We start from the raw sequence: 42,531 nt of genomic DNA, 5'->3' as shown, positions 1-42,531 counted from the left end.
GGCCCGCCCCGCCCGCCGATGCCGGGTGGCGATCGTCGAGAGGGCCCGTATGCCCCGTCCCGTCCTGCCCCGGTCCGTCCGCACCGCCCTCGCCGCACAACGCGCGTACAGCAGCGACGCCACGGTGTACGACGCGCGCACCCGCACCTTCGAGACCTATCGGCGGAGCCTGGTCGACCTGCTCCCGCTGACGAGTGGCGACGTCGTGCTCGACGTCGGCTGCGGCACCGGCCTGTGTTTCGAACTGCTGCAGGAGCGCGTCGGGCGCGCCGGAACCGTCATCGGGGTGGACGCCTCCCCGGACATGCTCACCGTCGCGGCCAAACGGGTGGCCAACGAGGGGTGGGACAACGTGGTACTGATCGAGGCCGCGGTGGAGGACACCGACCTGCCCGTCGTCGCCGACCACGCGCTGTTCTGCGCCGTGCACGACCTCCTGCAGTCACCGGACGCGATCGACAACGTTCTGGAACACGTACGGCCCGGCGGATCGGTGGCGGCAAGTGGGCGCCGGTCTGGGCGGTTGCGCTGAACGCGGGGGTGCTGGCCCTGCACGCCCCGTACGTCCGGGACTTCACCGGCTTCGATCGGCCGTGGGCTCACCTGGCCGACCGGGTGTCCGACCTGGACGTGCGCGAGGTGGCGATGGGTGGCGGATACCTGGCCTCGGGCCGGGTCCGGGTCAGGCGCCGCGAGAGCTGATCGTCGCGACGAGTGCCGCGCGCACCCGCTGGACGGGGCTGCCGGATCCAGGTGGGCAGCGACATGCTGTTCGAGATGATCCCGGCGTACCTGGAGTTCTTCGGCTGCGGTACCGCGACACCCGAGGAACTGCGGGCCGTCGCGCAGATCAAGAGCTGACACACCTGCTGATCGGTCCGCTGAGTGGAAGCGCGTGTTGCCAGTGGACGGCGTGATGCGTGACGTTGCGGGCATGACCGGCCCGGCCGAGGTCGCCACCGGAGTGCACGGGCTCGCGTTGCCGCTCGGCATCCACGGTGTCCCGACGGTGAGTGTCTACCTGCTCACCGGGGACGCCGGCGACACGCTCGTCGACTGCGGCATCGCCGCGGCCGCGGTGGAGGGCGGAGACCCCGGACCCCGACGGCGCTCAGCGCCGCGCTGGCCGCCTGCGGCAGCTCTCTGGAACCGAGAGCTCCGCGGGGCTGCTCGACCGGATGCCCGTGATGCCGTCGATCGGCCGGCCCAGCACGCTCCTCGCCGGCGGCGAGCGCTTCACCGCGAACGGGCGGGAGTGGGAGATCCTGCACACCCCCGGGCACTCGCCCGGCCCCGGCGCTCCGTTCCGCGACGGAGCGCGCCGGGCCGATGCCATCGCGCAGGGCAAGCGGCGCCGCCTGAGGCAGACCCGGGAGCTCGTCGAGACGCGGGAGTACCCGGCCACGGAACTCGAGTTGTTCCGCTCGGCGCTGACGGGCGCGCAGCGGCATTTCGCGATGGCCGAGATACTCGCCTACCTCGCCTTCCACGAGGTGCGGGGCGTGCTGACCAGAGGCCGCCGACCGGACGGGGTCTACCTGTGGCGGCCGGTGGAACACCGAGAAGGGGAGGTGGACAGATGACCGGGGATCGACGGCACCGGGTGGTCGTGGTCGGCGGCGGGTTCGGTGGCTTGAACGTCACCCGGAGCCTGGCGCACGTCGACGTGGACGTGACGGTGGTGGATCGGACGAACCACCATCTGTTCCAGCCGCTGCTGTACCAGGTGGCGGCGGGGATCCTGCCGCCCGGGTTGATCGCGCCGGCGTTGCGCAGCGTGATCAAGAAGCAGAAGAACGCGCGGGCGTTGCTGGCCGATGTGCACGATCTGGATCTGGAGCGGAAGGTGGTGCGGGCCGAGGGTCCGGACGGACGCCCGCTGGGGCTGCCCTACGACACGCTCGTCGTCGCCGCCGGGGCGACGCACTCCTACTTCGGGCGTGATGAGTTCGCGCAGTTCGCGCCCGGTATGAAGACGGTGGAGGACGCGCGCCACCTGCGGGACCGCATCCTGTCGGCGTTCGAGATGGCCGAGTTGGCCACCGACCCGCAGGAGCGGGCGGAATGGCTGACGTTCGTGGTGGTCGGGGCGGGCCCGACCGGGGTGGAGCTGGTCGGGCAGGTGGCCGAGCTCGCGCACAAGGTGCTGCCGCAGGACTACCGCTCGGTGGACACCACCGAGGCGCGGATCCTGCTGCTGGAGGGCGCCCCGGCGGTGCTGCCGCCCTTCGCCGCGAAGCTGCAGCGCTACACCCACCAGCGGCTGGAGAAGATGGGTGTGGAGGTCCGGACCGACACTCTCGCGGTCGGCATGGACGACGAGAGCATCACCGTGAAGGGCCCGGACGGGCTGGAGACCATCCGGACCCGCACCCGGATCTGGGCGGCCGGGGTGCAGGCCTCGCCGCTGGCGAAGATGCTGGCGGAGAAGACGGGTGTGGAGACCGACCGGGCGGGACGGATTCCGGTGAACCCGGACTGCACGGTGGCGGGACATCCGGAGGTGTTCGCGATCGGGGACATGGTGTCGCTGAACAAGTTGCCCGGGGTGGCGCAGCCGGCGATGCAGGAGGGCCGCTACGTCGGCAAGGTGATCAAGGCCCGGCTGGACGGCGACCAGAACATCGAGCCGTTCAAGTACGTCGACAAGGGCAGCATGGCGACGATCGGGCACCGGGCCGCGGTGGCGGATGCGTTCGGGATGAAGTTCACCGGCTGGATCGGCTACACCATATGGGGTTTCATTCATGTGCTGTACCTGATCGGCTGGGGCAACCGGCTGGGCACGATCTACACCTGGGCCCGCGCGCTCACGTTCTCCAACAACCGCGGCCACCGCATCATCACCTTCGAGCAGGCACACGATCAGACCGTCGACTCCGGTGAGCGCAACGGGCACCGGGCCGTCGCTGCGCCACCGCCCGCCGCCGGGCCGCCCGAGCACAGCGCCACGCCTGACGACGCCCGGCCCGTCGGCCGGGCCGGGCGCGAAGCGGGGTAGATCCCGGCCCGGCCCGCCCGGTGTGCGTGGGCCTGCTGGGAGGATGGGGCATGTCCGACGACACCGCCCGAGCGACGCCGTCGGCGTGGGCGCCGCTGCGCGTCCGCGCTTTCCGCTTCCTCTGGATCACCCAGCTGTTCAGCTTGATCGGCACCTGGATGCAGACCGTCGGCGCCCAGTGGTTGCTGGTCGACGAACCGAACGCGGCGACCCTCGTCGGGCTGGTTCAGGCCGCGGCGATGCTGCCCACGCTGGTGCTGGCGCTGCCGGCCGGCGCGCTTGCCGACATCGTGGACCGGCGGCGGCTCCTGATCGCCGTCCAGCTGTTCCAGGTGGCCGTCGGCGCGGCGCTGACCGTGCTGGCGGCCACCGGCCACCTGCCGCCCGCGCTGCTGCTCACCGCGACGTTCCTGCTCGGCTGCGGCACGACGCTGATGATCCCCGGCTATCAGACGCTGGTCCAGGAGCTGGTCGGGCGGGACCAGGCACGGTCCGCCGCCGCGCTGAACGGCGTCGCGATGAACCTCGCCCGCGCCGTCGGGCCCGCCGTGGCCGGCCTGCTCATCGCGCAGGCGGGGGTCTCCGCGGTCTTCGCGCTGAACGCGCTCACGTACGCGGCGATGGCCGCCGTCCTGGTGGGCCTGCGACCGCCGAGGGCGCAGGAGCAGCTGCTGCCCGAGCGATTCGGTGGTGCTCTGGTCGCCGGGGCGCGCTACGTCCGCCACTCGCCCGCGGTACGGCGGCTGCTCCTGCGCACCCTGTTGTTCGTCGTCCCGGGCTCCGCGCTCTGGGCGCTGCTGCCGCTGGTCGCCAGCCGGTTGCTCGGCCTCGACGCGCTCGGGTACGGCCTGCTGCTGGGTGCGCTCGGGATCGGTGCGGTCACCGGCGCGGCCGTGCTGCCCCACGTCGTGGCCCGGTTGTCACCGACCCGGCTCGTCCTGTTCGCCGGCCTGGTGTTCGGCACCGCGACCATCGTGTGCGCCCTGGCACCGCACCTCGTCGTGGCGCTGGTGGCGCTCGTGCCGGCCGGGCTGGCCTGGCTGTGCATGCTCGCCACGATGAACGGCACCTTGCAGGTGTTCCTGCCCGGGTGGGTGCGTGCCCGCGGGCTGTCGATCTACCAGATGGTGTTCGCCGGCGGCCAGGCGGTCGCGTCCCTGATCTGGGGCGTGCTCGCCGAATGGCTCGGGCTGGTACCGACGCTGCTGGTCGCGGGCGGGCTGCTGGCCCTCGGCGCGCTCACCGTGGCCGTGTGGCCGCTGCACGACGTCAGCGGGCTGGATCGCGACCCCGCGGTGTACTGGCCCGAACCGCACCTGGAGCTCGACCCCGAGCTCGAGGACGGGCCCGTCCTGGTCACCGTGAGCTACACGGTCTCGCCGGAGAACATGCCCCGGTTCCTCGAGGCGATGGTGCCGGTGCGCCGGATGAAGATGCGAACCGGGGCCACCAGCTACGCGGTCTACCGCGATGCGGCCGACCCCACCCGTTTCGTGGAGGTGTCGCAGTACCCGAACTGGGCCGAACACCTCCGCCAGCACGGGGGCCGGCTCACCGGCTCGGACCAGGAACTCGAGGACGTCGCGCGCGCCTTCGCCGACGGCCCGCCGCGCATCGAGCACCTGCTGCCGACCCGAGCGGGCGAGCCCGGTGAGACGGTGTGATCACGCCGTACCGGCGCCGACCTCGATCCGTTACGGTTCGGCATTGCTCTCCTGGGCAGCGTCCTCCTCGCAGTGGCCGGGCTCTACATCGGGCTCAGCAGCGGCGGCACCGAGATGGGCACCGTCGGGTGGGTGTTCTTCGCCTTCGGCGTGGCTCGGCGCGGCGGCGCCTGATGCGGGTCCCGGTTCGTCTGCTCCTGGCGGGCCGAGGATCGGCCCGCAGATTCGTCCCCGCGGGCGGAAGCGCGCCACGGTCGTGCCCGCCACGGTATGGGCCCCCGCCGACCGAAGGAGCGCACGATGCGATCAGGGCCGGTCCTCATCGGATTCGACGGCACGCCGGCGGCGGAGCGGGCACTGCGGGAGGCGGGCGAACTGCTTGCACCGCGACATGCGCTCGTGGTCGTCGTGATGGAGATCGGGCGGGTCTTCGCGGCGACCGTGGGGCCGCTGATGACGGCCAGCATCCCGGTGACCGAGACCGAGATCCGCACGGCGATGGAGTACGAGAAGGAGGCGCTCCAGGCGGCGCGACGGCTGGCGGAGAAGGGCGCGGCGATGGCGCAGGAGGCCGGGTTCGACGCCCAGGGCCTGGTCGTGGCCGACGACGCCAGCGTTCCCGCCACGCTGTTGCGCCTGGCCGAGGAGCGCGACGCCCCGGTGCTGGTGCTGGGGGCTCACCGGCACAGCGCGCTGAGCGAACTGCTGATGGGCAGCACCGCACGCGAGCTCCTCAAGCGTGCGGATCGCCCGGTGCTGGTGGTCCGCGAGGGCGAGGTGAAGACCGACTGAGCGACGCGCCGGAGGCCTCTCAGGGAGTCGACTCGTGGCGCTGCCTGATCTCGAGGCTGTCCATCGCAGGCTCGACACTCGCGCGCACCAGCATGTCGCTGGCCCTTTCCCGCAACCGGGCACGATGTGTCCCCCTCCGTTGTCCCGACGGCCACGTCCGCGTGTCGCGGGGGCCGGCGCCGGCAGATGGTGGCGTGTCGTCGAGGAGCAGCTGGATCGGTCGTACCCCGACGGCCACCGGCCGCACCGCTGGCGGCCGCCGCTCCACCACCGTGCGGTGGTACACCCCCAGGGGCCGCAAGGTGCTCGAGTACTGGCTCGTCCACGGCCTGGGACACGCATGGTCCGGCGGGCGCGACGGCGGTTCGTACAGCGACCCCCGCGGTCCGCGGGCCGCGACCCTGATGTGGCAGTTCTTCCGGACCCACCGGCTGCAGCGCCGCCCGGCGGCCGGCCGCGCCGCCCGCGCCCGATGACCGCTGCGGCGGGGAGCCTTCCGCCCAGCGAGACACCACCCCGGCTCCGGCCCGGCGGCGTAGCGTCTTATCCACGTGTGAGGCCAGATCGCCGGAGGAGGAACCAGCCGAGGTGACCATCGCACCCGAAGGCCGCAAGCTGCTCCGTCTCGAGGTCCGGAACAGTGAGACCCCGATCGAGCGCAAGCCGTCCTGGATCCGGACCCGGGCCCGGACCGGGCCGCAGTACACCGAGCTGAAGGCGTTGGTGCGCTCGGGGGGGCTGCACACGGTGTGCGAGGAGGCCGGCTGCCCGAACATCTACGAGTGCTGGGAGGACCGTGAGGCCACCTTCCTGATCGGTGGGGAGCAGTGCACCCGGCGCTGTGATTTCTGCCAGATCGACACCGGGAAACCGGCCGCGCTGGACCGCGACGAGCCGCGCCGGGTCGCCGAGTCGGTGGCCGCGATGGGGTTGCGCTATTCCACGGTGACCGGGGTGGCCCGCGACGACCTGCCCGATGGCGGGGCCTGGCTCTACGCCGAGACGGTCCGCCGGATCCACGCGCTCAACCCGGGCACCGGGGTGGAGCTGCTGATCCCGGATTTCACCAACGACGACGGGCAGCTGGGTGAGGTGTTCGGGGCCGGGCCGGAGGTGTTGGCGCACAATCTGGAGACGGTGCCGCGGATCTTTCGCCGGATCCGGCCGGGGTTTCGCTACGAGCGCTCGCTTCAGGTGCTGAGCAAGGCCCGGGCGGCCGGGTTGGTGACCAAGTCGAACCTGATCCTGGGGATGGGGGAGACCCCGGCGGAGGTGACCGCGGCGCTGGTCGATCTGCACGCCGCGGGTTGTGAGATCGTCACCATCACCCAGTATCTGCGGCCCTCGAAGCGGCATCATCCGGTGGAGCGCTGGGTCCGGCCCGAGGAGTTCGTCGACCATGCCGCGGCGGCGGAGGAGATCGGGTTCGCCGGGGTGATGGCCGGTCCGCTGGTGCGGTCGTCGTATCGGGCCGGGCGGTTGTATGCCCAGACCAAGGCCCACCGCGGCGAGGCGCTGTCCCCGGAGCTGGCGCACCTGGCCGCCGAGGGCGCCGCCGCACAGGAAGCCCGCTCCCTGCTCACGAGCCCGCGGAGGTTCCGATGACCGATCACACGTACCGGATCACCGAGATCGTCGGGAGTTCCTCGGACGGTGTCGACGCTGCGATCCGCAACGGATTGACCCGGGCTTCCCAGACGCTGCGGCACCTCGACTGGTTCGAGGTGAGCGAGATCCGCGGCAGCCTGCAGGAGGGCGAGATCGGGCACGTCCAGGTCACGATGAAGGTGGGGTTCCGCCTGGACGACCCGTCCTGACGGCCCCGCCCGCTGACCCGGCTCCGCGACCCGACGGACCGGTGGCCGTTGCTCGCCGCCCTTCTCTGCGTACCGCGGAGTCGGTTACGTTCGGGCCGGGGATACCGGACCCCGGCCTCATCGCTACGAACGGTCACGAGGAGGGAACGGCTCATGGCGGTCTCGGTCGATGTCACGAAACTGCTGGACAAGGACTATCAGAAGGACCTCTCGCTCGCTGATCTGCTCAAGACCCCCGTCGAGGCGCTCTCCGGCGTCAGCGCCGGCGACGCCGAGAAACTCAAGGAAGCGTTCAACATCAAGACGATCGGGGATCTCGGGCGCAACAAGTACTTCCGGGCCGCCGCCGCACTGGTCGACCTCGAGACCGCTGCCGGCTGACCAGCACGAGGTCCGGCTCGCCGCCGCACCTCCGCTGAACGCGGCGGCGGGTCGCATGCTCCCGCCCGATGAGCTGAGCCTGCCCCGCCCGTTCGGCGGGGCCGCCCGGGCCACAGATCCGGACCGGTAGTCGGTGGAGACATCGCGATGTCCCGGCGGGGTTGAAATCGGCGGCGACCGGCTACACCCCCGGTGAACCCCACGCGCGGTCGATCGCGAGGGAGATCCCGAGATGCCGGAACGTTGTTCTGCGATCCGTCCCCTGAAGGGCTCAGACCTGGCCGCGGGGTGTGACGGGCCGCCGGTCGCACCGATCCGTCGGCCTCGACCGGCATCGACCCACAGCCACGGAGCGCACGATCTGGCGGCGCCCCGGCGCGGCGACCGGGTCCGGCGCCCCGCACGAGCGGGCGGCCGTGAGGTTGCCGGTTGCGTCGTCTGGGCCGATCGGCCCAGACGGTCGGAGGAATCAAACGGATAGGGAGGTACTCAGTGATGACTGCTACCACCGACACCGAGACCGGTCAGGTCACAGGCACCGCTGACAAGGACTACAACCTGATCTGGTTCACCGAGGCGTGCCTGAGCAACACACTCCGGCTGGAGATCTACATCAAGGACGCCGAACGCGTGGGCGACAACGAGCTGGCCGAGTTCTTCCGGAAGGCGCAGGCCGAGAGCCGGAAGGGTGCCGAGCAGGGCAAGCGCATGCTTGCCCAGCGGTTGGCGCAGAGCGCCTGAGTGCGCGGTCCGGTTCGGCCGCGCCCGGATGGGCACGGCCGAACCGGACAGAGCCTGGTGCGAGGCCGGGAGCACAGTGATGCATCCGGTGGGGCCGTCCGGCTCGCGCGCCCGCGACCTGGCGCCACGCCGACGAACTCGGACGGTTGCTGCAGCTCGGCGTCCGCTCCGAGCCGGGAACCCCTGAGCCCGCGCCGGTTCCGCCGCCCCACTGAGCTGCGCCCGGGCCGAGACCGAGGCCGTTCCACTCGATGGAAGCGGGCACCGGGAACGTTGCCGCCGACGGCGGACGGCGCCGCGCGGGGTCTGAGCAGCGCAGCCGGGTGGGCCGTCGCCGGAGAGGAATCGCCGATGCTCACGTCCACCGCGGTGGTCCCCCCGACGATTCGGTGCCCGGCGTGCCCTGGCCGTCGCCTGGGAGCGCGAGGCCGAGTCGGCGGGAGGGGGCTGAGCGCGCCGACAGCCGAGCCGGTCTCCGGTCAGCTCACCGGACGCCGCCCATGAGTCGACGCAGGAACGGGGCCGCGAGAGCGAGGACCACGCCCGACGCGATCGCCACCGCGCCGAGGACGCCGAAGTAGGCCGCCTCGCCGGCCTCGCTGTAGTACTCCGCGAGCGACCCCGACAGCGCGCTCCCGAGGGCCACGGACAGGAAGAACAGCGCCACCATCTGCGTGCGGAAGGCCTCCGGGGCGAGCTTGGTCGACAACGACAGCCCCACCGGCGACAACAGCAGTTCCGCGAGGGTGAAGACGAGCAGGATGCCGATCAGCCCGAGCAGCGGTGCGCTGTTCGGGCCGCCGCCGGCCATCGGCAGGAACAGCAGGAACGCCGCCCCCATGACGGCGGTGCCCAGGGCGAACTTGATCGGGCTCGACGGCTGGCGGGGACCCAGCCTCGTCCACAGGGCGGCGAACAGGCCGGACAGCAGGATGATGAAGACCGGGTTGATCGACTGCACGAACGACACGGGCATCTCCCAGCCGAGGACGGTGCGGTCCAGGCGCTGGTCGGAGTAGATCGTCACGACCGTGAACTGCTGCTGGTAGAGCGACCAGAACGCCGCGCTGGCGATGAACATCGGGATGAACGCCAGCACCCGGCGCCGTTCCGCGGCGGTGATCCGCCTGCTGGCGAGGATGACCGCGAAGTACCCGATCGCCGCGATCACGCTGAGGACGACCACGATATCGGCCAGGCTGTCCGCTCGCAGTGCGCCGGTGGACGCCAGCACGGCGATCACGACGAGAGCGCCGACGGCGAGCCCGGCCAACGGTGCCCGGCGGGACCTCGGTAACGGGCTGGGCACCGTCCGCGCGGCCTCGGGCAACCTGCGGCGACCGACGCCGTACTGGATCAGCCCGGCGGCCATCCCGGCTGCGGCGATCCCGAAGCCGTAGTGGAAACCGAGACCGGACTGCAGCAGCCCCGTGAGCAGCGGTCCCACGAGCGCGCCGAGGTTGATTCCGAGGTAGAACAGCGAGAACCCGGCGTCCCGGCGATCGTCGTCGGCGGCGTAGAGGGACCCGACCAACGACGTGGCGTTGGCCTTCACCCCGCCGCTGCCGAGGGCGATCAGGACCAGGCCGACGCCGACGCCGAGCAGGCCGGGAAGCAGCGCGAGCGCGATGTGGCCGAACATCACCAGGATCGCGCTGGCGAACAACGTACGTTCGGCACCGGCGAGCCGGTCGGCGAGCCATCCACCGAGGATGGTGGACAGGTAGACCAGCCCACCGTAGGCACCGACGATGCTGGTGGCGGTGTCACGGTCGATCCCGAGCCCGCCGTCTGCGACGGAGTAATACAGGTAGATCAGCAGGATGCCCTGCATCCCGTAGAACGAGAAGCGCTCCCACATCTCGACGCCGAACAGGTTCGCCAGCGGGCGGGGCTGTCCGAGGAACGTCTTCGATGGGGGAGCGATGGATTCTGTATCGATCACGTCAACCTACGATTCCACGCCGCGCGTCGTGATGAGCCGGGGGAGCGTGCCTCGCCGATCACATGTGCCAAGCGGAACGGGACGGTGGCAGAGACATTGCCGCCGAACTGGACCTTTCGGGCCGTCGGAGAGGAGCCCGGGCTGAGGACCCGGAGCTGGGCCGCGTGCCGACGGCTCCAGTCGCACGCGGCCGGAATCCCCCATGGCCCAGCCATGTCTCCGACAACCGGCGCCGGCCCCGGGGGCCGCAGTACCCCGCGTGGCTACGAAACGCGCGTGGCACGGAGTTGTCCACAGCTTGGCGGAACGCCGCCCGGCGTGCGTGGTGCGCGACGGCGGTCGGCGCGCATGGAGGTGGAAGGCGTGCGCGGGGGCGGTGGGCGTGGAGTGGGTCCGGTGTGATCTGGCGGCGGTGTGGCGCACGGGAGGGTGCGGCGGGTGCGGTCTACTGGCCGGGGGACAGGTCGGGGCGTAGGCCCTTCCAGGAAGGGTGCCGGAGCCGGCCCTCTGCCGTCAGGGCGCGGTACTCGACGTCGCCGACCAGCACGGGTGCGACCCACCGCGCGGCGCGGGCCTCGGCCGGGGGGAGGGGCGCGGCGAACGGGCTGTCGGGCCGGGTGAGCGCTGCCAGCGCCTGTTGCAGCTGCCGGGCGGTGGGCTGGTCCCATCCGGTGCCGCAGTGCCCCAGGTAGCGCAGGCCGGCGGGTGTGGGCCGGCCGAGCAGCAGCGCGCCCAGGCCACCGGTCCGTCCACCCTGCCCGGTCGTCCAACCCCCGATGACCACGCTGATCCGTTTCCGCAACGGGCTCTTCCGCCAGCTCGGGGACCGTCGGCCGGGCCGGTAGGTCGAGTCGAGCTTCTTGGCGACGATGCCTTCCAAACCGTGTTCTGCGGCGGTGCGCAGCATCGTCGCTCCACTGAGGCCGGTCACGTACGGCGGTATCTGCACGACCGGACCGGTCAGGCCGAGGGTGTCCAGCTTCGCGCGCCTCTTCTCGTACGGCTGGTCCAGCAGGGGCGTGCCGTCGACGCCGAGCAGATCGAAGATCACGTAGACGACGGGCACGGTCGTGAGCAGCCGCGCGGAGGGACGGGGGACCCCGAGTCGTCGCTGGATCCGTCCGAAGTCGGGCCGGCCGTTGCGGTCCAGCGCGACGACCTCGCCGTCGAGCACCGCGGGCCGGCCGTCGAGAGCTGCGGACAGCCCCGCCAGCTCCGGGAACGTGCCGCTGACGTTCTTGGCGTTGCGGCTGCGCACGCGCACGTGCTCGCCCGCGACGGTGACGAGACCCCGTACGCCGTCCCACTTGTACTCGATCGCCCACGAGCCGTCGCTGTTGAGCGGCGGTGCGCCCAGCTGCGCCAGCATCGGCGCGATCGGCGGCGGCCAGCACGGCTCAGCGCGGCCGCTCAACGCCCATCCGCGCGCCGCATGCCCGCTCCCCTCGCCGCCCGTGCGCGATGGGTGTGAGTGTGCCGGTCGACGGGTGGACGGCGCACTCGTGCGGAGCGTTCCTCACCGGGTCGAGCGTCGGGCAACCGCGCGACCTCGGCGCGTCGGGAGTGACGGGGTTCTCCGGGCGGGACGGCTCCCAGGTCAGGATGCGCTTCGGGCCGCGGCGTCCGCGGGCGGTCGGTCCGCGTGCGACACCGACGCGCAGGCGCGGAGAAGCACCGATGCGAAGCGGTCCGGCGCGGTGAGGAACACCCCGTGACCACCGTCGATCTCATGGACGACACGCCCCGGCACCGCATCCGCCAGGATCCGTTGCCGATCCGGCGACACGACGCGGTCGCACCGGGTGATGACGACGGCGGTGGGCACGTCGACCGAGCCGATCCACTCGTGCGAGGTGAACCGGCAGGCGGCCTGGGCGGCCGTCAGCGCCTCGAGCAGTCGGGTGCGGCGCATCTGCGCGAGTGCCCAGCGTCGCGTGATCGGATCGGTGCCGCCGTCGAGCAGCTGGGCGCCGACGACGTCGGCGCCCAGCACGTGCAGCACCGGAATCCACGCCGCGACGGCCACGATGCCCGGCAGCATCAAGGCCGTGGACCGCTCCCAGGCCGATCCGGAGACATCGCGGGCGGTCGAGCACAGCACCAGCCCGGCGGTGAGGCCGGGATGTCGATGCCACAGCAGCTGTGCGACCAGCCCGCCCATCGAGTACCCGACCGGGATCAGCCGGGCGACGCCGAGGTCGGTTGCGAGCGCCGCGATGTCGTCGGCACAGTCCTCCAGCCGGAACGGGGCCGAGCCGGCGATGCCGCGGCCGTGCCCGGGTAGATCGAGCGTGAGCACCCGGTAGTGCCTGCGCAGGGCCGGGATGACGCCGGACCAGTTGAGCTCGGCGTTCAGCGCGACGCCGTGCAGCAGGATCAGGGTGGGCGCGCCCGGCGGGCCGGGGGAGTCCCAGACCACGGTCCGTCCCCGACCGGGGAGCGTGATCGCATGTTCCCGGTCGGCCCCGGTGGCCGGGTCCACTCCGTCCATGACCTCCCTCCGGGGAACTCCGGCCCCGAGGGGTGGGAACCGGACGGGCCTCCTGGACGTAACGCTCGGGATTCCGGTCAGAAGCGTTATCGGGTAGGGCAGGTCTGTGCGCACCGCCGCGCGGGCACGATCCCAGCGCGGCGGTGCGCGGGTCAGGCCGCGAGCAGCGGGGCGATGTCGCGGCCGGGTAGCCCGTGGGCCTCGGCGACCTCGTGGCTGACCAGCTCGCCGTCGTGCGTGCTCAGGCCGCGGGCCAGGGCGGGGTCGGCGGCGAGTGCCTGCTGCCAGCCTCCGTCGGCGAGGCGGGTGACGTAGGGCAGCGTGGCGTTGGTGAGGGCGTAGGTGGAGGTGTGCGGCACGGCGCCGGGCATGTTCGCCACGCAGTAGAAGACGGACCGGTGCACGACGTAGGTGGGGTCGGCGTGCGTCGTCGGCCGCGAGTCGGCGAAGCAGCCGCCCTGGTCGATGGCGATGTCGACGAGCACCGAACCGGGTCGCATCGCGGCGACGAGATCATTGTCGACCAGCTTCGGGGCGCGGGCGCCGGGCACGAGGACGGCGCCGATCACGAGGTCGGCCTCGGTGACCGCCTGCTCGACGGCGAGCCGGCTGGACGCGAGCGTGCGGACCCGGCCGCCGAACCGGGCGTCGACCTCGCGCAGCTTGGGCAGGCTGAGGTCGAGAACGGTGACGTCCGCGCCCATCCCGACGGCGACCGCCGCGGCGTTCTGGCCGGACACCCCGCCCCCGAGGATCACCACGTCGGCAGGCTTGACGCCCGGGACGCCGCCGAGCAGCACCCCGCGGCCCCCCGCCGCGCGCATCAGGTGTGCGGCGCCCGCCTGCGGGGCCAGCCGCCCGGCGACCTCGCTCATGGGAGCGAGCAGCGGCAACGAACCGTCCGGCAACTGCACGGTCTCGTAGGCGATCGACGTGGTCCCGGCGGCGAGCAGGGCCTCGGTGCAGGCACGCGAGGCGGCGAGGTGCAGGTAGGTGAAGAGCACCTGGTCGCGGCGGAGACGGTGGTACTCCGACTCGACGGGTTCCTTCACCTTCAGCACCAGTTCCGACTCCGCCCAGACCTCGTCCGCGGTGGACGCGATGGTCGCGCCTGCGGCCACGAACTCGTCGTCGGTGATGGAACTACCCTCCCCGGCACCGCGCTCGATGAGCACCTGGTGACCCGCGGTGGTCAGCTCGTGAGCACCCGCCGGGGTCAGCGCAACGCGATATTCATGGTTCTTGACCTCGCGGGGAACTCCGATTCGCATGCCGGGAAGCATGAAGATACGGCTAATTTGTCGCAATGACTCCGAAGGATCTTCGCTAGTGTGCCGAAATGACATCCGATAGTTCGAAGACAACTCAGCTGCGCGGGCGTCGACCGCAGGATGTTCGATCCGCACCGCCGGTTCTCGACGCCACCGATCGGGCGATCCTGCGCGCGCTGGCCGCGGACGCGCGCATCCCGAACAACGCCCTTGCCGAGCAGGTCGGCATCGCCGCCTCGACCTGCCTCACCCGGGTCCGGGCGCTACGCGAACGCGGCGTGATCCGCGGCTTCCACGCCGACATCGATCCCCGCGCCCTCGGCCACGACCTGGAGGCCATGATCGCGGTCCGGCTGCAGGCGCACGCGCGCTGCAACATGAGCCAGTTCGTCACCCGGCTCGCCGGCCTGCCGGAGGTCCTCGACGTCTACTTCGTCGCCGGCACGACCGACTACCTCGTGCACGTGGCCACGTCGAGCACCGACGAGCTGCGGTGGTTCGTCGCCGAACAGCTCAGCCGCCATCCGGACGTCGCCAGCACCGAGACCAGCCTGATCTTCGAGCACGTCCGCGCGGCCGGTCGCCAGGCCTGAGCGCCTCACCCCAGTGAGCGGGCCCGGCAGGCGAGCTGGAGCATCAGCACGGTGTCCGGATCCTCCGGGTCGACGTCGAGCAGCTCGAAGATGCGCCGCACGCGGTAGGCGATCGCGTTGCGGTGCAGGTGCAGCTCCGCGGCCGCACGGGTCGTCGAACCCTGGTTGTCCAGGTAGACCCGCAGGGTCTGCAGGGCGGTCCGGCACCGCTGCGGGCCGAGCGCGTCGAGTGGGCGTAGCAGCGAGTCGACGGCCTCGCGCGCGGTGTCGGAGGCGAACCATTCGATCAGCGTCCGTTGCAGCCCGACCTCGTCGAAGCCGGTCGGTACGTTGACCCGGTGCCCCGCGTGCCCGGCGGCGAGCGCGGCGCGGGCCTCGGCCAGCGTGGTCCGCAGCCCGGTGGCGCCGACGTGGGTGCTGCCGACCCCGCACACCAGGGCGATCTCCGGGATCCGGGAGAGGATCCGCCGCAGGATCTGCCCGGCGGCGTGCACGGCGTCGCGGCCACCGCGGCTGCCCAGATCGTGGCGCTCCATCCGGGTCAGCAGCAGCCCCGAGCCGAGCCGGGCCCGGTGCCAGACACCACCGGAGGCGCGGGCGGCCTCCAGCCCGAGTGTCGCGACGCGGTCGCTGAGGCGCAGCGAGGCGAGCTCGTCCTCCGCGGCGAGGAGCGGGAGGTTCTCGATGTCGATCAGGATCGCGGTGTGCCAGCCGTCGATGGTCAATCCGGCCGCCCGCATGCGCTCGAGCAACCGGTCGCCGTGATCGGGCCGCGCGAGCAGGAACTCCGAGATCAGCTCGCCGCGTGAGCGGATCGGCGCGTCCTCGGCCTGGCGGGCGGCGGTCCGGGCCCGGGCGACGGCCGCCGCCGCCAGGTGCACGACGACGTCGGCGGCCGCCTCGCCGTGACCGTTGCCGCGTGGCGCGCTCACCGTCGCCTCGACCTCGTCGAAGACCACGACCGGGGCGGCGATGTCGTCGGGCCCGGGTTCGCGCAGCTCGACGGGGGCGCCCAGCGCCTGCGTCGCGGCCCGCAGCAGGGTCTCGGGGCGCGCGTCGTGACGCTCGAGCGCGCGCAGCGCCGCCCGGATGCGGGCGAGCGCCACATCGGGCCCGCCGGCCAGTTCCCGGTGCAGGGCCAGCAGCAACGCGGCGAGGTCGCAGCCGGCACGCGCCCGGAGGACGGCCACCGAGACCCGGCGGGCGAGCGCGGCCGCCGTCGGAGCGATCTCCTCGCGCCCGTCGGTGAGCACGATCGCGCTGACGTTGCGCGAGCCCACGGTGCGCAGCGCGACGTCGAGCCGGTAGCTGGCGGCGTCCTGCGACGCGGCGTGGGTGAGGACCGCGAGCGTGGCCTCGTCGAGGTCGCCGAGGCGCCCGAGGTCCTCGACGAGGGCGATCCGACGCACCGGCGCGTCGGAGTCCGGACCGGCGATCCGCCGTAGCAGCGGGCGCAGGTCCGGCGCATCCAGCAGCGCCTGCAGGGAGTCCACGAAACGGAAGTATCCGGGGCTATGTGCACGGTGCACAAGAACTAACGTGTCTGGTGGCTATCTGCCCAAAGACCGACACCGTCGGGCGACACATACTTGCGACCGAGGAGCGGAGCCACCATGACCCAGCGCCAGGAACGGGGCCGCGGCAGCGGGACCCCCGCTGCGCGAGCCGACCGGGGACCGACGAGATCGATCGATGTCGACGATCTCCCGGCCCTCGCGCGCGGCTGCGCGGTCATGGGCGCCGGTGGCGGCGGCGATCCGCTGGTCGGCGTGCTCATGGCCCGCGAGGCGATCCAGCGGCACGGTCCGGTGCGGCTCGTCGATCTCGGCGATCTCCCCGACGACGGCCTCGTCATGCCGTGCGGGCTCGTCGGTGCGCCGACCATCGCGATCGAGAAGCTCGAGAACGGCGGTGAGGGCGGTTGCCTCGCCGCGGAGGCGGAGGCCCTGACCGGCCGGCCCGTCGTGGCGATCATGCCCTTCGAGATCGGCGGGTCGAACGGTCTGATCCCGCTGACCTGGGCGGCCCGGCTGGGCCTGCCCTATGTCGACGCCGACGGCATGGGCCGCGCCTTCCCGACCATGCCGCAGATGACCATGAACCTCGCCGGGGTGTCGTCGAGCCCGTGTCTCATGGCGGACGAGCGGCTCAACACGCTGGTCATCCGGACCGGTGGCGTGGAGTGGACCGAGCGGCTGCTGCGGTCGTCGACCGCGGCGTTCGGCGGCGCGGCCGTCGCCGCGCTGTACCTGATGGACGTCGCGACCGCGCGCCGCGCAACCGTGCCGGGGTCGGTGTCCCGTGCCCTCGAGCTCGGTACCGCGATGGCGCGGGTCGAGATCGACCCGATCGACACCGTGGTCGAGGAACTGGCCGCGGTGGAGCTGATCCGGGGCAAGGTCATCGACGTCGAGCGGGAGACCTCCGGCGGGTTCGTCCGCGGCTCGGCCATCGTCGAGGACGCGACCGGCGAGGGCCGGCTGCTCCGCCTGGAGATCCAGAACGAGAACCTCGCCGCGCTCGAGGACGGCGAGGTCCGGGCCTGCGTGCCGGACATCATCACGGTGCTCGACGCGCGCACCGGCGAGGCGATCGTGACCGAGCGGCTGCGCTACGGCCAGCGGGTCGGCGTCATCGCGTTCCCATGCCCGGAGGTGTGGCGGAGCCCGGCCGGGCTGGCCGTGGCCGGCCCGGCGGCGTTCGGGCTCCGCTTTCCCTACACCCCCCTCGCCGCCGGGGGTACCCGTGCGAGCTGACCTGCGACTGGGGATCGACGTCGGCGGGACCAACACCGATGCCGTGGTCCTGGACCGCGACGACGTGCTGCTGGCCAAGGCGAAGGCCCCGACGACGCCGGACGTCACCACCGGCATCGCCGGGAGCATCGAGGCGGTCCTCGACCAGCTCGGCGCCGACCGCGACCGCGTCACGCACGCGATGCTGGGCACCACCCACGCCACCAACGCCCTGCTCGCCCGCACCGGGCTGCGCCGGGTTGCGGTACTGCGGATCGGCGGGCCCGCCACCCACGCCGTTCCGCCGCTCGCGACGTTCCCGCCGGATCTGCGCGCGGCGGTGTCGGTCGGCGCGATGGTCGTCGACGGAGGCATCGAGTTCGACGGCACCGAGGTGGCGCCGTTCGACGCGGACGCGACCGCCCGGTTCTTCTCCACGGTCGCCGACCGGGCCGACGCGGTGGCCATCACCAGCGTGTTCTCCGCCGTCTCCGACCGGCACGAGCTCGCGGCCGAGGCCATCGCCCACGCTGTTCTCGGTGACGTACACGTCTCGCTCAGCCATGAGGTGGGCAGCATCGGCCTCGTCGAGCGCGAGAACGCGACGGTGCTCAACGCGGCGCTGGTCGGGCTGGCCGAGACCGTCGCCCAGTCGTTCGCCGCGGCGCTCGAACGGCACGGCCTCCGCCCGGCCTGCTACTTCGCGCAGAACGACGGCACGCTGATGGAGCTCGAGTACGCGCTGCGTTATCCGGTCCTGACCATCAGGTGCGGCCCGGCGAACAGCATGCGCGGGGCCGCCCACATCAGCGGGGTGCGCGACGCGCTGGTCGTCGACGTCGGCGGCACCTCGACCGAGGTGGGCGTGCTGATCAACGGCTTCCCGGGCGAGTCCGGCGACTCGGTCGGGATCGGCGGGGTACGCACGAACTTCCGGATGCCCGGCCTGGTCACCCTGCCCCTCGGCGGCGGGACGGTCGTGGGCGACGGCGGTGCGAACGGGGCCATCGGTCCGCGCAGCGTCGGCTACCGGCTGATCGAGTCGGCACTCGTGTTCGGCGGTACGACGCCGACCCTGACCGACGCGGCGGTGGCCGGAGGGCGCGTCGAGGTCGGCCACCGGCGGCCCGCCGGCCGGCACCGCGCCGTGCTGGCCGCCGCGCTCGCCCGATCGGACGCGATGCTCGCCGAGGCGATCGACCAGGCGAAGATGGTGCGTGGCGAGCAGCCGCTGATCGTGGTCGGCGGCGGCGGGTTCCTGGTGCCCGACACGGTGCCCGGGGTCAGCGAGATCCACCGCCCGCCCGACTACGAGGTCGCCAACGCGATCGGTGCGGCGATCGGGCAGGTCAGCGGGCAGGTCGAACGGATCGCCCGGTTCCGGTTCGGCGGCCGGACCGCGGCGATCCAGGAGGCCTGCGACAGCGCGCGGCTGCAGGCGATCCGGGCGGGGGCGGACCCGGAACGTACGGAGATCGTCGACGTCGAGGAGTTCCCGCTGGCCTACCTCACCGACCCTGCGGTGCGGATCAGGGCCAAAGCCGCGGGGCCCCTGCGTTTCATCTGACGCGCGATGCACAGCCACCACGTGGGACAGGAGGACGACACGCCATGACAACAGCAAGTCCACCCCGGCGGACCGATCCGGGAGCGATGACCCGGTCCGTGGTGCGCCGCCCGGCCACGGTCGCGGACGCGGTCCGCGATCTGGCCGAGCTCGGCGCCGACGGCGCCCCGCTGGCCGGCGGCACCTGGGTGATGCGCGCGCCGCTGCGCGGCGTCCCGGTCGCCCGGGTCTACGTCGCCCTCGACGGGCTCGCGGAGCTGCGCGACATCCGGACCGGGGACGGGGTGGTCGAGATCGGCGCCGGCGTCACGCATGCCGAGCTCGCCGCCGTCGACGGCCCTCCGGCGCTGGCCGGGCTCGTCGAGGCGGCCCGGCGTTCCGCGTTCCCCGCGGTGCGCAGCGTCGCGACCGTCGGCGGCAACATCGCCGCCGTCGGCTTCCCGGAGGCCGATCTCGTGCCGGCGCTGCTGGCCGCCGACGCCCGCGTCGTCCTGGCCACCCCCGAGGGGGAGCGGACCGAGGACCTCGCCACGTACCTCGCCTCCCGACCCGGGCGCCCGGCCGGTGAGCTCATCGTCCGGGTCGTCGTCCCCGTCCCGGCGGGCCGCCGCTCCGCGTTCGAGCGGCTGACCGTGCGCGGCGGCGGGGAGTACGCTGTCGCGTCCGTGGCGCTGTCGGTGGACCTCGACGGCGCCACGGTCAGCGCCGCCCGGGTCGCGGTCGGTGGTGTCGAGAAGGCCGCCCGGCTGTCGTCCGCAGCCGCCGCGGTCCTCGTCGGCAGCCCGCTGGACGAGGCGACCGCCGAGCGCGCGGGACAGGCCGCCGCGAACGGGTGCACGGCCCGCGAGGGCCTCGACGCCCCCGGCTGGTACCGCCTCGCCGTCCTGCCCGCGCTGGCCCGCCGCGCCGCGGCCGCCCTCACCTCCACCCCCGACGACCAGCAGGAGTGAGCAACTGATGCCCCACTCGTTCACGCTGAACGAACGGCGCGTCGAGGTCGACGCACCGGACATGACCCCGCTGCTGTCGGTGCTGCGTAGCCGGCTCGGCCTGACCGGTGCCAAGCCGGGCTGCGCCGAGGGCCGCTGCGGCGCCTGCACCGTCCTCGTCGACGACCGGCCCGCGGTGTCCTGCCTGACGCCGGTCGCGCTGGCCGAGGGCCGCAGCGTCCGCACCGTCGAGAGCCTGGCGGACCCCGACGGGCCGCTCAACCCGCTGCAGGACGCCCTGCTCGAGCACGGCGGCGTGCAGTGCGGCGCGTGCACCCCCGGCATCCTCATGGCGCTCACCGCCCTGTTCGAGCGGGACGCCACGCCGGACGAGGCCGCGATCAAGGAGTCGCTGGCCGGCAACATCTGCCGCTGCACCGGCTACCACAAGATCGTCGAGGCGGCGCTGGCCGTCGCCGGTGGAAACGGGGGCCGGTCGTGACGCGCGTGGTCGGGACCAACGCCCGCCGTGCCGACGGCGACGACAAGGTGCGCGGCGCGGCTGTGTACGGCATGGACACCGGCGAGACCGGCACGCTGCAGGCCAAGCTGCTGCGCTCGCCGGTGGCCGCCGGCCGGATCCGGCGGCTCGCGACCGAGCGGGCGGCCGCGCTGCCCGGGGTGCGGGCGATCATCACCGCCGCCGACGTCCCGGACACCACGTCGGGCTGGATCCTCAAGGACCAGCCGATGTTCGCCCGCGAGGAGATCCGCTACATCGGCGAGCCGATCGCCGCGGTGGCGGCCGACACGCTCGAGCAGGCCGAGGCCGCGGTGGCCGCGATCGAGCTCGAGATCGACCCGCTCGAGGCGCTGACCGACATGGACGCCGCACTCGCCGAGGGCGCCCGGCTGATCCACCCGGCGTGGGAGTCCTACCCGATGCTGGCGCCGGGTCCCCGTGACGGCAACGTCGCGTGGGAGTCCACGCTGGACCGTGGCGACGTGGACGCGGCGTTCGCCGCCGCGCACCTGGTCGTCTCCGACGAGTTCACCACCCAGCGCCAGCACCAGTCCCCGATCGAGCCGCACGCCGCCGTGGGCCGCTTCGAGAGCGGGCGCTACGTCGTGCACAGCCCGGCGCAGTTCCCGTTCCTGGTGCGCGACCGGCTCGCCGAGTGGCTCGGCGTGCCGGCGTCGAAGGTGCGCGTCGTCGTCACCACGATCGGCGGTGGCTTCGGCGGCAAGATCGACGCGATGCTCGAGCCGTTCGTGTGCGTGCTCGCCCGCAAGACCGGCCGCGCGGTGCGACTGGTGAACACCCGCCAGGAGGAGCTGCAGACCGCCGGGCCGCGGGAGAACGCGGTGATCCGCATCCGCACCGCGGTCAGTGCGAACGGCGAGATCCTCGGTCAGGAGGCGGACACCCTTGCCGACAACGGCGCGTACAGCGGCGAGATCGTCGCGTGCGCGGCGGTGCCGGGGCTGGTCTTCGGCGGCACCTACCGGGTGCCCGTCGCCCGTTACCGCACCCGGGTGATCTACACCAACACCGCCCCGACGGCGGCGTTCCGCGGCGTCAACGGGCCCTACGCGATGTTCGCCCTGGAGCAGCACCTCGACCACATCGCGGCCGAGCTCGGCATGGACCGCCGCGAGCTGCGGCTGCGCAACGTGATCAAGGCCGGCGAGGCCATCGCCAACGGCCAGGTCCTCGACGACGCGGTCTTCGAGGAGGGCTTCGCCCGGGTGGATGAGATCGCCCCCTGGGCCGCCGGGACCGCCGAGGTCTCGACCGGCGGCCGGAAGGTGCTGCGCGGCAAGGGCATCGGCGCGGTCACCTGGCTGACCAACCCCGGGCCGGGCGGCGCCACCGTCAAGATCAACGAGGACGGGACCGCGGGCGTGATCTGCGCGGGTGCCGAGATCGGCTCCGGTGCGGTGGCCGCCGGACTGCGCCAGATCGTGGCCGAGGAGCTCGGGCTCACCCCGGACGACGTGATCATCCTGGCCGCGGACACCGACGCCGGGACCTACGACGGCGGTGCCCAGGGCAGCCGGACGCTGTTCTCCCTGGGCAATGCGGCCGTGCAGGCGAGTGCCCAGGTCCGCGAGCAGCTCCTCGAGGTGGCCGCGAACCTGCTGGAGGCCTCGCCTGCCGACCTCGAGCTCGCCGACGGGCACGTCCAGGTGGCCGGCTCGCCGGGCGCGAAGGTGCCGTTGGCGGCGGTGGCTCAGACCGCGCTCTACACCGCGGGCCCGATCTCGGCCACCGGCAGGCACATCACCCCGCCGGTGCAGTTCGACTCGGGTTGCCTCGCCGGCGCCCTGTTCACCGGATTCGCCACCCCGACCTACCACGTGCACTCCGCCGAGGTGGAGGTCTGCCCGGACACCGGCAAGGTGACGGTCCTGCGCTACGTCGTCGCCCAGGACGTCGGCCGTGCGATCAACCCGCAGCAGGTCGAGGGCCAGATCCACGGCGGCGTCCTGCAGGGCCTGGGCTACGCGCTCTACGAGGACCTGCGCGTGACCGACGGCGTGACCGTGGACCACAGCCTGGAGAACTACCGGCTGCCGACGGTGTTCGAGGCCCCGCCGATCGACATCGCGCTGCTGGACAACCCCTGGCCGGACGGCCCGTACGGGGCCAAGGGCGCCGGTGAGCCCTCCATCATCCCGGTCGCCGCGGTGATCGCCAGCGCGGTCTCCGACGCGATCGGCAAGCCCATCCGCAACCTCCCCATCACCCCCTTCGACGTCCTCGCGGCCTTGCGCGAGGAGTCCGAGAGCCCCGTTGACCAGCCCTGAAAGGAACCCCGCGATGACCACCAGCGGAACTGACGGATCGCCCGTCGGCCTACTCGTCTCCAGCCAGGTACAGCCCGAGCAGATCCCCGAGATCTCCGCGCTGGCCGAGCGGGAGGGCTTCGGCGAGCTGTGGATCCCCGAGGACTACTTCTTCTACGGCGGCATCTCCGGCGCGATGGCGGCTCTGAACGCCACCAGCCGGATCAAGGTCGGCGTCGGCGTCGTGTCCGCGATGGCGCGCCACCCTGCGGCGCTGGCCATGGAGCTCGCGACGATCGACCGTATGTACCCCGGGCGGGTGTGGCCGGGCATCGGTCTCGGCGTCCCGCACTGGGTGGAGCAGATGGGCGCCATGCCCAAGTCGCCCTACACCGCCATGCGCGAGACCGTGACCAACGTGCGCCGCCTGCTCGACGGTGAGGAGGTCACCTTCGAGGGCAAGGTCTACTCGTTCGACAAGATCCAGCTGGTGCACCCGGCCGTGACGAAGCTGCCGATCTACATGGGTGTCATCGGGCCGCGGATGCTCAACCTGTCGGGTGAGGTCGCGGACGCCACGCTGGTGTCGGTGCTCGCGGGCACCAAGTACCTGGGCTGGCTGCGCGAGCGCGTCGCGGAGGGCCAGGCCAAGGCCGGCCGCGAGGGCGAGCACCACCGCGTCGCGACCTACACGCTGTACTCGGTCGACCAGGACAGCGCGAAGGCCAAGGAGGAGGCGCGCACGGTTGCCGCCTTCTACCTCGCGGCGGTGCCGAAGTCGGGCCTCACCGACATCTACGGCATCGGCGACGAGCTGTGGGACATGTACCAACGCGGCGGCGACAACCCCGCCGAGCTGATCCTGCGCGAGATGCCCGACCAGTGGGTCGAGGACCTCGTCGTCGCCGGGGACCCGGACGAGTGCGCGGCCAAGATCCAGGCCCTGATCGACGCCGGCTCGGACTCGGTGGCGCTGGCCCCGGTCGCCGCCGACCGCGTCACGGAGGTCGTGGAGCTGACCGCACGCGAGGTGCTGCCCCAGGTCCGGCACCGGACGGGGGCCTGATGCGGATCGGGATCGATGTCGGGGGCACCAACACCGACGCGGTGCTGATGGACGGTGACCGGGTCCTGGCGGAGATCAAGAGCCCGACCTCCGCCGACGTCACCACGGGCATCCTCGACGGCCTGCGCAGCCTGCTCGACCAGAGCGGGGTCGCGCCGCAGGCCATCGAGACCGTCATGATCGGCACCACGCACTTCACCAACGCCGTCGTGGAGGCCCGCCGGCTGCTCGAGGTCGCGAGCGTGCGGCTCGGTCTGCCCGCCACGCGGGCGTTGCCGCCCATGATCGACTGGCCTGAGCGGCTCGCCAACGCCGTGGGCCGGCACATCTACCTGTGCCACGGTGGGCACGAGTTCGACGGCCGCGAGATCGCGCCGCTCGACGCCGACGAGCTCAAGCGGGCCGCCGACGACATCGCGGCGAAGGGCCTGCGGGCCATCGCGATCTCGTCGGTGTTCTCCCCGATCAACGCGGACCTGGAGCGTCAGGCCGAGGAGATCATCCGCGAGACCGTCCCCGATGTGGCGATCAGCCGGTCCGCGGAGCTCGGCCGGCTGGGGCTGCTCGAGCGCGAGAACGCGACGATCATGAACGCGAGCCTGGCCGAGCTGGCCGTGCACATCACCGACGCCTTCCGCGCCGCGTTGCGCGAGTCGGGGATCGACGCTCCGATGTACATCAGCCAGAACGACGGCACGCTGATGACCGTCGAGCAGGCCGAGCGCTACCCCGTCTCGACGTTCGCCTCCGGGCCGACGAACTCGATGCGCGGGGCGGCACTGCTCTCCGGGCTGCAGGACTGCGCGGTGGTCGACATCGGGGGCACCACCTCCGACATCGGCATGCTCGTCAACGGCTTCCCCCGGGAGGCGAAGTCGACGATCGAGGTCGGCGGGGTGCGGACGAACTTCCGGATGCCCGACGTGCTGCCCCTGGGCATCGGCGGCGGCAGCTACGTGCGCTTCGACTCCGACCCCGTGGTCGGCCCGCAGAGCGTCGGCTACCAGCTGACCCGCCTCGGCCGCGTCTTCGGCGGGGACACCCTCACCGCCACGGACATCGCGGTGGCCGGGGGCCGGGCCGAGGTCGGTGACGCGAGCCGGGTCGCCGACCTGGACCCGGACCTGGTGGCCGGCGCGCTGGCGAGCATCGAGGCCCGGATCGCCGAGGCGGTGGACCGGATGAAGACCGAGTCCACCCCGATCCCGGTGGTGGTCGTCGGCGGCGGGAGCATCCTGCTCGGCAACGAGCTGCCCGGGGCCGCCCGGCTGGTGCGTCCCGAGCACCACGCCGTCGCGAACGCGATCGGCGCCGCGATCGCGCAGGTCGGCGGCGAGGTGGACCAGATGTTCTCGGTCGGCCCGCAGCTGTCCCGCGACGCGGCCCTGGAACAGGCACGGGAGCTGGCCGCCGAACGTGCGGTGGCCGCGGGTGCCGTGCCCGACTCGGTCCGGATCGTCGACCAGGAGGAGCTGGCCCTGGCCTACGTGCCGGGCAACGCGGTCCGGATCAAGGTGAAGGCCGTCGGAGATCTCGAGCTCGGAAGGAAGACCGTTGCGACTCGTTGACGAGCGGCAGCTCACCGACATCGCCCTCGGTGCCGGGATCCTCGGCACCGGCGGGGGCGGGGACCCCTACATCGGCACGCTGCTGGCCCGCGACGCGATCCGCGAGCACGGGCCGGTCGAGGTCGTCGACCTCGACGAGGTGCCCGACGACGCGTTCGTGATCCCGTCGGCGATGATGGGCGCCCCCACCGTGATGGTGGAGAAGCTCCCCAGCGGTGACGAGGTGGTGGCCGCGTTCCGCAAGCTCGAACGCCACCTCGGTCAGAAGGCGACGCACACCATGCCGATCGAGATCGGCGGGCTGAACTCGGTCATCCCGTTCTGCCTGGCGGCGCGGGAGCGGCTGCCGGTGATCGACGCGGACCTGATGGGCCGCGCGTTCCCGGAGTTGCAGATGTGCATGCCCACGCTGTTCGGGGGCAAGGCGGCGCCGATGGCGATCGCCGACGACAAGGGCAACGCCTCGATCATCGACGCGATCGACAACCGGTGGACCGAGCGGCTCGCCCGGTCGCAGACGATCGACATGGGCTGCGCCGCCCTGATCGGGCTGTACCCGCTGGCCGCCGCGCGGCTGCGGGACTGCACGATCCCGAACACGCTGCGCATGGCCGAGGAGCTCGGCCGGCTGGTGCGGGAGACCCGGGAGGCGCACGGCGACCCGGCGGCGGTGGTCCCGAAGTACCTCGGCGGCGTCCAGCTGTTCAAGGGCAAGGTCGTCGACGTGCACCGGCGGACCGAGGGCGGCTTCGCCCGCGCGGAGGTCCGCATCGAGGGCCTGCACGACGACGCGGGCACGACCCTGCGCCTGCAGACGCAGAACGAGCACCTCGTCGCCGAGCGCGACGGGGAGGTGCTCGCGTCGGTCCCGGACCTGATCATCGTCCTGGATTCCGAGACCGGCCAGCCCATCACCACCGAGGATCTGCGCTACGGCTTCCGGGTCACGGTGGTCGCCGCGCCGTGTGACCCGCGCTGGCGGACCGAGGCGGGGCTGGAGGTCGTGGGGCCGCGCTACTTCGGGTACGACTTCGACTTCGTGCCCATCGAGGAGCGGGCCAAGGTGGGCTGAGCCCGAGCCACCCCGGGCCGGGCGGCGCCGCGAACCAGCACTCTCGCGGCGCCGCCCGGGGCCCTGCTAGGACGGGCCGGCCGGATTCAGCCGGTGGCGCGGAGCTCGACGCCGGCGCCGGGCCCGAGGGCGAGTCGGCCCGCCGCCGAGCCGCCGTTCACCGCGACGGCGAGGTGCCCGGCGGAGTCCACGAAGGCCACGACCGCTCCGGGCGGCACGTCGCCGAAGGTGGTCGCGAGTTTCAGCTCCACCGTGGTGGCGGCGGCGTGCAACGTGAGGCGGGCCGGCGGACGCAGCCCGGCCGTGGCCAGGTCGGCCGCGCGGGCGGCGAGCTGCAGGTTGCCGAAACGGTCGGTGGCGAGCACCTCGGTCCGCAGCCGGCCGGCGGTACACGTCGTCACCGGCGTGGCCAGCCGGTGCAGTGTGGTGCGGTCCACGGGCGGGCCGAGCTTCTCCGCCGCCAGCCCGAGGGCGAGGTGCGCCGCCGCCGGTGCGAAGACGTCACGACCGTGGAACGTCGCCGAGAGCGCCGGTAGCCGGTATGCGGGGTCGGTCAGCTCGTAGGCCGCCGTCACCCCGCCGAGCGCCTCGGCCGCCGGGATCAGCAACCCGTTGTCGGGGCCGACCAGCATGCCGTCGGGTGCGACGAGGACGAGGCCGCGGCGAGCGGTTCCGACACCGGGATCGACGACCGCCAGGTGCACGGCCTCGGGCAGGTAGGGGACCGTCTGGGCCAGCACGGTCGCGCCGCGGCGGACGTCTTGCGGTGGGACGGTGTGACTGACGTCGATCACCCGCACACCCGGTGCGATCCGGGCGATCACCCCCGTGCAGGCGGCGGCGAACCCGTCGTCGAGCCCGTAGTCGGTGGTGAAGGAGACCCAGCCGAACCCCGGCCGCCGGCTCATGGCGCGGCGGCGTTCGTCCCGTCGGGGGTCACGGCGAACCAGGTGCCCTCGGCCCCGTGGGCGCCCGCGTCCTGCAGCTCGCCCGTGTCGTCGCCGCGCTGGTAGATCGGCCATCCGCCGAGCGTGAGCTGCATGGTCCCGTCGGAGCGCCGGGTCTGGCCGACCTTCGACCGGTCGACGCCGAGCAGGGAGGGTGGCTGATCCGGGGCGACGACGACCGGATGCCAGGTCCGGGTGCACTCGTCCTCGCAGTTCGACGTCGGCGGGTTGTCGCTGTCCTTCGCGGAGCGATACAGCAGGCGGCCTGCCCCGTCGGTGACGACGACACCGAGCGGGCCGGACTGCACGGCCCACAGCTCCAACCCGGGGCCGCCACCGCTTCCGCCGCTCTCACCGTGGCCGCCGTGAGCTCCGTGACCGCCGCCGCCGTGGGCTTCGTGACCGCCGCCGTCACCGGGGGTCTGGACGGAGGCCGAGCTCGGTTCGGGTACCGGAGGCGCCGCGTCGGCGCAGCCGGCGAGCGCGAGCAGGCTGCCGGCCGTGGCCACAGCCAGCCAGGCACGGGCCCAGCGCTTCATGCACAGATCCTTTCGAAGGGGATGTCACTCGAACGGGTGGTCCGAGACTAACTCCGGGACGGACCGTCACTGTCCGCAGCCCCGCTGGCATCACACCACTGCTCCCCGTTGCAGGTGCGTCACGACGGGATCACGGGGACGAGGAGGACGAGGAGGACGATCGCTCTGGCGAGTGACCACGCGGGCTTCGCGCTGGTGCCAGGACCCGTTCCGGCGGCCACGAACGATGGTGATCTCCCGCCGGCCGCCGGGGCCCGGAGACTACGGTGATGGGCCGGGGGAGTCGCCTGACCAGCCCGTTTGACGGCCCGGACCGGGGGTAGACGGGCCGGCATGAGCATCGATCCCGTTCGGGGGCCCACGTGCATCCCGCGCTGACGGGCGCCCCGCCCTCGGCCCGTCGCCGCCGGCTGTGCGACGAACACCTGGACACCGCCGTCGCCGAGCTGCTGGCCCACGACCGGCGGGTCCGCGGGCTGCGGCTGAAGGCCACCGCCGACGGCGGGGTGGTGCACCTGACCGGCGAGGTCGACCACCCCGCCGAGCTGGCGACGGTCCGGGCGCTGATCGGCCGGCTGGCGGGTGTGCTCGGTGTCTGGGACCGGGTGCGGGTGGCGGGCCGCGCGCCGGTCGCCCTGGACCTGGGCTGTGGCGACACCCGGCAGTACCCCGGCAACCTCGGGGTGGACCGGCGGCGCACCCCGTCGATCTCAGTGCAGGCCGACCTCGCGGTCGGGCTCCCGTTCCGGGACGGCTGCGCCGACCGGATCTTCGTGGTGCACGTCCTCGAGCACCTCGTCGACTTCCTGCCGCTGGTCGACGAGTGTCACCGGCTGCTGCGACCGGACGGGGTGCTGCACGTGCTGTCGCCCTGGTGGGGCCATGTCAACGCCGTCGCCGACCCCACTCACGTCCGGCTCCTGGACACCCAGACGATCAAGGGCATCTGCTCGCGGCCCGACCAGTCACGCAGGTGGCGGCCGCTGCACGTCGGCTGCGACGGGGCCACCGTGTTCGCCGATCTGACGCCCTTCGACGGGGACGTCCCCGACGTCGAGTTGGCGCGGTTCTTCAACTGACCGGGAGGACCGCCGGGGCCCGGGGTCGTGCGATCCGCGCCCCCGGAGTGCGGAGCCGGGTTCAGACCGGGTCGTGAGCGACCGTGTCGGCGGCCTCGGCGCCGCGACGGCCCATCGGCTCGGGTGGGCCCTGCGTGGTGTCGCGGGCGGTCTGCCGCTCCGCCTCGGCGTTGATCTCGGCACCGAGGAGCACGATGTAGCTCGTCAGGTACAGCCACAGCATCAGCACGACGACTCCGGCCAGAGCCCCGTAGGTCTTGTTGTAGTTGCCGAAGAAGTTGACGTAGAGGCTGAACCCGGCACTGCCGGCGATCCAGAGCGCGGTGGCGACGACGGCCCCGGTGCTGGCCCAGCGGAACTTCGGTGCGTCACGGTCCGGGGCGAAGCGGTACACCACGGCCAGGCCGACGACGACCACCCCGATCAGCAGCGCCCATCGCGCCACCTGGGCGACCACCCGCCCGACGACCCCGAGGCCGAGGGCGTCGAGGGCGACCGGAACGACCGCGACCAGGCCGAGCGCCACGAGCACGAACACGATGCCACCCAAGGTCAGGGCCAGGGCCGTGCCGCGCAGCCGCACGAAACCGCGGGTCTCCTCCTCGTCGTACGCCAGGTTGATCGCCTTGATCAGGTTGCCGGTGCCGCTCGACGCGCTCCAGAGTGCGGCGAGCAGGGCGAGCACCAGACCGATCGAGAGCGCCTCGCTGCTGCTCGAGGTCACCGCGGTGAGCTGGTCGGCGATGAGCGGCTGGGCCGACTGCGGCAGCGTGCCGGCGATGGCCTGCAACTGCCGGGTCACGTCGGCGGGGTCGGCGACCAGGCCGTAGAGGGTCAGCCCCGCGATGAGGGTGGGGAACAGGGCGAGGAAGGCGAAGAAGGCCACCCCACCCGCCAGCATCGGCACGTTGTCCGCGGAGCTCTCCTTGACCGCCCGCCGCGCCACCTGCCACCACCCGCGCGCGGGGATCTCGGACGGGGACGCGGCCTGTTCGCCACGGGAGGGTTCGGTTCGGGTCGCCGTCATCGGTCCTGCCTCTCGACGGGGGCGCCGGTCCGGGTCGACCGCACGCGGGGGGCCTCTCCCGGGTATCCACAACGGCCGGTCCCTCAACCGTGACGCACTCGGCGGGCCGGGTCGGGATCCGTGGGGCGTGCGGGGGTTGAGGCCGGTCGGCTCGGGGTAGGCGCGGGGACGAGGGCCGCCGGACTTCCGAAGGCGGTGCGGCGCGGTGTCACGGGAGATGTTCCACGCCGAGCTCGACCGGCTCGGCGACGGTCTCGCGTCGCTGTGCACCCGGGTCGCCGGGGCGATGGGGTCGGCCACCCGGGCGAGGCTGCACGGATCTCGGCGCCGATCTACCGTCCGGCGACCTGGCGCTCGGCGGTGGCGAGCCACTGGATCACCAGCCGATCGGGCGCCTCGCCCACCGAGCTCACGGCGGTGAGGGTGGGGTGGCCCGCGGCCAGCAGCGCACTGTCGGTCCCGTCCTCCGGTTCCCCGCCGAGTTCGACCTCGCGTAGCAGCAGCCCGCCGGTGTGCACCTCCTCGACCCGGGTCTGTACGACACCGGACGCGGCGAGCCGGGCGAGCCGCAGCTCGCCCAGCTTCTCGAACGGGCGATCAGGCACGTTGAGGGAGAGCACGGTGCCGGACGGGGCGTCGAGGAGGAGCTCGACGACGCGGGGGAGCAGTTGGGCCGCGGTGTCCCAGGCGGGTGGTCCAGCAGGTTCCAGACCCACGTCGAGCGAGACCGCGAGCCCGCGCGCGCCCTGCAACCCCGCGGTCAGCGCCGCTCCCACGGTGCCCGAATGCAGGATGACCCGCCCGACGTTCGCGCCGTGGTTGATCCCGGACAGCACGAGGTCGGGAGCCGGGTCGAGCCAGCCGCGCAACGCGGCGAGGACGATGTGGCCCGGCGACGCCTCGACGGCGTACGCCTCCACGCCGGGCAGCCCGTCCAGCTCGCGGGGTTCGATCACGGTGCGGCCGTCGCGCTGCACCGCGGTGATCGACGCGCTCGCGCCGCTGGACTGCTCCGCGGGTGCGGCGACGACCACGTCCCACCCGGCGTCGCGGGCCGCCCGGGCCAGCGCCAGCAGGCCGGGGGAGTCGATGCCGTCGTCGTTGGTGATCAGGGCGCGTCGTACCGCCATCTCACTCGTCCTTCCCCGACCAGGGCACGAGCTCGACCCGCTCGGCGAGGGTGTGCACGGCCTGCACCCCGCCCGTACCCAGTCCACGGCGGACCACGTTCAAGGCCCCGCACGCCGCTCCGATCCGCAACGCGGTGCGCAGGGAGTCGCCGCGGGCGATGCAGACCGTCATGCCGGCGGTCATCGAGTCCCCTGCGCCCCGCGGCTCGGCCGGTTCCAGCGGCGGGGCGTGCACTTCCAGCACCTCGTCGCCCACCAGGGCCAGGGCCGGGTCCCCGGCCCGGGACACCACCACGGTCCCGGCCCCGGCCGAGCGCAGCTTCCGCATCCCCGCGACGAGGTCCACCGGGTCCTCGCTGTTCGCCCGGCCGTCGTCGATCATCTCCTCGTGGCTGATCTTGACCAGGTACGGACCGGCGTCGAGCACGGCGTCGAGCCGCTCCCCGGACAGGTCGGCGACGACACGGCACCCGTTGGCGGACAGGTCGCGGGCCAGCCTGGTGTACATCGCAGCGGGCACGATCCGGTCGTCGTGCGGCCCCGACAGCAGGGCGGTCCCGTGCTCGATGCCGGCGCTCAGGGCGAGCTCGTACAACTCGTCCTGCTCGTGCCGGTCGAGCGCGTCCCCCGGGGCCGAGGCGACCTCCTGGCGGTCGCCGTCGCGCCGGTCGTGCACGTAGCCGCCGTTGCGGGCGGTGACCGACGCCGCCCGCAGATCCATGTCCTCCCCGGGGATCAGCGCGCGCAGCACGTCACCGAGCTCACCGCCGAGTGCCGCGCACAGCACCGCGCGCGCGCCCAGGACGGTGATCATCCGTGCCTGCCACACGCCTTGGCCTCCGGCGTGCACATGCAGGTCCGGTTCGCCGGCGCGATCCTCGATGGTCACGGTCAGCAGGGGGGAGGGGGCGAAGACGACCACGGTCGGGGACATGTCCGGTTCCTACCCGCTCACGCCGATGCTAAGCGTGGGGTCGGCGACAACCCCCCGACGCTCAGCCGCTGCCGGGGTGCGGAGGGGAGCCCGCGCGGGACGATCCGGAGCCGGGGGGCCGGTCCCCGTCCTCGTCCCGGCCCTCGCGGGACCGACCGGCGGGCTCGGGCTCGACGGCCTCCGGGCGCAGACCGTCCGGTGCGTCCGCGGGGTGCAGATCCGACCCGGCCGGGCGCAGCGGGGTCGCATGCTGCTCGGACTCGGGGGGCGCATCGTCGCGAGCGGTCTCCCACGTCTCGTCTTCGGGCTGGTCGTCCCCGGGCGGGTCGTCTCCGGCTCGGTGTCGTTCCATGATGCCCCCCGAAGGTCGTCGACAGCAGAAGCGGCGCGGTGCGGCGCCCCAGTACCTGTCGCCTACCCGCTCCGGCGGGACGTACACCTACCGGCCGCGCGGTGACCCCGAGGTGAGTGCCGTGGACGGGTCGTGTCCGTCCGCGCCGCACGGCCGGCCGGGTTCCGGCCGAGCGTCAGCGTCGCATGTAGACGCGGGTGGTGGTGCCCACCGGGCTCGTGTGGGTCCGCACGAGATCGGCGAAGTAGTGGACCATCTTCAGGCCGCGGCCGCTCAGCTGACCCAGGGCGACCGGCCGGCGGCCGGCGAGGGGATCCGCGATGTACCCGCTGTCGCTGATCTCGCAGACCAGGTGGTCGTCTTCCTCCCAGAGCCGGAGCAGGCCCTCGCCGCCGCCGTGGCGCAGGCTGTTGGCGGCGAGCTCACCGGCCGCGAGGACGAGGTCGCCCACCCGCTCCTCGTCGAGGCCCGCGCGGGCCGCGTGGTCGGCGACGAGCCTGCGTGCCGCGCTCAGCCGGTCCTTCCCGAAGGGGAACCGGATGGCCGCCGCGGGTTCGGGTAGGGGAAGGTTACAGGCCGTCACGATCCCCTCGGGGTCGAAATCCGGGCTGGGTTGCGTCTGGCCCTGCACGATCAGGACCGGGTGGGTCACGGTGGCGTCGCCGAGGACGTCAGGGGCCAACCCGGCCACGTCGTAGGGACACAGGATGGTCGCCGAGCGGCCGTGGAACGCGAGATTGATCAGCGCCTCGTGCTGCACGCACGCGGTGTACTCCAGTGCCGTCCGACCCGGCCACACCGGCTCGCCCACGATGCGTACGTGCTTGCCCGGGTGCCCGTACGCCATGGGCCCGAGCACCTCACCGATGATGCGCCCGGGGTTGCGCCCGGCCTCCGACATGTCGATCAGCCGTACCCGCTCGGCGGCCGGGCCGAGCGCGGCCCGCAGCAGGGCCAGGCGGGGGGCGGGCACCGCGACCGCGACCGGATCCCCGGCGGTGAGCCCGTCGAGCACGAACGGGACCGTCCCGGCGAGGAACTCGTCCGCATCCCGGTAGAAGAGGGCCGGATGGGAGAAGGTGGTACCCGCGGTGAGCGGCTCCGTGGTGCTCATGCTTCGATTCGTTCCCCCTCACTCCGACCGTCGCGGCTGCCAGGATACGTCTCGCCGGGGATTCACCACCACGGGTGACGCGAAGCCGACGACGCACTCGTCACGACGCGAGGCCCCGCAGAAAAGGCACTCCCGGCCCCGGCACCGCGAGACGCGCGGCTCGGTGGTCGCGCTCCGTTTCACGGGCGAGTCGGACATGGGCACCCTGCGCGACCGGGCGGACGTCTTCCGGTCTCAGGATGCCGAGGACGACGCCGAGGACGATCTCCGCGCGATGCCGTACAGCAGCAGGGCGGCGCCGGCCGACACCGCGGCCACGACCCCGGGCCGTTCCCGCAGTGCGATGTCGACCGCAGGTGCCTTCTCGGCGACGACACCACGGACCTGTCGGGCCGTCTGCTGGGCCTGCGCAACGGTCTCCCGGCCGCGTGCCCGCACGCGCGACGGCACATCGAGGCGTGCGGTCAGTTCCTCCACCGTCTCGCCCAGGTCGCCCCGGAGCTCGTCCAGGTCGGTGCGGAGGTGGTCGGGGTCGCGGTGCGCTTCGGACGCGGCGGTCACCGGTGGACCCCCTGCTTCACGGTCTCGATGTCCCGCTGGGTGCCCTCGAGCGCCTGCTCGGGGACGGGCGGGGTGCCGCGCTGGATCTGCCGGCGCCCGGCGAGCCCGAGCAGTGCGGCGGCGAGCAGCAGGGCCACTCCGACGACGAGAGCCGAGGCCCAGACCGGCAGGACCAGGGCCAAAGCCGCGATGGCCGCAGCGATCAGTGCGGCGCCGCCGCCGAGCGCGACCACCCCGGCAGCGCCCGCCAGCCCGGCGCCGGCGCCGACCCGCTTGCCTTTCGTCGTCATCTCGGCCTTGGCGAGCTCCAGCTCACCGCGGACCAGTTCGGACATCTGACGGGTCAGCCGGTTCACGAGCTCGCCGGTCGAGGCGTCGGCCGGCGGCGGGCCGGCGCGATCGAGCCTGTGGACAGTGTCGGTTGCCATACCGGCCGCGTACCCACGTCGGACTCGTGGCTACACCTCGTGCCCCGGAAAGAGGGGCCGGGTCCGCAGCGGTTCGGGGTCGCACCTGGTCGAGCGGGTGCCGGAACCGGGCGCAGGCGTCGTGTGATCGTCTCGCTACGCTCTGCAGCCGCGGAGCGATGGAGGTAGATGCGGTGGGTATGGCTGTGGTCTTGTCGACGATGCCGGAGATGTTGGAACGCACGTTGTCCGAGCACGTCGCGGACGGACATGACCGCTGCCAGGCGTGTCGGGATGCCAACGGGGCGTCGGCCGCGTGGCCGTGCGTCATCCGCGGGGTCGCCGAGGAGGCGCGGTACATCCGGAACGGCGGGCTGCCCGGTGCGCGCCACGGGCGGCACCACTCGCCGGCGTCGTAGTGACGGGGCCCGGCTCGGCAGGGTGGCTGAGCCGGGCCCGGCGGTGCCTCCGGCTCAGCCCCGGGCGGGCACAGTGGGTGGTCCCGTCCGGCTCCCATGTCGACCGCAGAACGGCCGATCCGGGCAGCGCCGTTTCTCCCCGTCGGTGGACCGGGTAGGCCGCAGTGGACGGACAGCCGAGTCGACAGAGGAGGATCGACATGCCCACCGCACGCGAGATCATGACTCCCGACCCGACCTGTGTTCGGGCGGCTGACCCGGTGTTCGAGGCCGCGGTCCGGATGGCCGATCACGAGGTCGGCGCGTTGCCGATCTGCGGGGAGGACGACCGGTTGGCGGGCATGATCACCGACCGGGACATCGTCGTGAGGGTGCTGGCGCAGGGCAAGGACCCACGCGCCGTCCACGTGGGCGAGCTGGCTCAGGGCGAGACCGTGACCATCGGCGCGGACGACGACGCAGCCGAACTGCTGCGCACGATGGCCGAGCATCAGGTGCGCCGGGTCCCGGTGATCGACGGGCACCGCCTCGTGGGGGTGGTCGCGCTGGCCGACGTCGCCCGCAGCCTGGACGACGCGGGGACCGGGCTGCTGGTCGAGGCGCTGTCGAAGGACTGAGTACCGGGTCGCGCCACGGCTTCCGGCGGCGCCGCTCAGCCGCCGGAGGCCTGCGCGGGGCCGGTGGGGGTGAGCGTGAGCCGGATGGCGAAGGGATCGAGGCCGCGGGGCAGCGGACGCGAGGGGTCCAGGTCCGTCGGCGGGAGCACGGTGTGGTTGTGGCCCTCCAGCAGGGTGGCGAGGAACGTGCTGGTGGTGAACAACACCAACTCCCGGCCCGGACAGGTACCGGGCCCCGCGCTGAACGGGACGAGGCTCCAGTCGTCGTCGCCGCGGCCGTCGAGCCATTGGTCGGGATCGAACCGGTCGGCGTCCGACCGGACGCGGTCGTCCCGGTGAAAGTAGCTGGTGGCGATGAGCACGGCGGTCCCGGCAGGCAGGGTGGCCCCGTTCCACTCGGTGGGCGCGGTGGTGTCGCGCAGGAGCAGCGGCGTCGTGGGCCACAGCCGGACCGATTCGAGAACCGCCGTGCGGAGTCGGGGCAGGTCCTGCGGCGTGTCCAGGTCGCGGCCCTCGAGGTCGGCGCGGACCCGGGCGGTCTCCTCCGGGTGGACCGCGAGCAAGGCCAGGGCCCGTAGCGCGACCGCACCTGCGGGGTCGAACGCGAACAGCCATTGCGGCAGCTGGTCCACCGCGTCGGTCTCCGGGGTGACCGGGACGGACGCGACCATCGCGGCGAGGCTGCCGGGCTCGGCGCGGTCGAGGTGGGTCCGCAGCCGGTTGCGCAGCCGGGCGTGCCGGGCGGTGCTCCGCGGCACCAGGGCCGACCAGTTGGCCGCCCTCCGCAACCGGGTGAGCTGATCGGTGAGCTCGTGGTCGTCGCGGGCACCGTCCCCGAGGACGACCCGGCGCACCACCCGCCACCACGCGGTGAGGAACGCGTCCCAGGTGAGCACCCCGCTGCCGTCGACTTCTTCCAGCAGCTCGCGCGCCTCCTGGCGGACGACGCGGGTGATCGAGTCGGCGCAGCGGTGCAGCGGCCGGCCGGTGTCCAGGACCCCCTCGTTGAACCGGCGCCGGTCGGTGCGTGCCGCACCGCGGGACACGAGAACACCGTGGGGTTGGAAGTGCCCCAGGGCGCCGCGCTTCTCGCGGTTGGCCGGAGAGAACGGCTCCGGGGTCCCCTCGAGCACCCGGCGCACGTCCTCGGCGACGAGCGGGAGCGCCACGGACCGGCCGGGGATGCGCAGGCGCAGTGGGCCCGGGCCGTAGCTCTCGTTGAGCTGCTGCAGCAGCCGGACGCCGCGGTCGTCGGTCTCGAGCTTGCCGGCCAGGGCGACCACGTGTCGGCGGCGGGCGATGACGCCCTGGGCGACGATCGGTGCGACGGCCACCGCCAGCACCCGGGCGGTGTCGGTGGCGGAGGCGGTCGGCAGCCCAGGGGACGGGCGGTCGTCGGCGGAGGACGAGCTGCGGCCGGGTTTCACCATGTCTGCCCCGTACCCCGTCGGCCCGCCGTCGACCCGCGCCGAGGCCGATCGGGACGATCCATCCGGAACGCCGACTCCTGCGGCGCATCGCCGACACCGGCCGTCATGATCGCCGTGGTCGGGACATCTGCTGCACCGACGCGTCCGTGTCCGGTCAGTGACGATCACGCGGTCGGCGCGCGGGGACCGGACCGGGTGGGCCCCTGGTGTCGCGACGGTCGGGTCCTCGGCGACCGGCGTCATCGACGGACGGCGGTTGGACGCCCACGACCTCGGGTAGCCGCCCGACGCGGGGCGATGACACCGACATCCGGAGTGGATCATGACTGACGCCCGAACCGAAACCGACGTGGTGGACGTCCTCACCGCGGACCATCGAGAGGTCCAGGAACTGCTGCAACAGATCCCGGCGATCGACGACGCAGAGCGGCGGCGGGACCTGGCGGACACGGCGATCAGTGAACTCGTGCGGCATTCGGTCGCCGAGGAGATGTACGTGTACCCGGCGATGCGGGAGCACCTGCCCAACGGGGAGGAGGCCGTCCAGCACGACATCGAGGAACACCAGGGACTCGAACGGACGATGCGCGACCTCGAGGGTGTCGACGCGACCGAGCCGCGCTTCATGGAACTGGTGGGTGAGCTCGACACCAAGCTGCGCCACCACGTGCAGTCGGAGGAGACCGATCAGTTCCCGCAGCTACGCGCTCGCGTGCCGCGGGACACGCTGGTGGACCTGAGGGACAAGGTGGAGGCGGCCAAGAAGATCGCTCCGACCCGCCCGCACCCGAACGCCCCGCGCAGCGAGGTCTTCCACAAGCTGGTCGGCCCGGGGGTCGGGCTGGTGGACCGGTTGCGCGACAAGCTGACGGGCCGCGCGACGGGCTGACCGATCGCGCCGGGACCGGTGCCGGGCTCCCGGTTCCGCCGGCCGTCACCCCCGGCCGGCGATCGCCTTGCCCCAGGCGATCGGGGCACACCGTGGCGTGGTCCGCCGTGGGCGACGGCCGGGGGCATCCGGCACACCGCCCTCCGGGCAGCCGGCCCCGGTCCTGCGGCCGCTCGCCCTGGCGCCCGTGCCGGCCGCGGCGGAGCATCCGTCGGACGGGGGGCGAGCGCGTTCGTCGTGAGGTGACGACATGACACAGCCACGGCGGGCAAAGTCTCAGATGGAGGAGGGACGGGCCGCCGAGCGGGCCAAGTGGGGCGCGAAGCACCTGCTGAAGGCGGTCAAGAGGGAGCGAAGAAGGAGCTGCGACGGGCCCGGTGACGCGGCCGATCCTCCGCCGCTGCCGCCCGGGGTCCGGCCCCCGGCCCGGGCGGCGGCGCCGGACACAGTACCGGCGGTCGCTGCTGTTCCGGCGCCCTCCGGCCGTCGCGGTCACCGGCCCCGTGGTGGCAGCGCCGCGATGAGGCGGGCCAGGCGCAGCGCGGCGCGGTGGATGGGTTCCGGAACGCTCTCGCTGTCGTCGGTGAGGGCCAGGCTGACGGCCTCGAGCAGATGACACGTCGCATAGGTGACCTGCTGGTCGGGCTCGGACGCATGCACCTGCCGGCGGGCGTGGCGGCGCAGTAGGTGCGAGGCTTCCAGACAGGCCTCCGCCCCGAGTCGTTCCGCGGCCCGGGGGTCGCGGGCTGACGGCGGGCCGGACCATGGCGTCTCGACGGCGACGGTCCGGACACGCACATCGGCCTGGCTCATGACTCCTCCTTGTCGCGCCGTGCCGCATGTGATGCCGCCCCGACATCTCCTGCAGCAAGCGGTGTCGGTGGTCTTCGCCTCGAATTGCAGAATTTCTGCAGTGAGGATAGCAGGAATTGATATGGCGGCGGTCACATCCGTGCCCGGTGTAGCGCATCGTGACGCGGTACGCGCTGGGTCAGCGCCGCGGCGAGCAAGCCCAGGCCGCGGCTGACCCCGGTGACCAGCGCGACGGGCCGGCCGTGCTGGGGGTGAGTGTCATCGGTCCCCTCAGGGGACGGCGCGGATGGCGAGCAGCGCCATGTCGTCACGCATCGGCTCGTCGGAGAATCCCTCGACGACGGCGCGCACGTCGGCCACCAGGTTCGCGGCCGAACGCCGGTCCGCCTCGGTCGCGGCGAGGAGCAGCCGTTCCGGGCCGAAGAGCTCCCGCTTGCGCCGTCGCTCGGTGGCACCGTCGGTGTAGGCCAGCAGGATGTCGCCGGGTCCCAGCACGTGGGTGGTGCACACGACCTGCACCCGGTCGAACAGCCCCGCGGCCATGCCGTGCGTGCCGACGAGCTCCGCCGTCCCGTCGGCCCGCACCAGTACCGGCTGATCGTGACCGGCCAGGACCAGGTCCACGGCCAGCTCGGGCCGGGTCGCGGTTCCGGCGGTGGTGATCCGGGCCGCTGCGAGCGTGCAGAACTGGGTGGGGTCGTCGGCCTCCATCATCACGTCGTTGAGCAGCTCGACCGCCTCGGTCAGCGAACGCCCGTCCTTGACCAGCACCCGGAGCACGTCGCGCACCAGGCCGGTGCGCGCGGCGGCCCTGGCGCCCTTGCCGCAGACGTCCCCGATGGAGGCCAACCAGCGCCCCGGCCCGAGGGGCAGCACGTCGTAGAAGTCGCCCCCGACCTCGGTGCCGGTGCTCTCCGGAACGTAGGCGGCCGCGAAGTCCACGCCGGCCGCCACCGGCAGTGCCCGGGGCAGCAGCGCCCGCTGCAGCGTCTGGGACGTTGCGACGTGCAGGGCGGCGTTCTGGGCGTTGTCGATCGCCAGCGCGGCCCGGCGGGCGATGTCGCTGATCAGCGCGATGTCCTCGGGACTGTGCGGCCGGCCGGGTGGGCGGCCCACGGTGAGCACACCCAGCGGGTGGCCACGGGTCGTCAGCGGTACCGCCACCCCTTCGGTGGGTGTGGTGAGCCACGCGGGGTTCATCCCGTCCCGCAGCAGTTGGCGCAGCCGCGAGCGCAGGTCGGGGGTCATTCCCGCGGCGGCGTTCGCCGACGTGGGGTCCAGCGCCGTGCGCAGTTCCGCGACCTCGTCCTCGACCGCGTGGGTCAGGGCAGCCAGCCGCAGGTCGCCCGCGCCGACGAGGTGCACCGCGCACCACTGTCCCAGGCGGGGGACGACGACCTGGGGCACGACCGCGACGGTCATGTCGACGTCCAGGGACTGGCCGAACAGCTCACTGGCGTCGGCCAGGTAGGCCAGCAACGCGCGTCGGCGCTGGTCCGACCCTCGCAGCCAGTCCGACTCGACGATCAGCGCGACGCGCTGCGCGGTGAGCCCGGCCAGCTCGTCCGCCCGCCCCGACGCGGAGCCGGGGTATATCCGCAACCGTCCTCGCAGCGGAGCCGGGAGCGGCAGCCGGATCTCCGTCGCCGGGCCGGGCGCCGAGTCCGGTTCGGTGCCGGCGCAGGCCAGCTCGGTCCAGCCGCCGCCGTCCGCCCGGTCGATCTCCACGGTCACGGCGGGGGCGCCGGTGAGCTCGTGCAACCGGCGCACCAGCTCCGTGATGAGGGCCGGCCCGTCGAGATGGTGCGCGAGCCCGGTGCCGATGTGCAGCAACCACCGGATCCGGTCCGCCTCCGGCCACGGGCCTGGGGCGGCTGCCGCGACCGCGGGCGGTGCCGCCGGGTGCGGTGCGCCGGCATCGAGCTCCAGGGAGAACCACGTCCGGTGCCGCCCGCCGGGGTCGTGCCGGGTACCCCACGAGCCGGCCAGGCGCTGCACCAGCAGCAGTCCGCGGCCATGGCCGGCGTCCCTGCCGTAACCGCGCCGCGGGCTCGCGAGGTGCACCTCCAGGGCGCTCGGGCCCCAGTCGGTCACCCCGACGACGACCTCGCCGTCGGCGACCGAGATGTCGACCTCGAACGCCGTGCCCGCGTGCAGCACGGCGTTGTCGCAGAGCTCGCCGGCCAGCAGGAGGACGATCTCGGTCAGCTCCCCGTCACCGACCTCCTCGAGACCGGCGTCGCGCAGCGCGTCCCGCAACATGCGGCGGGCGCGCGCGGGTGATCCTGCGTCGGGTGGCAGCCGCATCCGACGCTCCAGCTGATCGGGCACCGGGATAGTCTGCCGGAAACGCGAGTGATGGCGGACCTGACACCCGACGACGTATGGTCGACTGCTCGACGGTGCGCGTACCGGTGGTCGCCACACCGTTCGTCCTCCGGTTCGGGCCCTCGGTGAGCGGTGAGGACGGTGGTCGATGTGACCGGTACCCAGAGCGGCGGGCCGCCGATCGTGGAGCTGCCTTACCACGACGGTGGGAAGGACTCCGACGCCGACGCATTCCTCGACGAGCTGGCCGAGGCCTTGCGTGAGGTGCGGCGTGGGCGGTTCGACAAGCGGCTGCGCCGGCGTGGCGGCCGGATGGGCGAGGTCGTCGACGAGTTCAACGAGCTGGTCGGGTTGCAGGAGCGACGCAACCGCGAGCTGCTGCGGATCAGCCGGGTGGTCGGGCGTGACGGCCGCATGCTCGAGCGTCTGGACGAGGAGTCCTACGACGGCGCGTGGGCGGACACCGCCCACGCCGTCAACGCCTTGATCGACGACCTGGCCCGTCCGACCGCCGAGATCGCCCGGGTCATCGTGGCGGTGGCCGACGGTGACCTCTCCCAGCACATGGCGCTGGAGATCGAGGGCCGGCCGCTGCGCGGCGAGTTCCTGCGCATCGGCCGCACCGTGAACACGATGGTGGACCAGCTCTCGAGCTTCGCCGACGAGGTGACGCGGGTGGCCCGCGAGGTGGGCACCGAGGGCGCGCTGGGCGGGCAGGCCGACGTGCGCGGGGTGTCGGGGACCTGGCGGGCGCTCACCGACTCGGTGAACACGATGGCCAGCAACCTGACCAACCAGGTGCGGTCGATCTCCTCGGCGGCCACCGCGATCGCCCAGGGAGACCTGTCCCGGCGGATCACCGTGAGCGCCCGCGGCGAGGTGGCCGAGCTGGCCGACACGATCAACTCGCTGACCGACACCCTGCGGCTGTTCGCCGACGAGGTCACCCGGGTGGCCCGTGAGGTGGGCACCGAGGGCCGCCTGGGCGGTCAGGCCGAGGTGCCGAACGTGGCCGGCACCTGGAAGGACCTCACCGATGCCGTGAACCTGATGGCCGCCAATCTGACCGATCAGGTCCGCGGCATCGCCCAGGTCTCGACGGCGGTGGCCCGTGGTGATCTGTCGCAGAAGATCACCGTGGACGCCCGCGGGGAGATCCTGGAGCTCAAGAGCACGGTCAACACGATGGTGGACCAGCTCTCCAGCTTCGCCGACGAGGTGACGCGGGTGGCCCGCGAGGTGGGCACCGAGGGCAAGCTGGGCGGGCAGGCCGCGGTGCCGAACGTGAGTGGCACCTGGCGCGACCTGACCGAGAGCGTCAACCAGCTCGCCTCCAACCTGACCGGGCAGGTGCGCAACATCGCGCAGGTGACCACGGCGGTCGCGAACGGCGACCTGTCGCAGAAGATCACCGTGGATGCCCGCGGGGAGATCCTGGAGCTCAAGAGCACGGTCAACACGATGGTGGACCAGCTCTCCAGCTTCGCCGACGAGGTGACGCGGGTGGCCCGGGAGGTGGGCA

The 42,531-nt window shown here is 72.9% G+C and carries 40 protein-coding genes; 24 read left to right on the top strand and 16 right to left on the bottom strand.

The features are described from left to right. The 11 genes from HF519_RS13590 to HF519_RS13535 form a co-directional block, all read left to right on the top strand. Positions 1 to 532: class I SAM-dependent methyltransferase (locus HF519_RS13590; protein WP_211169975.1), on the top strand; the 532-nt coding region annotated here is incomplete at its 5' end. Positions 533 to 540: 8 nt separating this feature from the next. Further along, positions 541 to 702, top strand: a complete 162-nt coding sequence (locus tag HF519_RS13585; protein ID WP_169413291.1) for a hypothetical protein — start codon at positions 541 to 543, stop codon at positions 700 to 702. 476 nt (positions 703 to 1,178) lie between these two features. Continuing rightward, the gene (locus tag HF519_RS13575) at positions 1,179 to 1,583 is read left to right on the top strand and encodes an MBL fold metallo-hydrolase (protein ID WP_169413290.1); all 405 of its coding nucleotides are present in this window, start codon (positions 1,179 to 1,181) and stop codon (positions 1,581 to 1,583) included. After that, positions 1,580 to 3,001: an NAD(P)/FAD-dependent oxidoreductase gene (locus HF519_RS13570; RefSeq protein ID WP_169413289.1), complete on the top strand. Its 1,422-nt coding sequence runs from the start codon at positions 1,580 to 1,582 to the stop codon at positions 2,999 to 3,001. Before HF519_RS13575 ends, HF519_RS13570 begins: the two co-directional genes overlap by 4 nt. Before the next feature lie 50 nt (positions 3,002 to 3,051). Next, positions 3,052 to 4,665, top strand: a complete 1,614-nt coding sequence (locus HF519_RS13565; protein ID WP_169413288.1) for an MFS transporter — start codon at positions 3,052 to 3,054, stop codon at positions 4,663 to 4,665. Between the two features lie 300 nt (positions 4,666 to 4,965). Continuing rightward, positions 4,966 to 5,457: a universal stress protein gene (locus HF519_RS13560; RefSeq protein ID WP_169413287.1), complete on the top strand. Its 492-nt coding sequence runs from the start codon at positions 4,966 to 4,968 to the stop codon at positions 5,455 to 5,457. A gap of 272 nt (positions 5,458 to 5,729) precedes the next feature. Continuing rightward, entirely contained in the window at positions 5,730 to 5,933 is a 204-nt protein-coding gene (locus HF519_RS13555) for a hypothetical protein (protein WP_169413286.1), read from the top strand. 112 nt (positions 5,934 to 6,045) lie between these two features. Beyond that, positions 6,046 to 7,062 carry a lipoyl synthase gene (gene lipA, locus HF519_RS13550; RefSeq protein WP_169413285.1) on the top strand — a complete coding sequence of 339 codons (1,017 nt, stop codon included), beginning with the start codon at positions 6,046 to 6,048 and terminating at the stop codon, positions 7,060 to 7,062. Continuing rightward, positions 7,059 to 7,274, top strand: coding sequence for a dodecin (locus HF519_RS13545; RefSeq protein ID WP_169413284.1), 216 nt, complete (start codon positions 7,059 to 7,061; stop codon positions 7,272 to 7,274). The genes lipA and HF519_RS13545 overlap by 4 nt, the downstream gene beginning before the upstream one ends. A 153-nt stretch (positions 7,275 to 7,427) precedes the next feature. Continuing rightward, entirely contained in the window at positions 7,428 to 7,655 is a 228-nt protein-coding gene (locus HF519_RS13540; protein ID WP_169413283.1) for a hypothetical protein, read from the top strand. 495 nt (positions 7,656 to 8,150) lie between these two features. Further along, a complete protein-coding gene (locus HF519_RS13535) occupies positions 8,151 to 8,396 on the top strand; it encodes a hypothetical protein (protein WP_169413282.1) in 246 nt (81 codons plus the stop codon). 484 nt (positions 8,397 to 8,880) lie between these two features. Here HF519_RS13535 and HF519_RS13530 read toward each other — a convergent pair whose 3' ends face one another. The 4 genes from HF519_RS13530 to ald form a co-directional block, all read right to left on the bottom strand. After that, positions 8,881 to 10,341 carry a peptide MFS transporter gene (locus tag HF519_RS13530; RefSeq protein ID WP_169413281.1) on the bottom strand — a complete coding sequence of 487 codons (1,461 nt, stop codon included), beginning with the start codon at positions 10,339 to 10,341 and terminating at the stop codon, positions 8,881 to 8,883. Positions 10,342 to 10,786: 445 nt separating this feature from the next. Next, positions 10,787 to 11,710, bottom strand: a complete 924-nt coding sequence (gene ligD / locus HF519_RS13525; RefSeq protein WP_169413280.1) for a non-homologous end-joining DNA ligase — start codon at positions 11,708 to 11,710, stop codon at positions 10,787 to 10,789. Between the two features lie 228 nt (positions 11,711 to 11,938). Continuing rightward, positions 11,939 to 12,832: an alpha/beta fold hydrolase gene (locus tag HF519_RS13520; RefSeq protein WP_169413279.1), complete on the bottom strand. Its 894-nt coding sequence runs from the start codon at positions 12,830 to 12,832 to the stop codon at positions 11,939 to 11,941. A gap of 152 nt (positions 12,833 to 12,984) precedes the next feature. Continuing rightward, complete coding sequence (gene ald, locus HF519_RS13515; protein ID WP_169413278.1) at positions 12,985 to 14,103, bottom strand: alanine dehydrogenase; 1,119 nt, start codon at positions 14,101 to 14,103, stop codon at positions 12,985 to 12,987. Positions 14,104 to 14,171: 68 nt separating this feature from the next. Here ald and HF519_RS13510 point away from each other — a divergent pair, with 68 nt between their 5' ends. Then, entirely contained in the window at positions 14,172 to 14,696 is a 525-nt protein-coding gene (locus HF519_RS13510; protein WP_169413277.1) for an Lrp/AsnC family transcriptional regulator, read from the top strand. Positions 14,697 to 14,701: 5 nt separating this feature from the next. Here the strand turns inward: HF519_RS13510 and HF519_RS13505 are convergent, their stop codons facing one another. Further along, entirely contained in the window at positions 14,702 to 16,189 is a 1,488-nt protein-coding gene (locus HF519_RS13505) for a PucR family transcriptional regulator (protein WP_169413276.1), read from the bottom strand. Positions 16,190 to 16,309: 120 nt separating this feature from the next. Here HF519_RS13505 and HF519_RS13500 point away from each other — a divergent pair, with 120 nt between their 5' ends. The 8 genes from HF519_RS13500 (at position 16,310) to HF519_RS13465 (ending at position 26,423) form a co-directional block, all read left to right on the top strand. Next, positions 16,310 to 17,452: an S-methyl thiohydantoin desulfurase family protein gene (locus HF519_RS13500; RefSeq protein WP_169413275.1), complete on the top strand. Its 1,143-nt coding sequence runs from the start codon at positions 16,310 to 16,312 to the stop codon at positions 17,450 to 17,452. After that, positions 17,442 to 18,998 carry a hydantoinase/oxoprolinase N-terminal domain-containing protein gene (locus HF519_RS13495; protein ID WP_169413274.1) on the top strand — a complete coding sequence of 519 codons (1,557 nt, stop codon included), beginning with the start codon at positions 17,442 to 17,444 and terminating at the stop codon, positions 18,996 to 18,998. The genes HF519_RS13500 and HF519_RS13495 overlap by 11 nt, the downstream gene beginning before the upstream one ends. Positions 18,999 to 19,084: 86 nt before the next feature. Next, a complete protein-coding gene (locus tag HF519_RS13490) occupies positions 19,085 to 19,948 on the top strand; it encodes an FAD binding domain-containing protein (protein ID WP_169413273.1) in 864 nt (287 codons plus the stop codon). A 7-nt stretch (positions 19,949 to 19,955) separates the two neighbouring features. Continuing rightward, complete coding sequence (locus HF519_RS13485) at positions 19,956 to 20,429, top strand: (2Fe-2S)-binding protein (protein WP_169413272.1); 474 nt, start codon at positions 19,956 to 19,958, stop codon at positions 20,427 to 20,429. Continuing rightward, positions 20,426 to 22,738 (top strand): xanthine dehydrogenase family protein molybdopterin-binding subunit, encoded by a 2,313-nt coding sequence (locus HF519_RS13480; protein ID WP_169413271.1) that lies wholly within the window; start codon positions 20,426 to 20,428, stop codon positions 22,736 to 22,738. Before HF519_RS13485 ends, HF519_RS13480 begins: the two co-directional genes overlap by 4 nt. A gap of 13 nt (positions 22,739 to 22,751) precedes the next feature. Beyond that, positions 22,752 to 23,783, top strand: coding sequence for an LLM class flavin-dependent oxidoreductase (locus tag HF519_RS13475; protein ID WP_169413270.1), 1,032 nt, complete (start codon positions 22,752 to 22,754; stop codon positions 23,781 to 23,783). Beyond that, positions 23,783 to 25,351 (top strand): hydantoinase/oxoprolinase N-terminal domain-containing protein, encoded by a 1,569-nt coding sequence (locus HF519_RS13470; protein WP_169413269.1) that lies wholly within the window; start codon positions 23,783 to 23,785, stop codon positions 25,349 to 25,351. The genes HF519_RS13475 and HF519_RS13470 overlap by 1 nt, the downstream gene beginning before the upstream one ends. Next, a complete protein-coding gene (locus HF519_RS13465) occupies positions 25,338 to 26,423 on the top strand; it encodes an S-methyl thiohydantoin desulfurase family protein (RefSeq protein ID WP_169413268.1) in 1,086 nt (361 codons plus the stop codon). Before HF519_RS13470 ends, HF519_RS13465 begins: the two co-directional genes overlap by 14 nt. Positions 26,424 to 26,509: 86 nt before the next feature. Here the strand turns inward: HF519_RS13465 and HF519_RS13460 are convergent, their stop codons facing one another. After that, complete coding sequence (locus HF519_RS13460) at positions 26,510 to 27,331, bottom strand: SAM hydrolase/SAM-dependent halogenase family protein (RefSeq protein ID WP_169413267.1); 822 nt, start codon at positions 27,329 to 27,331, stop codon at positions 26,510 to 26,512. Beyond that, on the bottom strand, positions 27,328 to 27,909 hold the full coding sequence (locus tag HF519_RS13455) for a hypothetical protein (RefSeq protein WP_169413266.1): 582 nt from the start codon (positions 27,907 to 27,909) through the stop codon (positions 27,328 to 27,330). The genes HF519_RS13460 and HF519_RS13455 overlap by 4 nt, the downstream gene beginning before the upstream one ends. A gap of 362 nt (positions 27,910 to 28,271) precedes the next feature. Between HF519_RS13455 and HF519_RS13450 the strand changes: the two genes are divergently transcribed. After that, positions 28,272 to 28,988, top strand: a complete 717-nt coding sequence (locus tag HF519_RS13450) for a BON domain-containing protein (protein ID WP_169413265.1) — start codon at positions 28,272 to 28,274, stop codon at positions 28,986 to 28,988. A 61-nt stretch (positions 28,989 to 29,049) separates the two neighbouring features. Here HF519_RS13450 and HF519_RS13445 read toward each other — a convergent pair whose 3' ends face one another. From HF519_RS13445 to HF519_RS13415, 6 genes are all read right to left on the bottom strand, one after another. Next, positions 29,050 to 30,015, bottom strand: a complete 966-nt coding sequence (locus HF519_RS13445; protein ID WP_169413264.1) for a YihY/virulence factor BrkB family protein — start codon at positions 30,013 to 30,015, stop codon at positions 29,050 to 29,052. A 332-nt stretch (positions 30,016 to 30,347) separates the two neighbouring features. Beyond that, positions 30,348 to 31,145 carry a 5'/3'-nucleotidase SurE gene (gene surE / locus HF519_RS13440; protein WP_169413263.1) on the bottom strand — a complete coding sequence of 266 codons (798 nt, stop codon included), beginning with the start codon at positions 31,143 to 31,145 and terminating at the stop codon, positions 30,348 to 30,350. A gap of 1 nt (position 31,146) precedes the next feature. Further along, positions 31,147 to 32,079: a 1-phosphofructokinase family hexose kinase gene (locus tag HF519_RS13435; protein WP_169413262.1), complete on the bottom strand. Its 933-nt coding sequence runs from the start codon at positions 32,077 to 32,079 to the stop codon at positions 31,147 to 31,149. Positions 32,080 to 32,606: 527 nt separating this feature from the next. Beyond that, positions 32,607 to 33,545: a sensor histidine kinase gene (locus tag HF519_RS13425; protein WP_169413260.1), complete on the bottom strand. Its 939-nt coding sequence runs from the start codon at positions 33,543 to 33,545 to the stop codon at positions 32,607 to 32,609. Positions 33,546 to 33,779: 234 nt separating this feature from the next. Beyond that, positions 33,780 to 34,106 (bottom strand): DUF3618 domain-containing protein, encoded by a 327-nt coding sequence (locus HF519_RS13420; protein ID WP_169413259.1) that lies wholly within the window; start codon positions 34,104 to 34,106, stop codon positions 33,780 to 33,782. Then, a complete protein-coding gene (locus HF519_RS13415) occupies positions 34,103 to 34,534 on the bottom strand; it encodes a phage holin family protein (protein WP_169413258.1) in 432 nt (143 codons plus the stop codon). Before HF519_RS13415 ends, HF519_RS13420 begins: the two co-directional genes overlap by 4 nt. Positions 34,535 to 35,132: 598 nt before the next feature. On the opposite strand from HF519_RS13415, the gene HF519_RS13410 reads away from it, so the two are divergent. Next, positions 35,133 to 35,549: a CBS domain-containing protein gene (locus HF519_RS13410; RefSeq protein WP_169413257.1), complete on the top strand. Its 417-nt coding sequence runs from the start codon at positions 35,133 to 35,135 to the stop codon at positions 35,547 to 35,549. A 35-nt stretch (positions 35,550 to 35,584) separates the two neighbouring features. Here HF519_RS13410 and HF519_RS13405 read toward each other — a convergent pair whose 3' ends face one another. Continuing rightward, on the bottom strand, positions 35,585 to 36,979 hold the full coding sequence (locus HF519_RS13405) for a cytochrome P450 (protein WP_169413256.1): 1,395 nt from the start codon (positions 36,977 to 36,979) through the stop codon (positions 35,585 to 35,587). A gap of 322 nt (positions 36,980 to 37,301) precedes the next feature. Between HF519_RS13405 and HF519_RS13400 the strand changes: the two genes are divergently transcribed. Then, positions 37,302 to 37,868, top strand: a complete 567-nt coding sequence (locus tag HF519_RS13400; RefSeq protein WP_169413255.1) for a hemerythrin domain-containing protein — start codon at positions 37,302 to 37,304, stop codon at positions 37,866 to 37,868. A 492-nt stretch (positions 37,869 to 38,360) separates the two neighbouring features. Here the strand turns inward: HF519_RS13400 and HF519_RS13395 are convergent, their stop codons facing one another. After that, on the bottom strand, positions 38,361 to 38,681 hold the full coding sequence (locus HF519_RS13395) for a hypothetical protein (RefSeq protein WP_169413254.1): 321 nt from the start codon (positions 38,679 to 38,681) through the stop codon (positions 38,361 to 38,363). 270 nt (positions 38,682 to 38,951) lie between these two features. After that, positions 38,952 to 41,012: a SpoIIE family protein phosphatase gene (locus tag HF519_RS13390; protein ID WP_169413253.1), complete on the bottom strand. Its 2,061-nt coding sequence runs from the start codon at positions 41,010 to 41,012 to the stop codon at positions 38,952 to 38,954. A 180-nt stretch (positions 41,013 to 41,192) separates the two neighbouring features. Here HF519_RS13390 and HF519_RS13385 point away from each other — a divergent pair. After that, positions 41,193 to 42,531 (top strand): HAMP domain-containing protein (locus HF519_RS13385; protein ID WP_438826392.1); only part of this gene is annotated, 1,339 nt, incomplete at its 3' end.

This window comes from Pseudonocardia bannensis (assembly GCF_012911875.1).
Lineage (GTDB): Bacteria > Actinomycetota > Actinomycetes > Mycobacteriales > Pseudonocardiaceae > Pseudonocardia > Pseudonocardia bannensis.
This window is presented reverse-complemented; position numbering and strand designations above follow the sequence as displayed.

Excerpts from the sequence above, each read along its gene's own strand:
- HF519_RS13560 (WP_169413287.1), top strand. The coding sequence starts at position 4,966 with ATGCGATCAGGGCCGGTCCTCATCGGATTCGACGGCACGCCGGCGGCG.
- HF519_RS13460 (WP_169413267.1), bottom strand. The coding sequence starts at position 27,331 with ATGAGCCGGCGGCCGGGGTTCGGCTGGGTCTCCTTCACCACCGACTAC.
- HF519_RS13500 (WP_169413275.1), top strand. The coding sequence starts at position 16,310 with ATGACCCAGCGCCAGGAACGGGGCCGCGGCAGCGGGACCCCCGCTGCG.
- HF519_RS13485 (WP_169413272.1), top strand. The coding sequence starts at position 19,956 with ATGCCCCACTCGTTCACGCTGAACGAACGGCGCGTCGAGGTCGACGCA.
- HF519_RS13445 (WP_169413264.1), bottom strand. The coding sequence starts at position 30,015 with ATGACGGCGACCCGAACCGAACCCTCCCGTGGCGAACAGGCCGCGTCC.
- surE (WP_169413263.1), bottom strand. The coding sequence starts at position 31,145 with ATGGCGGTACGACGCGCCCTGATCACCAACGACGACGGCATCGACTCC.
- ald (WP_169413278.1), bottom strand. The coding sequence starts at position 14,103 with ATGCGAATCGGAGTTCCCCGCGAGGTCAAGAACCATGAATATCGCGTT.
- HF519_RS13435 (WP_169413262.1), bottom strand. The coding sequence starts at position 32,079 with ATGTCCCCGACCGTGGTCGTCTTCGCCCCCTCCCCCCTGCTGACCGTG.
- ligD (WP_169413280.1), bottom strand. The coding sequence starts at position 11,710 with ATGCTGGCGCAGCTGGGCGCACCGCCGCTCAACAGCGACGGCTCGTGG.
- HF519_RS13575 (WP_169413290.1), top strand. The coding sequence starts at position 1,179 with ATGCCCGTGATGCCGTCGATCGGCCGGCCCAGCACGCTCCTCGCCGGC.
- HF519_RS13425 (WP_169413260.1), bottom strand. The coding sequence starts at position 33,545 with ATGAGCACCACGGAGCCGCTCACCGCGGGTACCACCTTCTCCCATCCG.
- HF519_RS13565 (WP_169413288.1), top strand. The coding sequence starts at position 3,052 with ATGTCCGACGACACCGCCCGAGCGACGCCGTCGGCGTGGGCGCCGCTG.
- HF519_RS13510 (WP_169413277.1), top strand. The coding sequence starts at position 14,172 with ATGACATCCGATAGTTCGAAGACAACTCAGCTGCGCGGGCGTCGACCG.
- HF519_RS13570 (WP_169413289.1), top strand. The coding sequence starts at position 1,580 with ATGACCGGGGATCGACGGCACCGGGTGGTCGTGGTCGGCGGCGGGTTC.
- HF519_RS13540 (WP_169413283.1), top strand. The coding sequence starts at position 7,428 with ATGGCGGTCTCGGTCGATGTCACGAAACTGCTGGACAAGGACTATCAG.
- HF519_RS13400 (WP_169413255.1), top strand. The coding sequence starts at position 37,302 with ATGACTGACGCCCGAACCGAAACCGACGTGGTGGACGTCCTCACCGCG.
- HF519_RS13545 (WP_169413284.1), top strand. The coding sequence starts at position 7,059 with ATGACCGATCACACGTACCGGATCACCGAGATCGTCGGGAGTTCCTCG.
- HF519_RS13475 (WP_169413270.1), top strand. The coding sequence starts at position 22,752 with ATGACCACCAGCGGAACTGACGGATCGCCCGTCGGCCTACTCGTCTCC.
- HF519_RS13470 (WP_169413269.1), top strand. The coding sequence starts at position 23,783 with ATGCGGATCGGGATCGATGTCGGGGGCACCAACACCGACGCGGTGCTG.
- HF519_RS13405 (WP_169413256.1), bottom strand. The coding sequence starts at position 36,979 with ATGGTGAAACCCGGCCGCAGCTCGTCCTCCGCCGACGACCGCCCGTCC.
- HF519_RS13490 (WP_169413273.1), top strand. The coding sequence starts at position 19,085 with ATGACCCGGTCCGTGGTGCGCCGCCCGGCCACGGTCGCGGACGCGGTC.
- HF519_RS13535 (WP_169413282.1), top strand. The coding sequence starts at position 8,151 with ATGACTGCTACCACCGACACCGAGACCGGTCAGGTCACAGGCACCGCT.
- HF519_RS13415 (WP_169413258.1), bottom strand. The coding sequence starts at position 34,534 with ATGGCAACCGACACTGTCCACAGGCTCGATCGCGCCGGCCCGCCGCCG.
- HF519_RS13395 (WP_169413254.1), bottom strand. The coding sequence starts at position 38,681 with ATGAGCCAGGCCGATGTGCGTGTCCGGACCGTCGCCGTCGAGACGCCA.
- HF519_RS13410 (WP_169413257.1), top strand. The coding sequence starts at position 35,133 with ATGCCCACCGCACGCGAGATCATGACTCCCGACCCGACCTGTGTTCGG.
- HF519_RS13520 (WP_169413279.1), bottom strand. The coding sequence starts at position 12,832 with ATGGACGGAGTGGACCCGGCCACCGGGGCCGACCGGGAACATGCGATC.
- HF519_RS13455 (WP_169413266.1), bottom strand. The coding sequence starts at position 27,909 with ATGAAGCGCTGGGCCCGTGCCTGGCTGGCTGTGGCCACGGCCGGCAGC.